Consider the following 56,445-nt stretch of genomic DNA (forward strand, 5'->3'; position numbering starts at 1 on the left):
TTTTCTCAAATTATTGCCACATCTCATCTTCAACCCCCTTGTCACCCGTTAAGGATGGGATGCCAATTTAGTCCCCAAGACTTGCAAGCAATAGAACAAGGATACGCATTACGGGATGCTTTACTCACCCGTTTAGATGCCGACTTAACACCACCCGAAAACTTTGTCCAACTCAAACATTTAGAAATTCTTAGTTGGTTAATTCAAAATCAATATCTCGACATCAAAATTGCCATTCCTCTCCAAGAAAATGGACTTCCAGAAGATAGTACCCAACAACTAGATCCACAGCATATTTTTCATGAAAAAGTCGGCATCTTTACAGATAGCAATGGTGATAAACTAGCATTTAATGGTTCTAATAACGAATCTATTGCTGGATGGGAGAAAAACGTCGAATCCTTTCATGTTTATTGTTCCTGGGAAGGAGGAAGAGAATTAGACAGAGTTGAAGAAGAAGTTTCCAGATTTGAACAACTTTGGTATGACTTATCCCCCAACGTGCGCGTATTTGAAATTCCAGAAGCAGTGCAACAAAAGCTGTTACACTATGCCCCAACTTCTAAACCTACCTGGAATCCTCAACTTGAATTTGATTCTCGACCAATAAAAAATGCTGACAGTTCACCGTTAACAGTTGACGGTTCACAGTTCACAGATAACCGAAAAAATACAGTCAACAACGAACAGTCAACAACCAACAGTCAACAATTAACAGTCATCAACGAACAAGAAAAACAAGCATTTACTCTACTAGCGCATATTCATCAACATCCAGGATGTTTAGACTTTTGTTTAAAATCAATTCCTATTAAACCCTGGCCACACCAAATTAAAATATTGCGTCGGGTAGCAGAAACCTTCCCCCAAAGCTTTCTTATAGCTGATGAAGTTGGTTTAGGGAAAACCATTGAAACAGGACTAATTCTGCGTTATCTCCTGTTAGCTAACAAAATTAAACGGGTACTCATCCTTGCCCCTGCTAGTGTCCAACCACAATGGCAAGAAGAACTGAGAGAAAAATTCAATCTGCATTTTTGGAGTTACAATCAAAATTCGTTCACTGTTCTTTCTCCATTTTTAACTGAAACATACCATCAACAGTTAACTATCAACAATCATCAATCAGGGACTTCCAACAATCAACAATCAATTAACATTCAAGCATTAAATAATCCCTGGAATAGCCAAGATTTAATTCTCGCTTCTTCCCATTTAGTGCGGAGAACAGAGAGAATGCAGCAACTACTAACAGCAGAACCTTGGGATTTAGTGATATTAGACGAAGCACACCACGCTAGGCGTAAAAGTCCTCAAAATAGGAAAGAAACACCAAATCGCTTACTAGAGTTAATGCAGCAGTTAAAGGAGAAAACTAAAGCTTTGATTCTTCTCTCTGCTACTCCTATGCAAATTGACGCTATAGAAGTTTTTGATTTATTAAATTTACTAGGAATGCAGGGACATTGGAGTTATGGCGATAACTTCTGTAATTATTTTGAATCATTACCAAGTAGTGTCAAACCAGAAATACTTAATTTTTGGCAAGTTATGTCCAGTGACTATTTTCAACGTGGGGGACAAGCTTGCTCTAGATTACAGCAATTCTTAAACCAACAAGACAGGATTCTTGCCTATAAAATGCAAGATGTATGGCAACGCGGGAAAAAAATCTCTAATCACAAACAATTATTGGCAGATGAAGACTTTCTCAACACCTCACGCCAATATCTGACAGTGAATACTCCCCTCAAAGATTTGATGTTTCGCCATACCCGCGATACATTGAGACAATATTATAAACGAGGATTACTGTCACGAGATATCCCTAAACGAGATGTGCAGGATAACGCCATTTCTTTAGAACCACAAAGAGAAGTTCCCCTGTATATTGCTGTGAGTGATTATGTGCGTCACTTCTACAGATTAGCGCAAAAGGATCAGCGCACTTGTCGGGGATTTTTGATGACACTGTACCGGAAACGTTTAACCAGTTCCTTTTACGCTATCAAGGCATCTTTACAACGTGGTTTAGATTGTTTATTAACTAAACAAGGAAGTTTCATCACTGAAGATGATTATGCAGACATTGATGAAGCTAATGATGCAGTAATTTCGGGGATGGAATCCTTCTTTGAAGAGGTAGATCCGCAAGAAATTCAATATTTAGAGGATTTACTGCGCCAATTTGAAAATACCGGAGAAGACACCAAGCTTTCCCACTTTATTCAGATTTTACGCCAAGAATTAAGCCAAAGAGAAAGTGCCATTGTCTTTACCCAGTACACAGACACAATGGACTATCTGCGGGATGCTTTAAAACAATTGTATGGTAGTCAAGTGGCTTGTTATTCTGGACGTGGTGGTGAATTGTTGACAGTTGACAGTTCACCGTTGACGGTTAACAGTTCACGGTTCACAGATAACCAACAGTCATCAGTTTACAGTCAACAGCCAACAGTCAACAGTGAACCTACTTGGCGTATAGTTCCCAAAGAAGAAATTAAACGTAAATTCCGCCAAGATGAAATCAAAATTCTGCTTTGTACGGAATCTGCGTCAGAAGGGCTAAACTTGCAAAATTGTGGTGTCCTGATCAACTATGATATGCCCTGGAATCCCATGCGCGTGGAACAACGGATAGGGAGAATTGACAGAATTGGGCAAAGATATGAAACTGTCCGCATCCACAATTTTTATTATGATGGTACTGTAGAAGCAAAAGTTTATAGAAAATTGCGCGATCGCATTAACGCCTTTGCTACAGTTGTTGGTAATCTCCAACCCATTTTAGCTAAAGTTCCCACATTCATTGAACAAGCTGCGATGAGTGCAGATCCAGAAGAAGAGGATGTGTTGATGTCTGAGTTTGACTCGGTATTAGACGCACCTCTACGTCCAGGAATTGAAGCAATGGTGACAATGGATTTGGATGCTGATTTGGCAGAAATTCAAAAACCTATTCCACCCACTCCTTTTACACCAGAAAGCATTGAGCATTTATTTACCACATCAACAATTTTAAAATCTGCTGGGGTGATTTTTGAGCCAAACGGGGAAAAGACTTGGTTACTTACCTATAAAGGTAAGGAATACCAGATCACTTTTTACCCAGATGTGTTTGATGAAATGCCTTCTCTGAGATTAATGAATTTTGGAGAACCTTTGTTTGCTGAGTTTTTACAGTCTTTCCTATCTAACTAACAGACTCAACAGGTAATGCAAAGCGGTTAAGCCATTAAACAGCTTCTTTACAGTGATCTAGCTGTAGCGAATAGCGAAAATAAAGTTTGGAAATGCTACTTTATTCGCTATTGCCACTCTTTGGGAATCACCTCAAACAATTCACCCATTCCACAGCCGAAAAAATCACACAGAACTGCTAAAGTATCAACATCATAACGCTTTGCAGAGTTATCACACAATCCCCTAACAGCAGTAGGAGTTAGCAGCGATTAAATGAAGTGGTTTTCAGTAGAGAACAAGAAGTTGCACAACTCAAAGCTGTTAACCATAAACAACAAGCTGAATTAACGAATATTGTCAATTTGATTACCAATACAAACGAGATAAATTCAAACCAAACAGAAATTGTCGAACAATTTTTACAATTAAAAACTTTGGTTCAGGAGATGAAGATCAATAATGGCTCTATAGATTCAAAAGGATAATATAAACTTAACTTCTTCATAATTCCCCTTCAAAGCAACGCAGATTGTGGAGAGCTTATTGTTGTTGTTTTAATTGGGTAGTGCTAACCCAAGCACTTTTCAGCGCATATTTCGTTCTTAGACTTCTGTTCCAAGCAGCCAAGTTTTTAATGCTCGTTTTTCATCCCTTAAATCAAAGAAATTAACGCAAATTTTATGCAAATTTATCTAATACCAATTCTTTATGAAGCTGCGCTAAATAAAGCTTGCAAAATGAAATCATAAGAGGTAAGAGAGAAAATCTTTTCTGGGGTGATAGTTTCCAAAACTTCAGTTTACTTTTGACGGAGTTGGGTAAGGGTGGAGCAATTTTCCCATTGAAGTTTACTTTTAAGTAACTCCCACAACCGCTCAATTGGGTTCAGTTGGAGGAGAGTGGGGTGGGAACTGAATTTAGGAATAATTAACCAAAATACATCAAAAAGCCTACTGTTTTACATCAAATGATAGTTTTTAGATAGGGAGATAACCTGTAAAAATAAAACTGACACATTTCATTAAATTGAAAATTGAATTCAACAGTAGTTAATCATAACTTCACTCAGATAAAAGGCAGTTTGCAGTTTATCTCTTTCATTACCAGAATATCTTAAAAATTGAAGCAAATCATTGCTTAATTTATGACTAGAAAAAGGAAGAAAATCACCGTGAATGAAAATGAACAGATACCAGCAAGTGAAGAAATTACAGAAAATAAACAGTTAGAAGCAAGTGAGCAAACAAGAAGAATAGTAATTATCACCGGAGATAAAGGAGGTGTAGGTAAATCCACATTTGCAAGAGGATTACTACATTTATATATCAACAAACAGTTAAAATATTTGGCTTATGACTCAGATCATCGCAATGCCCAATTGTACAGACACTATAACTCAGTAATACCTGGAGTCAAGTTACTTGATATTTTTACAAGAGGTGGTGCAGATGACTTACTAATAGACTTAGAAAAAGAACTTCCCCCATTGGTATTAGTAGATTTACCCGCCCAGTCAGGTCTATTTTTTGAGAATTTTGAGAAAGACTTAGGTGTATTTGATGCTGTCAAAGGCTTAGGATACAAAGTCACAATGGTAAGTGTACTATCAAGGGTAAAAGACTCAGTGAATATATTACGAATTCTTCACAAATACTGTGGCGATCGCGTTGATTATGTAGTTGTGAAAAATCTGTTCCACGGTGAAGCTGATAAATTTGAACGATACGACAGTTCTGATACTCGCACCACACTTTTGGCAGATGGTGCGGTAGAAATTAAAATGCCAGATTTGTTTTTCAAGCCCTATGACTATATAGATGAAAAAAACTTGACTTTTAGCGAAGTTCTAGAAGATAAACAAGCCAACATTGTCATCAAATCTCGTGTTTCAGCTTGGTTGAAAGAATTTGAGCAAAGCGTATTGAATGCTAATGAGTTATTGGGGATAAAAGAAAATGCAGTCATCACAGATCAAGCCGCATAACCCAAATAATCCAGGAATTATCCCCAATCCTAAACGACTGGTAATGACAGTTGGTGATGCTAGAATAGGTAAGTCAACAACAGCACGTTTGTTGATAGAGATTTATCTAGAATCACAACTAAATCTCAGAGTTTATTACAGTGGTAATCGCAATAAGTTATATGCTTATCAGCTATTATTACCTATTGCTCAATTGCCCTTAACACAAGGTGGTGCAGACCAATTATTAATTGATTTAGAGAGTTTTTCTGATGTGCAAGTAGCTCTGAGTGACTTACCCGGACAAAGTTTTGAAGAATTCCGACAATTTGCCGAAGAAGTAATGCTGTGGGATGCAATTGCTCAATTAGGTTATCGTATGACCTTTGTACATCCAATTTCTTATCGGAGAGATTGTACAGATTATCTACAAGAGTTTTTTAATTGTTATGGAAATAAAGCAGACTACATCATTATCAAAAATCTGTATTTTGGTGACGATTTTCCTTACTATGATGGTTCTGATATCCAACAGGGTATCCAAGCAAGTGGAAACAATGAATTATATTTGGGTAAGTTATGGAGAGATACTTATGAATTATTAGAATCTCTGGATTCACCTTATAACTATGCCATCCAAAATTCTGAAATGGATTTTATGAACCGTTCTCGTATCTTTAACTGGATGGAAGAATTTAGTGAGCAAATTAAGAATAATCAACATATTGGAGAATTATTGGGTTTATTAAACATTACATCAGCGGTGGATTTACAAAATCAATTAAATAGCGATTTTTAAACTTTGTTGTAAATCTTCAAAATCAGAAATAAGAGGGAATAAGTTTATGCGTAGAAAATCATAATTTAGGAAGATTTTAGGATTTGTATCAGATTAATATGAAGCTGCATATAACCCTCTTACATGACTCTAAGTAATGCCAAATTTGAACTCTTTATTTAACAAGGGTTTTGGCAATTTATTAATATTACAAAATGTTCACTATATTTTGTTATTAATAAAATATTCAAACCTTTATCACATCAGGATTTGAGAATTAGGAAATTATTTTTGTGATTCCCAGAGTAATGGAAGAGGGTTAATAAGATTTCAAGAAGAATTGTCCGCCGATATAGCTTGCTTCCCGCAGGGTACGCAGATAAAGATGAATGAATTAATGGATTTCCCATTTTGTGCAACGTCACACAAAATTGATATTACAGTTATCTTTTATTTGTTTTGAAAAAACCAACTTATCTATATTAATGACTTTTTACTTTTCAAAAGTTCTAGTTTCTAACTCCTGAATTCTTACTTTTTAGTTACACCCCAGAATGAAATCATGTTAGAAAATTTCAGTACAATCAAAAACTGACATATAGGAATCAGGTTTGATTACTCTATCATCTCTACCAAGAAACTCAAAAAAGGCACATGAACTTATGAACACCTCTGTAGAAGCTTCTTTAGATACAACATTAGCAGGACAATCAGATCATTTTAAACAGAAAGTTCTCGATGTGGTGAGACGTTCTGGTATCAATCCTAAAGACCCATTGTTTTTGATATTGAGTTCTCTGGGTAAATTTGAGGTCTTAATGGAAGACATTCCCGGTAAACTTAATACTGTAGTCGAGGGTTGGACAACAGAAATAGATGACAAACTTGATAAAGCATCAAGTGTAGCCATTGTTCAACAAAAAAGTGCTATTGCCAAAGCAGCATCAACCTTGTTGAGTAAAACCGAGCAAAAAAAATCTAGATCCGTCTTCAGTCCCTTAATAGCCACTGCCCTGGTATTATCTGGTGTGGTTGGTGTTGTTATGCTGGCTAGTAATATATTTTTTATTTGGAGAGGTAGAGGGACAACAGAAGCAGTTCACTTAACTCTAGAAGAACAAGAAACTTTAAATTGGGCTAAGTCAAAAGACGGAGAATTTGCTCGTCAAATTATGAAATGGAACGATTTTGACCTGAGTGTTTGTCGAGCCAAAAAAGCTCAATTGAAAGGCAGATGTATGATTTGGGTTGTGAATAATGACGAGCGACAACGTTATCTAGACCAATTAAATCAAAAATCAAAATCAAGCCGTTAAACTGATTTGATTTGTTTCTGGACTATCTATCAGTCCCTCTACAATTGCTTTCGTAGCAGCTTGAGCGCGATTTTGACAATCGAGTTTAGTTAAAATGCGATGGACATGAGACCTCACAGTACCCACACTTAAAAAAAGTTTGTTGGCAATTTGATTGTTTCTATCACCAATAGCAATCATCTGCAAAATCTCCAATTCCCTAGAACTAAGCGAATATCGCCGGAAAACTCGCTTCATTTTCAGACTGGGAGTAACGACTACTGGTTGAGGTTGCAAATTTTGAATTAATATTTTAGCGACCGCAGAATCTAACCAATTTTCTCCTTTGTGTGTCACATAAATAGCTTCTGCTAACTTTTCTTTAGCTATCATCCTCGTACAATATGAATCTGCCCCTGCTGCAAAAGCTTCTTTGACAAAGATTTCCGTAGATTGAGCATTGAATATCACTATTTTAGTGATTGGTGATACTTGTTTAATCTGTTTTACAACTTCAAGACCACTATTATCTGGAAGATGCAAATTAACAAGAGCTATGTGTGGAGCATAAGTTTCTATTAGTTTTAGCCCTTCTGATGCTGTTTCGGCTTCCGCACAAATCTCGATACTCTCTTCTTCCGAGAGTAACATTCTAATACCATACCGAGTCAGATCATGGTCATCGATAATAACTGTTTTGATCATCTGATTTACCTCCTATTTAGGTTGGATTATCTGATTTTTCAAAATTATTAGTGATGATCTTGAAAAATGGTAACTGATGATGGAGTTCAATTGGATACAACAGACATCTCCGAAAAAGAATGTGAAACCCTTGTCCTGTCTAGGAGAAAACCTAATTTCTGGAGATGTCTAATACAAAATTGAAGCAAGGATATGACATCGAAAGAAACAGAAATCTTATTTATGCCATGCCCTACCATATCTTGCATCCAAATGAGAACAGCTATATTTGCCAGTTTAGGAGATGGCAAATTTAATCTTCTAATAATTATTCAATAATTTATTTTTAACAGTGATCTGAATCACACTTAAAACAACTAGTCTTATCTATTGTGTATGGATATTCTGCCCAATTTGTATTAAAACATACATAACTAAAATTTTGAACCCGTAGCAGACTAAGGATTATATCTATACAATCTCAATTGTATACTTTTTTATACCTTTTGATAGGGGAACAATTGAAAAAACTAGGTGTAATATATTTATTATCCATAGCCTGTTTGTTTTTTGTTCATGCTGTTTTTGCTGCTAAAAAGTCCGCACTTTTAGATATTACATCCAAAATATCTGCTGGTTCGAGCAGAGTAATTTGTGCCAAGACTTCCTTCTTAATATCCTCAACAGGACGATTTTTTAATTTTTTTGCATAATTCAATGAACTATTTTCGCAACATTCACGGTAGCTAAATAAAGATATATGACCATCCAAATACTGTTGCAGCAATTCGCTATCTCCACCACTGACTCTTGCCAGACGAAAGAAATTTTTAGAGTCAGCTTCAGGGACAACTTTCGCTTTTAACCACCGATATACAGTTGTGGCATCAACACCTATTCTTTCAGCTAACTTTTTTTGAGTCCAGCCTTCTTCTAATAAGTGTTCAATTAACTGAGCTAATCGTTTTTGACGTTCTTGCATAGTAGAAAACCTGGTTCTACCAGTTATAAAATTTACTTTTTATCCCACTTTGTATTTATCTGATTTTATTGGCGGATTCAAATAATTGATGTCTAATCGCTGAATTTGGTTTACAGTAAGGAGCTTGGATTAAATAACCTGTAATTCTCGGTTATTGTTTTGGTGTATGACAAGAAACCTCAAACAAAGTTTGACACCTTATTAAATCCACAATTCTAACCGCCGCATAAAGCTTTTAGATTTTTGTGATCCATTCACCAACAGTCTGCTTATCTTGGCACAAGAGTTTAGCAAGGCTCAAAGTGGATAAGACTTGCTTACTCATTTTATTCACTAATTTAAGACTAAATCTCTTTCCTTTACAAGAGTTTGATGAAAATAATCAAAAAAGTGCTGACAACAAGCTCATGAAACAAAGATTTTGGATCACATCGGAATTAAATTATTAAGAAATAATAAGTAACTATGCAGCTACTCCCTGCATTATGCAAGTATAATTGTTGCAGGGTGCAAAAGTTACAAAATGTACTTTAGAAAGCATCCGTCAAGGAACAAGGTGTCATCACTCCCAAAGCAAAGTTATGACGTATATGACGGACTTCAATCGAGCTTCTGTTAATGGAACAGAGAACCAAATAAGGTCATCCTCTAATTCTACCGTCTTTTTGGATACACAAAATCTTACTTTTATCCAAGATAGTGATCCAATGGGGTTGGAGACTAGCTCTGAAAAAAATCAGGCTGATAGTCAAAACCTATCGGATATGGAACATCAGCCCAATGAAACTGATCACTTGCCTAGTGTAAAACGCTCCGGTGTGGAGGAGGAATCAGCCATAGCACTAGAATTAGGTACTTTGGAGGGCAGAATTGAAAAGGGTTTCAGAGCTTTTTGGGACATCGGACAATCTTTGAGTCAAATTCGAGATAAACAGCTTTATCGGCAAAGTTACAAAACCTTTGATGAATATTGCCTTAACCGTTGGGAAATGTCCCGACGGTCTGCTTATCGCTTGATACAAGCTGCATTGGTTTATGAAAATGTGACCCGTGAATCACAAAGTTTTGTAAATGTGATCCATGGATCACAAAATCCTGAAACTTGTGGATCACAAAGTTTTGTAAATGTGACCCGTGGATCACAAAATCAAATTCTGCCTACGAACGAACGCCAAATCAGACCCTTAGTAACACTACCCCCAGAAAAACAACGCGAAGCTTGGGCTAAAGCAGTTTCTACAGCCCCCAATAGTAAAGTCACAGCTGCTCATGTTGCCCAAGTAGCAAGAGAGTACCACCGAGAGAACTCAGCAAATAAATCTAGGCAAAAGCATTCTTTTGAACAACAACAGCAATCAACTGATAATTCTGAGCAATCATTAAACCGTAGTTGCTGGAATTGCCGTCATTCTAGTCAAGAGTTGATCAAAGATGATCACCAAAGTTTTTATTGCGATCGCCTGGGTAAGTTAAGTTTTGTTGAGAAAGACGGCAACCAACGAGGTGCAGAATGTGAATACTGGACTTACCGCTTTGGAGAATCATCTGAAGTCAGAAATAATTTAGTCCCGTTACGAGAAACTTTCAACCTCACCTTACAACTGCCAGCACACTTACAACCATTAATACAAGATGCTGCTAAAAAGTCAGATTTAGCAGTCATAGAATGGGTAGCAAAACTTGTGGAAGAGGCAATTTACAAAAAGAATGCTCCTCAAAATAGAGATATTCACCAAAATTTTATAGATATTACAGTTTCAGAAGTTGCCTGATATACAGGACTTAAAAGCTAAACAAGATTTCCAAGCAAGATAAATAGGGCAGAAATCAGTATTCCCTCCTGCCTCCTGCCTTTCTTGATCACTATTAGTTCAAAATGCCGTGTCAGGCATTAGGATTTGTAAAGGAAGTGCTATTTTCACACCACTAATTTTTAATGTTGTAATGTTGACCGTGAAAGACCCACCTACCGATTTTCAACTTCCGCCGCACAACGAAGCAGCTTTAGAGGGACTTAGGGAAGCAAAAAACGTTGATTCCACTATTGCTCTAGCAGCTAGTGATTCAGCAATTGCTACAGGTACAATCACCCCCGCCGGCTGGTTGCTTTTCGGCTTGGCTTACAAACCGTTAGTTAGGGTGGAAAAGATTGCCCGACTGGAAAAACTAACAACTGTACTGTTGGAGGAATTTAAAGACCAAGGAATACAAGTCTTTCCAGTCCTGCAAATTGAGGATAAGAACCCTATTGACTTGTTTATCAGGTTTCCACGTAAAACTCACTTGTTTATCTCCATTAGATCATTGGGAGACAGAGAAGTAGTCTACAACGAAATTAGAGAAATTATCCAAGTCCGCAAGAAAAATAAGGGTGGTTTAACAACCTGGAAACCTTGTCCATTGCTTGAGTTAGCAGATTACGAAAAGTGGCTCAACAAGAAGAGAGACTTATTTGGAATGTCTTCAAGGGAGGCCACAAAAATACGTACTGCAAAAGTTTTGGTCTTATGGCATCCTACTAAAAAAGCTTCAAATCTCAAAGAACATCTTTATACTGAAGTGGGAAGCATGAAAACTCTGGCTCTCAGAAGAAAAGGCACTATGTTTGTTATTCAAGAGGAGGAAGTAACTGAGTTTGTCAAATCTTGGTTAGCTACGTGCTAATAAATTAAATAGATTGAAAAGGCGAAAACCCCACGTCCAGTTAGGACAACGAGGTTTTCAAAATAAATTCCGTCATGGAATTGGACATTGGAATTGGAGCAGGGGTATTGGGTATCGAAGCCTAATGTTTATATCCCTGTTAGTAATCTTATCTCAAAAAATTGAGATGTAAAACCAGAAGAACACTGATTTTACAAAAAAATTAGGATTTACGCAATTACAATGCCTTCGGTGTACCCCTTTGGGAAAGCAAGCTCAAGCTACGCGGAGCAACTCTTAACGCTAAACCGTTAGCATAGTGTGCCGCTAACACAAGCTCCGCTAACACGCACCGTCTCCAACAGGAGAAGCAAAGAAAGCGTAAATAAGTAGGTAAACAATTTCAAACCCATATTGTTTGTACCCCTGCGTAAATCCTAGTAAAAAAGCAATTCAGGAATTTTATCTTCTTATCTTCCTGAGTATGTGTGTAAAAGATTACTAACACGGGATTGCTCCAATTCCTCCAACACACTTACTGGAGGATTGGCTATCATGTCTCAACAGCAATTTAACGACGCGTCAGAACCACAGCAGCCTGAAGAAAAGAAGCAGGGGGCTCTTGTGCAGGGAGCAGGGAGCAGGAAGGACAGTACCCTGCGGGAAGCTGGCGCAACGGATGGGGATGGGGATTCAACACTTCGACAAAGCTCAGGGACTACCCCACCTGGACGAGAACCAGTTTGTAGAAGTGGGGGACTCAAACCCATATTCCGCTCCGCTTTACCGCAGGAGGAAAGAGTCATTTCTCGCTGCCCCCTGCCCCCTGCCCCCTGCCTCTTCGTTGAACAGCCTCAATTTACACCACGGTTAGAACCAGAGCCAATCCAGAACAACAAAATCAGATTCGCGTTTAACGCCACTGGTAAAGATAAAAACTGGGATTTTCGGAAACTAGCAGCCAACTTCCAAGACAGAATAGGCACAATTTGGGATGTGATGAGACACGTAGGAGCAGGACACGCCTTATGTGCTGGTTTACTAGGTGGTCAATGGCGGAGTAAATCTCATGTTATTGGTTCTCAATGGTTACTACTAGATATTGACAACACACAAACATGGACAGATGAAAATGGCAATCCATTAGATGAAAATGGTAGACCAATCAAGATTAATCGAGCTTGGGTAGATATTAACGGTAATGTCATTGAAAAATCAGATGGTAGACAAGCAAAAAAAATCTACCAACATCAGCTAAACTTAGACGAAGCACAAGAACACCCATTCATCAAACAATATTGCGCTTTAATCTACACCACAGCCAGCCATCAACCAAACTGGCACAAATTCCGCTTAATCTTCGTACTACCTGAATATGTTCAAGGTGCAGATACAGTAGAAGTGCTAACACGCTACTTAATGAAGCACCTGCCCCATGACCCAGCTTGTAAAGATGCTTCACGGGTGTTTTATGGCAATACTCAAGCCACATTCCCCTTAATTCAACCTCATGTCACATTACCCCAATCTTGGATAGATGAAGCTGTCACCACCGCTTACCAAGAAAAAATTGAATACGAGAAACGGTTAGCAGAAATTACAACCCGTCGGATACAATTTCAAGAACGTGCAGAAGCTAACAACTGGGATATTGATCAGCTAATTCAACAAGCTTTAGCTTACATTCCTTCCCGTAGTCCTGGTAGCAATAATTATCATGAGTGCTTACAGGTATTAATGGCACTCAATTCTCATTATGGACATGTAGATGCGGAAATTATCGGAGAACAGTGGAGTCCATCAATCAAAGGAACAACTTGGAATATTCGAGCAAAAATTAAGAGTTTTCGCGGTCGTTCTGGTATTTCCATTGGGACACTATTTCACATTGCTAAACAATATGGGTTTAAATTTCCAAAAGTTGAAGGTACAACTTTTAATAGTAATTACCAGGATGACGAGTATAACAAATACCAAATAAAGAGATTCAGTGATTACCGAAAAGAAGAATTAAACAATTACCAAAATGCTGTATTCCCAGATTACCAACAAGAAGAGTTAAACAGTTATCATAGGGAAATATTTGAAGATTACCGCAGAAAACACTCCAGTAATAATCTACACCGCACTGTAACAGATCCCACAATCAGCAAAGAAGAATGGCTTGCTAAATACGGTATAAAGAGAGACTTTGAAGAATTTATCCACACCTTAATCACTGCTACTAATAAAGCCAAACAGTTTATAGGTAACGTAGTTTACCAACCAAAACCAACAATACTTTTACCAAACAACAACCTAGATGTTGATATCTGGTTTGAACCGAAGAATCGCACCCAGACTTACCTAAATGCAGCTAAATCAGGTAAAAAATTCATCTTAGATTTATCACACGCAGGTGCTGGTAAATCTCACACTGTGGGTGAATTTATGCCAGAACAGTTGGGAGTCAATACACTTTTCTACCTTAGTAATGAACACCGTAATCCTACGGTAGCAACCATTGAACAGTGGACAGACTTACCAGTACGCCACAACGGATTAGTAGCAGATGGTAACAAACTCACACCATTGGGCAACCCACAAATACACTGGCCTCAACCGGGGGAAGAACCCAATATTGAGGGAACTTGTCCTCTCACAGATTTTTTTAATGCCCTAGCAAGCAAAGGATACAAAAAAGAAACATCCGCAGAAGCAAGCCTCAATCCTATCTGCAATGGTTGTAAACTCAGGGCTAATTGTGCGGGCAGAGATGCTGCTGGTAATGTCCTCCCGAAAGTCAATGGTGCTACCTTCCGACGTGATAGAAGGGATGCACTAGCATCTAAGCGGATTCGTGCCAATATCAACTCCTTACCCCAAGCTACAGATATTACTGCCATGAAGGCAAGTGCTTTTGTTGATGAAGCTTCTAGACAACTACAACCAGTTGACTTTATTAAAGTTAGTTTACGAGATTTTGACTCCTCAATGATGGAGGTGCAAACCAAATTACCCACAGTGTATGACAAAATTAGAAGTTTAGTTCTACCAATCCGGGTACTGTTGACTGGTGAAATTCCCCCTGTTGAGGAAACATATCATGGGTACAATGATGAGTTAATTAGAGCTTTATTGGGGGCAATTCCCACAGATTTACCGGAAATTATTGCTGAACTGGAAACTATTGCTCCAGATATAGAGGAATTGGTACAACAGGCTGATAGTATTACATTGGATGGGGTTGATAAATGCGATCGCAATTCTTTCAGCAGAAAAACCTTGAAGTTTATCCGTAGTCACCTCAATAAACAAGCTGCTCAAGAGACTTACAGGAATATCGACAGTTTACCCGTGAGATGGTTAATTCCCCTTCTAGAAGTTATCGGAGGCATTGAACCAGGGGCTTTACGAGTTAAGAACAAACATTTAATTATTGCTACTAAAAATAGCCGTCAAGTTGATGTTCTCAAAGCTTTTGACTTTGTTTTCTTGATGGACGCTACTGCTAACCGTGACAATGTGGCTATGCAGTTGGGGATTAATCCAGAGGAAATACTGGTGATTTCGGAAATCCCACCAGATTATAGCAACCTGACTATTCACCAAATTACGGGCTTTGGGTTACTGAATAAAGACCGAGGTAACAAATTAAAGGAACGAATTGCAGCATTGCGTGAAGAATTAAATCAGCGTCATGATGGCAATATTGCTTACATAGACCACTTAGCACATAAAAACAAGGGTGATGGACACTGGTTTGCTGATAATCGCGGCAGTAATGCTTATCAAGATAAGCAAGCTGTTTGCAGTTTTGGCACTCCTTATCAGGATATTGGAGCGTCTGGGCAAGTTTATATAACTTTAACAGGAGACAAAAATGTTAGTAAAGAAAATAAGGCTTTTCAAGATGTAATTAACTTTTTGGTTCAGACTGAAGTTGTTCAATGTGCAGGTAGGACTAGATCTAACCGCAGGACGGAGGCGGTAACTTATTATGTGGTTAGTGACAAAGATTTATCCTATTTAGCGGATTACTACCCTAATGCTAGGTTTATTAAGTCTGATGCTTTTGATATTTGTCCAGGAGCAGGAACTGAAATCCAACAAACACGTAAGGGCATATTAACAGGTTTCAAGTTGCTGGTAGCAGAAGGGGTGACAGATTGGCAGAAGGTTCGTCAGGGCGTATTAGCTAAAGCTGCTGGTATTTCTCAATCATGGTTAAGTCAGGTTGCTAAGAAATATTTTGGGGGGTGGAATAGCTTTAGAAAATTATTACTACTCCTATATAATTCTTTATATAGGGTTAGTAATAATTCTTCAGAGGTTTTGACTAAGGAACAGCAGTGGTTTATTGATGAGTATTTACCTCTGTTGCAGCACGATAGGGAAGCTGGTTATGAATCAGCGGATTTCGTGATTGAACACCTGATCATGTTTAGTGAATATCTTGGCTGGCAAGGGTTTTCTCAGGCTGTAAATGCAGCTACGATGGAAATTAAAGCCTTTTTAGTGGATTGTTTGATATCTGTTTTGCCGAAGGAGGTTCATGATGAGGTTAAGCGCAATTTGATTTTGTACTTAGCTAAAGTAGAACCTGAATATTGAGTGTAAACTCAAAAAGCTGATTTTTTCTAGTTGGGGCAAAGCAATATAGTATTGCGATATAGCTTGCTGCTTTTTTCAGGAGTAGGAGCAATTTCTTTTTGTTATGAAAAGAAAAAGTATATTGCAGCATAATGAGCTTTTACAAGTGACCGAAATAGCATACTAGTACGGTAGAATCGAAAATAATAAGGTAATACAAATGGCTTATAGTGATTTTACATTGAGTAAATTTAAAAAGAATTTCCATATTCATATTGATGAAGAAATGGATTTATTTGCTAATATTGAACCTATCCAAATAAGTGAACAACTAAAAAATAGTTTAGAAGAAACTACGGAATTGGCATTAGCAATTAATACTGAAAAAGCCCGTTCTGAAATGATTATTACGCCTATTTTATTAGAGGTAAGACGTAGGGCTAATTCTCAGATTAGTTTATTTTCAGGAAGCGATTTTAATGTTGATGTTGAAAAAGGTTTAAATGGTTATTGTGATTTTGTAATCAGTCGTTCTAAGGAACAGTTAACAATTAACGCACCTGTAATGATTATTGTAGAAGCAAAGAACGAAAACATTAAAGGTGGACTAGGACAATGTATGGCAGCAATGTTAGCAGCACAATTGTTTAATGAGCAGGAAGGTAATGAAATTAAAACTATTTATGGTGCTGTTACTACCGGAGATATTTGGAAGTTTTTGAAGTTGGAAGGAACTGATGTATTTATTGATTTAAATAACTATTACATTAAGGAATTAAACAAGATTTTGGGTATTTTGTGTCAAGGAATTCAGGGGTGAAAATTATTTAAATACATTCAAGATAATATCTTTGGTTTCAATAACAATATTATTTTTGTAAAATTATTGGTTCTACCGCTCCCTCTTATAGAAAAGAATATTAATTTAATTATTGTAGCGACTGTCTGGATTATCACTTGACAATCAAGACAGTCGCTACAATAAATTTTGTTTTACATAAAGGGAAAGGTAGAGCCATCATTATTAATTTCTTCCAAAATCCCTTGTTCATTAATTCTAAAATCTATATCTGCACAACTTTCCATCAAAGTCAATAATCCTAAAGAATGAACGGGAAGACTTGCAGATAAAAAAGCTTTAAAAGCTGTATCATCCTGAAAACCTACCATCTGTCTAAATTCATTAAAATTAATAAATCCTTCCAAAAAAGCTTCTATAGCTAATGTATTGAGAACTTTTTGGGATAAATCCTCTAATTTATCCTGGATTTTATCTGTTAAATTATCTGGTAAATCAATTGTGATTTGCATAATTTGACAATCTCCCAACTCTACATTTTTATTTTACTTTTTAAAAGACGTTTAAAGTTCCTGGCATAAAAAAAAATGTTCAAAAATCACATAGGAGTCATATGTAACGTCTCTATATCCAGGAATCAACCATATTTTTATAAAAAAATTCTATCACTCTCCTAACTCTTGTTCCTTTTTAAGTAATTGATTACTTTGATTATACTCCATTAACGCTATCAGTTTAAATTTTTCTATCTCTGCCTCTGTTAATTGATTTGTAGTAACTTGAAACTGAGCATAATTTGTTTTTCTAACAGCATTTAAAGCAACTTCCGTTTCAGAATATAAATGTTGTTTTCTTTTCAGGATTAAAATTTGCTCCTCTGTCGCTGTAATTTGTAGTGAAGCAGTAAATTCATCTGATTGATAAACCCTAATCTCTCCATCTTCACTATCTTCTACTAAACTTCCTTCGCTCATTAACCTTGCTATCATCAAAGGAATAACATATAGCATAATGTCTTCCTCATACATTTCTGCTTGGTTTTCTTCCTGTTCATCTACCAAAACTATAACTGAATCATGATTAATTTGATCGAGATTGTTTTTCTCTTTTTCTATTGTATTCACAGTTAAATCATCTGCCAATATAACTGGTAATTCAGGAATAAATTCTGGATTTTGTACCTGGATATTCTCTGGTTCAAATGCTATTATAACAGATTCTTCCATAGTCCTTCCAGAATTGAGACTAGCAATAATAGATGCCAGTGTTTTAATAGCATCGCTTTGTTCTTCAAGGTTTACAGATTCTGTTACCGGAATTGATTCTAATTCATTAGAATCAACATATTCGAGAAGTTGGCTTAACATATAAGCAGTTTTAGCAGGGGAAATATCGGGTGATATTTTAGTTGATTCTTCAGTGAGTATAGTTAAAGGATTAGTTGTCATAAATTTATGCTAACGAATGGAATAAAGACTAAGTTGATTAAATATTAAACTTGAAGATACTGATTTTTGACTGATGCCAAAGATTGATTAATATTATTGTTTATTTCCTCAAATACATCAATAACTTCAGCCGATATTTGACTCTGATTAATTTGTCCTAATTTAATATCCAGTAAAACACTTCCATCTTTTTTTATAATCGTTAAATCTTTATGAGAGTTCTTGATTGAAATCAAATATTCTTTACCTTGAACTATAACTTCTCCATTCTCTTGAGGAATGCCAAATACATCCCCCATTCGTTGAGCAATTTGTGTGATTCGATTGATAGAATGTAATTCTTGCAAATCATTATTCATTGCTAAGACTGCTTTTTCTGTTAATCCTGTACCTGATTTAAATTGATTACCAACCTCTGCAATTCGCTGAATATATTCTGCTGACTTACCCAAATTTTGTGCAGTCAAATACCAAGTTCTTAATTTTTCTAATGTTGTTTCTTGATCATGAATAGTTTTATCAGCAACTACCTCTTTTTGAACAAGGTTAGGTGAGGAAATGGGTGTAGAGTTAGGCAACTTTAGCCCATGAGATGACATCACAGATGATGGCTGTGTAGGTACTGGGGAAGATACTTCTGAAGCCGATTGTGGTTGTTGGTTAGTAAGCGTAGTATCTTGTTCTAGCTTGACTGCGCGTGTGTACCCATTATTGACAGCTTCTAGCTTATATCCCTGTGTCTCTAAATATTGTTTTACCAGTTGGTCAGTACCAGCAGCATTACCCACTACAAAAGAACTTTTGGAAGCGATCGCTTGATCAATTAATGGTACATAATGTTTATTAAAAGTTTCCAAAATTTGTTGTTGAGTAACACCCCTCCAAGGACCAGAACCTGAAACCATAATTGTGTCATTGGCTGAGTACACACCTGTATTTGCCTTTTCCCCCCAAGCTTGTTGATAATTGCGGGTGCTAGAAGCTGTTTCAGGTGGTGCAGCAGATATACCAATGAATTGAGTCGCTACTTCAGCCATTGCGACATCCTTTTGCATATGCGTTGCTACAGCTGCATTCAGGGGTTGGAGATTAGCAAGTGGGTTGGAAGTTTTAGGAGAAGTAGCAATTTCTTGGACAGAATCTTGAGGTTGAGGTGTGGATAAATTAATAGTTTTTGGTACAGAATCCTTCGGTATCAATTCTGAGGATGCTTGAATAGTCTGAGAATTTTCCAACACCCTAGAATATCCCTCAATCAAAGCGCGGATAAACGGAGATTCTTTACCCTTCCCTTCCCAGTAGTTATCTCTGCTGGAGGTGACATAGTGAGTACAGTTTTCCAGCCATTCCACACCTCCCCTTTGGGTTATAGCTGCAAACAACTTGGGGTGTTGTTCTAACTTAGCTTGAATGATTTCTGCCATTAACTGTATTCGTGGTTCTCCCAAAGGTACTGTAGTTTTGTAGTGTTGGTAAGCTTGTTCAGCAGAGATAAAAGGAACTCCAGCAGGTTTATCTTGGGTGTAAGTTTCCGGTCCATACTTACCTGCGGTTACTGCGGCGTTATCACGGAAAGATACAGGGTAATCCCCTTGGATTTTGCCTAACTCCTTGGCTTTAACAGTAGGATTAGTCATAGCCGCACCTAGAGGGTCAGAACTTCTCGAACCGATATTCACTGGAGAGGTGATAACAGATGCCAGAGGTATGGCTGTAGATAAAGGTGGTGGTATAGCGGGTGTAATTGATGACTGTTCAAGGTTTGGACTGGGGAAAGGCACAATTTTTCCGTTGACATAATCTCCCAGCGGTTCTGTATGCAGTCCCCACACTTCAGGTTTATCCCTAAAAGCGGACAGTTCTCGACTGCTGTGTTTTTCCATTGCTGCCCACTGTTGCTGATATGCTGGATCTGTAATCATTTCTGGGGTGATGCAGTATTGTTTACCTACTCGAAAGGCAACTTGTTGGGAAGTAGATATTGCGATCGCAATATCCCCCTCTTTAAACCCATAAGCTTTGTACGGTTCATAAGTCCTGGTTGTATGGCATCTACCATATCCGCGCATAGCATCAATAGTAGTGCTGACAGGTAAAGCGTTGGGTTCACCGTGCATTTTCAGAGGAAACACCATTTGCACAGGTTTACCCGAAATCACAACATCCTTCTCTTCCGGTTTGGAGACAATGTTATTATTAGCAGGTAATACCTCAGCTACTGCGGATATAGGTTGCAGATTTTCAGGAACTACAATTGTTTGCTGCGGTGGATTGTTATTTGATAAATTGGGTGTAACTATAACAGGTATTGTAGTTGTAGCTAATTCCTGAACTTTATCGAGTTTTTCCCCTATTATATGTGGTCTATTGGGAAGGGAATTAAGACTTTGACTGTAAGCACTATTTTTTCCGTCAGCACTTAATGGTTCTCCAAACTTTGCCTTTAAAGCATCAAAGTCATCAGATGGAATTGTACTACTAACCAAGTAAATTACAGAAAGACCTTTTTTCGTTTCTAGTGGTACATCTTGTGGTGATAAAACATTAAACTCAATATTTTTAGATTTAAACCAATTCTGAACTAATTCTGTTTTGTGGTTATCCACTGCTATTCCTATTAATCCCAGTACCTTATCTTCCTGACTAGTAAACAATATTGTCGGACGTTCTTTGATCTTCTCCAGCAATAGTCCACTTTTTTCAACCATCACCTCTTGCTTTGTTACCGTAGTTGGTTGGGAATTATCTTGAAAAGCTTGAGATTCCTTTGTCCAAATTTGGGGATATTGTAATGTGCTGGGTTCAATATTAATAAAAGTGTGAGAAAAATTACTTTGTAATGTACAATTTACAGAACCTTGTTGACCATGTTTAAGCACTCCCAAATTTTGTAGTGCTTCCTTATCTTTTTTGTAGTGGAGAACTCCTAATAATTCTCCATTTAGAAAAACAGCATCCCTATTTTTACTGGTTGGTACTTCTAAACTAACGCTTTTATATTCTTCTCCAGTAAAAACTTGTCCTTTAAAATCATAAACATTAATCTTATTAATTTTCAACAAATTCCCATGAGGTGATTCAGCAATAATAAAACCACCTTCATGTTGACTATCACCAATAGATTTTAATTTAAGTTGTAGTAGATTACGATTAGATAAATTATTTATCTTTCTTAATTCTTGAATTGAATCAGCATCCAATTCTCCTAATGTTTGACCAGCCAATTTAATTTTAGCTGTGTCAACAGGAACGGGTACATGACCAATAGTGAGTGTAACTGGTTCACCATTAAAAGTCTTACCTGCATGAGAAAATTTACTAATTTCTCTGATAGTAATGTTGATTGGTGGTTGTGATGGTAAATTAATAGTTGCCGTAGCTGTATAAGATTCACCTGGTTTAATATATGCTTGTGCCTGAGTACCAATTGCTAATTGGCCTGTTCTTTGTTCCAAAACAGCAAATTCTTTGTATTTTTCATCATTGTCTTTGACAAAAACCAATCTAGAATTATGCCTTTCATGTCCTGGGGGATAGCGACTTGCTTGTATTTCTATCGAATATTTTTCTTGAAAATTCCATTCTCTACCAACAAAATTATCTCCTTCCTTACCAATTCCTAATACCTTGAGTTGTGAAAATTGTAACTGATCTAATTGGCTAACTATTTCCTTACCAAAAGTTGCAAATACAAAGTTAGAAACTTTCTTACGAGAGTTCAAACTTGAATTATCTCCTTGTTCTAATTCATCTTGTCGGGAAGCTGATATATTCCATGTTGCGGCTGCGGCTGGTAATTTTTGGTCTTCAGGAATTAAATTATAGAAATTTTCAGCAACAGCATAAGCTTCTTGAAACAGTAACTTGATTTGACTTTCTCTCAGTTCAGGTTTCAGTTCAACTAATGTTGCACCCTGAGTTATCATTCCTGGTTTAAGTTTATAGTCAATTACAGATTGTTGACTAACTGTTCCCAGTTTTGAATATTTAGGTTCTCCATTTTCTGTTTCTCCATCAATTTGTGCTATTGCTAACAAAGTATGGGGACGTTGCAAAGACCGATATTTTTCTGGAATTTCTTCTAAACGAATATTGAGTGTAGAACCTTTCCAAATTCCTGGATGTTCGTAGCGAGTAAGATTAGTGATGGTAATTTCTGTACCATTGCTGGTTTTGACAACAGCATAAGGTCCTTGTTCAGTTTCTCGACGTTTATTCAATCTGGTAGCTACATTGAATTTATCATCAAATTCCTGTTTGGATAATATAGCCTGAAATTTTTGTTGAGGAGTAAATTCTACACCTTTAAATAAATCTTGGAATTGGATAATAGGACGTGATTCTAAAGCAGATGTTTCAAAGTATTTATTAACTTGGTTAATTAGTAATTCGACTGGTGAATAACCAGTAGTGTTAATACCTTCCTTTAAGTAAGCAGATGAAGATTTTTTATCTTTAATATAATTAACATCTCGATAAAGATAGCGTTTGTTTTCAGCTATTACCTCCATATCAGGTTTTTTGGCACTTTTGAATAAATCCACCGCAATTTGATTTTGGAAACAAGCTGCTTCAATCATTTGTCGGTACATATTGCGATTAATTGCCATTCCTTGTTCTATCACTTGAGAATTTCTATCTTGAACAGATGCAAGTTTGAGAAATTCCTGCATCTGTTCCCTGTATTCTTCCCGTATGGCTTGAGGATGGTTTTGATTATTTTCTAAATTGACTAATTTTTTATAATGACTACCAACTTGGTCTAAATATTCCGTTTGTTGTTGAGAATTCCCATAAGTTATTAAAGTTTCAATTTCTGACTCTAAAGCTTCTAATGCTGTCACATGATTATTGATAATACCAACGCTGATACCATCACTCATATGAATAGCGATTTCTTCAAATTCAGGTTGTGTACCATCTTCTCTGTAAAAAGATTGCTTTTTCAGTTTGACTGTGGGAGCATAAGCATTTTCAGGCAAGTTTCTGTATTCAGCTTCGGCGGTAAAATTAGGATATTTACTGGCTAATTCCACACCAATACAGTCACCATCAAAGTCTCGACCTTGACGTTCTGATTCGGTTTCTATGGGGTCTAATTCTTCGGTTTCAATACCTTGTGCTTTTAGGGATTCAATCCTAGCTTGAATGCGTTTGTGGTCTTCATCGTTGACTACGATAATTCCTGCCAAGGGGTTGCCATCTGGTCCTAAGTAATCTTCAATATGTTTGTTGATGGAAACACATAAACCATTAGCATTGAGGAAGGGGGAGCGAAAGTTGAGAATTTTTTCACCCTCAGCTATCCAAGGCACACAAATCTCACCATTTTTAAGTTCTTTAGAGGGAATAATCATTCCCCGGTCAAAGGTAAGGACACGACCAAGGGCAATATCCCGCCATTCATTTTGTACAAATCGTGTAAGTTCTTGTTTAACTTTCTCAGTTTCTAACAGTTGGTTATGGCCAAGTAAGTCTGCTTTGATAATTTTGTACATTAACAAGTCATCTTGTTCAGATTCACTATCTTCTTGTAAATCATCTGGATATAAATTTTCATCTATCTTAGGGTCATCAGTAGATAATTCTACTGTTTCATTTACTAATTGTTCAGTTTTTTGCTGTTCAATAAAAGCTTTGCGTTTTTCATATTTTTCACAATATAACTGTGCTACTTTTCTGGGGTCTTGCTGGATTTCTGCAAGTTCTTGCGCTTGCTTTTCTAATTCTTCAGCAAAGTCTTTGATACCTTGGGGGAAAGAAGCCAGTAGTTGAGAAATGGCAGTCTTACCTTTTTGGGACTGTGATTTTTCACCTAACCAAATGGTTTGATTATATAAACCTGGTTTAATTTGGGGTTTAATTGGTGTAGATGGGTTATCTTTATCTGTTCCCTTGAAGCTAGATATGGGGATAATGAGGTCGATTTTAGGTAAATCTTTTCGCCAAGAAAGCTCCTCTAAATGCTGCGGACGCAATGTTCCTTTGCCAAATCTGTATTTGGTATTCTCTCCATCACTTTCTTTCCAACCAAAGCGGTGCTGTATTACACGATAACTTTTATCTTTTCGTTCGTTTGTGTTACTTAATTGGTTGTATAGCTCAGTTGAAATCTGTCCGTAGCAATCACCTACTAACTTCCAGGCATCTTCGTTTTTAAGAAATCCTCCATTTTCTCCGGTGGCATCATCTACTACTAAAATGTTTAGCTTTCCGTGGATGGTATTTTTGCACGAACCTAGAAAAATAGAACCGTAAGCACCACGGTCTTTACGATCTGGACAGAGTTTTTCAATTACTTCCAAACATTCTGGTGAACCGTATAGTAGCCTAGTTTTGGATGACAATAGTAATATCTGACCATTTGGGTGGTTTTTCAATTCTTCTACTAAGGTATGTTCATCCATTTGACCGAAGGAAAAATCTCTTTCTGGTAAAAAGAACTCTAAAAGTGTATTATCTAATTTTTCAGTTAAAATTGAATTGACATTTTGGAGATTACCATCTGTATGAATCCACTGTTTTAGTCTAGTATCAAAATGTTTAAATTCTAGAGTCATGAGTTTATAATTGAGTTTTAATTGATAGTTGATTTGTATGAGGTTTTAATATGTCCAGATTAAAACGTTGGCTAAATATCAATAAAAACAAAGTAAATGAAGACGGTTGTTTGAAAGAAGAGTATTATCAGCAATTAACTGATGATGGTATGCTTTCCCATCTTATTGAGCAACACGCTATAACATTGAAGAAAAATTATGATCAGTTAAAAAAATTGGATGAAACTGAGCCTGAACCTTGGATAAATTACACTGCTTATGACTTTTTCACAGAAGAAGAGAAGCAGCAATTTAATGGTGATGGTTCACTGAAACCGGAGTATGTAAAATATGCTCATAGTATTGGTATTAGCGTTCAATCGCTGGAAGAAATGGAACGTCGTAAAAAAATTGAAGTTGACAATTACAATAAATTGTCTGCTCGATATGCTGAACAGGGCATCAATTTTGGTGAACAGCAGATGCAAGCAAGAATTACTGATAACAAAACCTATTTACAACGCAGGAAGCAGATGGAAATAGATTTGCGTAATTTTGAGAATGTTGATACTCTGCCGTTTGATCAAGACACACGATATTGAAACAAAGCGAAATTAGTAACTTAGACATCACAGATAACTACTAATAGTGGTTCTACCGATCCCCTTATGGTAATTAACCATTGATTATGGTGAAACCTTTACAGGGCTGGGTTTATAGGATTTTGTGCCATTATTCCGAATAAAACCCTTACAGGACGAGGCTTTCAAGGATTTTAAACTGGATTTTGCATAAAGGGATCGGTAGACCCCTAATAGTTCCCTCAAATTAGATTCTAAAAGTTACTTCAGTGATGGTGCTACTGAAAAAAAGTATAATTGGAGGTAGGTTTTATTTGGTGTTTTATATCATTTGATATAAATCTGAAGCATTGCTGATAAAACCGTAAATTTACTCCAATTCTCCTTGATTTTCTGGTTTTTGCTGCTGATTGTGATTCAATAGCAACTCTTTCAGTCTCTTCAGTATTATTAAATCTTCGGATGTCAAACCTTTATCTTTGCTTTCAGCACCATCACGGAGGGGAAGTTCTGCAATTTCTTCTCCACTTTTGCGTCGCAGTTTGAGAATATCTCTTTCTAGTTCAAGGTCGTAGTATTTTCCTGAATATGTTTCAGGTTGCCCTGCTTGCTGCCAGAACAGGCGGATAATGGGGCTGATGCTATCAGCGTAGTTTTTTGATTTAGTACCCTGCTGGCGTGCGCTCAAGGCTGGTATTGTATCACCTACCCGACTGGAAGTTTGGCTATTTCCGTTTACACAAATTGCACTTCTAGGTTCACTGTCAAGAGCATTTTTTGAAGACTTTTCTGAAGCGATTGCGCGCCGTGCAATTCCTGCGGGGCGCTTCGCTATCGCTTGATTAATGTCGTTGGTATTTGTATTAACTAATGCTATTTCGTCCTCTGGTGACAATGCTGCCATTATTGTTTCGACAGTAGTTTCTGGCATTTCAACTTGTTTTTTACCCCGACAGGAATGTATTGCAGGTAAGTCCCGTTCAGGGTTATAAGATACGCCTCGTTTTTTCTGAAGCCCTGGAAAGCTATATGCTGAACCTAATTTATAGCCACCAATTTTGATACCATTCATTTCAAAAGCGATCGCCTCTTTAAACAACCCCCCGGTACTAAACTGAGGATGAACCACAACACCTTGTTGCTGAAGTCTCTGTATCAGTTGGGTAACAGTTGGCTGGTCTTTCGTAGCTTCATCAATGATGTCAGCCAAGAGTTGGGTAATAGGAGGTTGATTGGAAGAGTGGTGTTTCTGTTTTTGGGTTTGAGCGTGGCGATCGCTAATAGTTGTTTCAAACCCACTCTCCTTTTGAACTGTTTGAGCTACTCTTTCACTGCTACAGGATACAGCCTCCAAACCGTATTCTTTCTCCAATTGTCGTAATATCACCTCACTGCGGCGATAATCCCAGGAATCTGGTACAACCGAGCCATTCATACGGATACGCGAAGCAATGATATGAATGTGTTCGTGGTTGGTGTCATGGTGACGGGCAACAACGTACTGGCTTTGATTTAATTCCTCTCCCAAGAATTTCATGGCCTTGAGCCAATGCTGGGCAATTTCTGTGTATTGTTCATCCTCCAAATGTTCATGGTATTCGCCTCTGTTATGGGATACATCGCGGTGAGGAATAGAGAGAATGACATGAGCGCAAGCACGTTGGAGATTGGGGCGAAATCTTCTGGCTGCACCAAACTCTTTGGCCAGTTGTATGGGTGTATTTCCACCCATATTGCTGTCGATCATGGTGGCTTTCTCCTTACCCAGCACATATTCTAGGGCGGAGCGAAAGCTGTGATTTTTAAACTGTTTGCCAATCAAGGGGGACTCCTCTCAGCAATGTCTACGACGGGTTATCTAGGGGTTAGCTCAATACTTTGTTGGGATAGTGATTTGGGAAAATGTGGTGAATTTTAGAGCGATCGCTTATTTTACTATGATCCGCACAATCGGCTATCCATCAAATATTTTCTTCTGATTCTACCCCGCACTCCAGCAATTGTATTTGTGTTTCCTTTATGGATGCACGCAGGGATTCTACTAAGTTTTGTAGCTGCTCAACATCAAAATTTACTGCTTTTCCTGTTTTTGATGCGTTAGTTACTGCTGTAGCTATCTGGTTAAGATTCACCCCAATAGCATTTAGTTCTGTATACAACTTCCAATTTAACTCAGGGGGAGGGGGCAGTTCTACAACACGCCGTCGAAGTGCGGCACGTCGAATAAATTCTGTGATACTTACTCTGGCTTCATTTGCTTTTTGTTTAAGCTGCTCGTACTCATCAGCAGCAAAACGAACTGGATGCCTAATTGTTCTGGGAACTCCATCAGTTCTCTGAGTTTTTTTTGGCATGATGATTATTTCCAAAAAAACTTTTTCATCTAAAAAATGCGGCGAAATAGTATTTTGAGTAGCTGAGTTCGAGTATAACGCATACACAAAACATGGCTTGCGTCTCACCGGGAATTTACACTGCTAAATAGTTAGTAGCATTTAATACTCAGATTGGATCTACTAAAACTATTGTAGAGCAGTCAATTCAGACGGATACTGATAAAATTAACATAAAAAACAGAGTTGCCCAATTTTGCCCAACTTTGCCCAACTTTGCCCAACTGTGGCTATGATTTTTGGCTATAAAATCAGCAAATAGTTTTTTTGTACTAAAATTTTCTATGTAAATTGCCCAACTTTGCCCAATTTTGCCCAACTCTGCCTATCTCTAAAAAATTGAGTAATTTTGTTGCTTTGTTGTAATACATTTAACAACTTTTGTAGCATAAAATTATTGAAGCGATTTTTGGGAATTTGCTTTTGTTAATTTTACCCTTTGTAAGCATCTTCTTGGCACAATGCTAGATTAGGGCTGACCAAAAATATATCAAAAATTATATATCGCTTATATCATTTGTTGCTTTTCAATTTATTGCTGGGTACTGCAATATAGTTACTATCGTGCATAAATTTATATTCCAATCAGTAATAAAACCTTTGTTACTTGTTGGTTATGTGCATATTAATCCTTCATTAATAAATAAAAACAATAAATATATGACAAAGCATAAAACTTTAGACAAGAGATTTAGATTTCGATTTTTAGAAAACACACCAGATGGAATATTGTTGAATTATCTGGTCAACTATCCCCATAAAAATATTGATGAATTGGTATGGCAAGCAGTACGAATATGTTTTATGCCGTTAGCCTATATCAATGTAGATGGAGTTGATGATAATTTCTTGAAAGAAGTAACTTTATTATCATTAATAGATTGTGTAAATCATTGGGATTATATTCAAATAAAGTTAAATTCTAATTTACCTTTATCGAAGATATTTCTTCAAAGTGTTGACAACTTTAGTAATGCTTTAATTGTAAATAGTCATGTTACTAAACATAATTATTCTTCTCATCCAAATTCAGTAGAACAAAGAAAAGATAACAACACAGCAGTTACCCAATCTCCAGAAACTAACCAACAAGATGATATTTGGGATGAAGATGTCGAAGTACAGATGGAGTTAACAGATGAACAAACGGCTATTAGAAAGGATATTCGTTCGTTATTTGGATAAACACCATAAATAAGTAAAACCTAATTTTAGGATCATAATTAACGAAATTAAATCACAAAGAATATATTTCGGTTCATTGATGGAAAAAGGAGTAATAACATGACTAAAACCACAAATAGTGTAATCCCAGATTTGACACTGGTTATAGATTTAGGTGGTTCTCAAACCAAAGCAATTGCAAGTGTATTTAATAAAAATGACTTTCCTATGTTGCTTTGTATGGAACCAGAAATAGCAGATGTCTCAGTTGTCTCAGTAGAGAACTATGAAAAAACAAAATCTGGAGAAACAGATCCAGAGAACACCTGCTGGGTGGGTATTGGTGAAGAATATTATGCTGTTGGTTTCCTTGCGAGAAACAAATATGGTGGTAATTCCCTACTCAAGCAGTTAAAAGAAGAAAATGCAGTACCAAAAATTTGTGGTGTGTTGTGGGTTGTGAGTCAGAAATTAAAACTGATGAATAAATTCACGGTTTCATTGGCTGTTTTACTACCACCTTCAGAGTATCAAGATAAGGAGCGACTTGAAACTAAATTAAAACAGGTTCTCAAACGTTTTAATACACCTACAGGTGAAATCAGAGTCAAGTTGGTAGACTTGAATGTTGTTCCCGAAGGAGTTGGTATTTATCTACATCGTCGCAATATTTTGGGAAAAAACATCAAAAATTGCAACCTTGCGGTAGCAATGTTGGGATATCGCAATGCTTCTGTACAAATATCTAATAAAGGTGCAGTAACTCCAGGGGTCTCAAATGCTTTTGGGATGTCATGGATGTTGGATGATTTTGTTAGACGTTGTAGTGGTTTGTCAAAAGATGATCCTTATCTTATAGCGACAGTAGTAGCAGCAGGATCTGAATGTAAACCAGAAGTTTTAGCTACTTTATCACGACGTAAAAGTGAAGCTGAGGTTTTAGCAGAAGGCCAAGATATGTCTTTTGCTCTCCAACTTAGTCGGGATGAATATTTTCGAGCATTAGTACGGTGGTTATTGCAAGAAATACCCCGTGATATTGATGAATTAATTTTATGTGGTGGTACTGCGGAGTATCTTAAATCAGAATTAGAGGCATATTACAGTAATGTGAAATTAATTTGGAATGGTGGTGTAGAAATTCCCCCAGCACTCGATAAAGTAGGGATGGGTGTGCGATTAGCAGATGTATGGGCTTTGTATCAAGTATTGTTTGGTAGTACCAATTTAACTACTAAAAATAGTAAGACTACAACTAATAATTCTGGTTCTACTATTTCAGGGAACAAGGTTGTTAACCTGCCTTCACCAAAGCCAAAGGGATTTTTGGAAATGCCAGATAGACTTTAAATTTATTAATGAAGTCGAATTTTTGTAGCTGGTAGTTTATTGTGATGATTAAACCTTTAAAAATTAAGAGAGGCGATCTGCGGTGGGTGTGGTGTAGCCTTTGGTAGTGCGCTACGTGCGATCGCCTAATACAACTTCTCCCTTTCTATCAGATATTTCTGCTATTCTTCTACGAAATTCGGTTTATTCTGTAACCATTGTTCTAGATCAGCTATTGTTGAGAAATCCAAAAGTGCTTCCCCCAGTAATTCTAACTGTTCAACAGATAGTTGATGAATTTGCTCAATTAAGCTGGATGCAATTACACCAAATCGCCGATTAAGTAGTCGTATAATTAACCGTTCTTGACCTTGTTGTATTCCTTGCTGTTCACCACGTTCCATAGCCAGTTTTTCTGTTGGGCTAACTAAGGGCATTTTTCTTTCCTCCTCCAAACGTTTAATTTTAGTGATTAATCCTTCTTGTAAATGCTTAGGTAAAGTCATTATTGTATCAATGATTTTGAATAGCTTAACTATTTGTTCTTTTGTTAACCCTCGAAGATTGTGCCACAACGCTGGCACATAAAAGAATTATCCCACTTTTTATAAAGTCTAGGGTATTTACGTGAGTATAAAATATTTTTTCTTACTGCCCAGAATAGGTAGAGTGGGAAAAATACAAACATTAATAATTCAATCATAAACAAGGCTTTAAAAATATTTAATACTATAATACCTATCCAGGTAATAAAAATGATTTTAAGAATTAAAATAATATTTGATTTTGGTTTTTCTGGTGGTGCTGCTATCTTGCCTAGTGATGTAGTATTAGTTTCATTTTTATAAGCAGCAGCAGATTTTGAACCTATAGAACCTCTGACTGTGCTAGTGCTATGGGTGACATTTTCTTGATAAATTAGAGACAATTTACGAGAGTTATCACTTTGGCATTTAGGGCAAATAATTAGCATAGTTGTCCAGATGATATTTACAGCAGTTTGTATTTTGATGAATTGCATTTTCTATGCTGTTTTTCAATCATGAAGTGATATGAATCAGACTTGATAATGCTAAAATTTATTCAAACTGTATGATTTTATCCCTGAAGTGACTTTAATTCTTGAATATGGGAATCTAATATTCCCTAGTATAGACATAAAAAATATTATTGTCAATGAAAATAACTCTTTCCCCAGGCGTTCTTTATAAGTTTGTAGTGATTCAGTTATTTAGGGAAAGATTAAAGGTTAATTTTTTATTATCCTTTCTTTCCCTGTAATAATAAAATCTGCTAAGGATTGACACCTAAACCATAAATTAAGATGTAAAAATTCTATGGTTTAGGTTTTTGGACTTTTTACATATTATCCGAAGATGATTTAGACAGTGAGTCATTATCTTTGTTTGTTCACGCAGCAGCTTTTTGAGGTGATTTGCGTTTGCGTGTAGAAGTAGTCTTTGGAGTAGGAGTTGGATTATTCTTTTTTGGTCTTCCTCTGCGTTTTGGTTCTGATTTAATTTCTTTTGCAGGTGGTAAAAGTTTTAGTGTAGGAACAGGAAAAGGAATAGTTTCACTTTTCATAGTTTCGTCAGATGAAATATCACTTTCTAATTCCATGTTCCAAGGGTCAGGTAATGGTTGAACAATAACTGGTTTATTGACTTTAGGAATTGATATTGATATGTTGTCTTGTGTAACTGATGTTGTAGCTTGTATTAATTGAAAAATCCCAGCAACAAAATCTATAAACATCGCTACAAAGAAAGTAACACAGATAGCTTCTATCATTAAAGTAAGTACAGATTGCATAATTATCTCCTGAAACACAGTGAATTTTGATTTTCATGATTTTCACAAATGTTTCGCGTAGCGATATATCAAGACAGACTAAGATATTTTCTTTTTGAGTCTTACTAGCATACTGCTAACAGAGATGAACAATATTCCTAAAATTGATGATGGTTCAGGGACATTAACACTTTGTGAGTTAGATTGTGTTTGATTATTCAAATCACTATTGTTATTAAAGAAATTATCAAATTGCATTTTCCTTGGAGTATATTGATAATACAAATATGGCTCTGCGGAATAACCTGTTTTTCCTTTTCCCCAATCAATATTGAGCCAATTGTATGTATCTTCATCAAGCATAGCAAAAGCTGATTCTCCTGTATATTTACCATAAGCTCCCCAAGGAATATCTTGAATTCCTATCAGTTGACCAGCAGGAGCGTTACGACGATTTAATCCAGCAGAACTCGTTCCATTGTTTACTGCAACAACAGTAGCACCTGAGAATAAGGGCTGTATTGAAAATGAATAGTCAAAATTTGTTCCTTTCAGATTGACTAGATCCCATCTTATTTGACCTTGAATAATAGGGACAATGGGTGGACTAGAATTATTGTTAGTGCTACTACTACCGTTTAAAGAAGTGTATGTTCTCGAATCAACTACTTGGTCTTTTATACAATTTGGATTATTTTTGCATTCATCAAAATATATGCGTTCTGTACTTACTTGTCCTTGAACAAGACTTTTTCCGGATCTTAATTCAAGATGAAGATGAGGACCAGATGAATTACCAGTATTTCCACATTTACCTATCTCTTGTCCTTGGAGTATACTAGCTCCTATATTGAAAGGATTAACACTTTGCAAATGAGCATACAAGCTATATCTATTATCTGAATGTTGTAGCTTAATCAAGTTGCCATAGCCATCATTATAACCATTATCATCATCTATAAAATTAACTAGACCTCCCTGAATAGCAACAATTGAATCACCTATATTACAACCGAAATCAATTGCATATTTTTGTGATAAACTATAATTGTTTCCTTCTTTACTATGTTCACAATCCGGCTGTTTTTCATCAATACATGATTGTGTTACGTAAACCGATTTTCCAGCAGGGAAAGGAAGACGATAACCTTCAGCTAAAGCATTAGATTGAAATGTACAAAATGCTGCAATATAAGTAACACTAGCAGCCGAAATTTTAAGTAAATGTTTGATAACCATAGACTTATATTGGTGATGGGGTTTTTTTGAAAATGTAAACTTGATGAAGTTAATAACTTAGTGGAGTGAAAATTAACTTCATATTATTTTCATGTAAGTTCCTAAAACAGCTAAAATTCAAACCATAGACTGTTTTAGGAACTATTTAGCATCACAAATTAATAGATTAGATCGGGTATTATAAAAAAACTAATCTAAATTAATTTGTAGAAATTGTTACTTGACTTTTTTCCAAGCATTATCACGAGATTTTTCAGGGGTGTCACCATATCCTCTTACCTTGCCTCCAGTGGAGTTATCACGAATTTCTGTTACATATTTTGGGCCTGGAAGTGGTACGTTTTGACCGGGGGTTAGTTTAGTTTTAGAGTCGTACTTTGGATCACTCATTACAAGAACTTCCTTTTTCATGTTTGTGCAATGTGTTGAACTCAGCTTGACTTATTCAATTTTTTAAGTCCTTCATTCAACTGAATACAATTTATGATTAAAGTTATCTATTAGTCAAAATTACCCCAAAGACTCTAAAACCCAGTTATGGCAAGAGTTAAAGTATTGGGGTAAACTAATTGATATTGGGGTTGCCCCAATAAATATTGAATTGATTTTGGAGAAATAATTTTTATGGCTCGTCTTAGTCTTGGTCTAGGTGTGCAGAAATGGGTAGGTGAACTCTTTATATCTATAATTAAACTTGTTAAAGGTGAAATAAAAGAGGCTAATAACTTAAATATTGAATCTGAAACTTCTGAAACAGGATTTATACTAAAAACTGAGTTACGTTGTTTAGCAGATTTAGCCAAAATTTGTAATATTAAAGCGGGAAATAATACATTCCTATCTAATGATAATATACGAGATGCACTTAAAGATTTGCAAGAAGTGTTAAAAGTTGTTAAATATGAATGTGAAAGTCCAAGACCTGAAGCAAAGTTAAAACTCACTTTTACCTTAGGGAAAGGTTGGTTGGATGAAGACATATCAGAAAGCTTAAAAAAATTTAATAAAATTTGGGATCAAAAGAGGCAAGAACAAAAAGATTTGAAGAAATTACAAAAATTACAAAATCCTCAAAAGTTGAAATGTCATTATGATTGGGAAGAAATACCATTATACCCTAATTTCTTTGGTAGGCAAACTGAAATTAAAGATTTAACTAAATTCATTATTCATGATAAATATAAATTAGTGGGTATAATTGCCGTAGCTGGTATGGGTAAAACACAACTGTCTATTAGATTTGGTAAAGGAGGTATTGGTAAAACTGCTTTAGCAGAAAAAGTTGCTCAAAACGACGAAATACAAAAAGATTTTGATTATATTATTGGTCGTAGATTGAACAATGCTATTCCGTGTGAAGACCTACTTGAAGATATAATAAAAGTATTATCTGATAACAAAGAATTAGATTTTAAGCCTAATAATTTTGATACGAAGCTAAGGAGGTTATTACATTATTTGAAAGAATATCGGTGTTTGATAATTTTAGATAACTTTGAAACCTTATTAAATAGAAATGGTGATTTAATTACTTATAGACAAGGATATGAACAATATGGACAGTTATTAGAGTTAATAATTAACTTTAACTCAGAACATAAAAGTTGTTTGCTATTCACTAGCCGCGAAAAACCACCAATTAGTAGCGGCTATTATATTGAACAAAAGGAAAGTAATATAAAGCTATTTAAGTTAGAAGGATTAGATTTAGAACCAAGTAAAAAAATTTTTAAATGTATTGGTCATTTTGAAGCAACAGAAGACGACTGGAAAGAAATACATAATTTTTATGAAGGAAATCCTCAAGTATTGGAATTAGTAGCTGATAGGATTAAAAATAGCTATTCTTCTAACATTTCAAATTTTTTAAAAGATGGTAAAAAAGTTTTTCAGAAGATTGAAGATTTATTTGATGAGCAGTTTAACAGAATTTCTACTGCTGGAAAATATCTGATGTATTGGTTAGCAATTAACAGAGAACCTGTTTCATTAGAAACCCTAGAGAATGATTTAGCATCACCTTATTATCGAGAAAGTATTTCTGATATTGTAGAGCAGATAGAAGCAAGTTTTCGTTTAGACAAGTTTCATACTATTTATGGAACAAAGATTGGTTTATCACCTTTATTTACTGAGTATGTTAATGAAAAAATCATATCAGAAACATTATCAGCAATAATAGATCAACCTACTAATTTATCTGAGTGTAATAAATATGTTTTGATAAAGCCTACATCTAAGGACTATATTATTTCAGAACAAAAACGATTGATACTTAAACCAATTATCGAGAAATTAGATTTTACTTTTGGGAATATTAAAAATCTAAAATGTAAATTAAAGAAAATAATAGAAATAGAACAATCAAATCAAACACTTCCAAAGGGTTATGCTATCGGTAATATATTGAACTTACTGGTTGAATTAGATGCTGATCTTACAGGTTATGACTTATCTAATTTAACTATTTGGCAAGCAGATTTATCAAAACATCCAATTCGTAATGTTAATTTTGCTGAATCGGATCTTTCTAAATCAGTCTTCAGAGAAGACTTTGGACCAATTAGATGTGTAGATTTTCACCCCGATGGAAAATTAACAGCAGCAGGAACAACCAACGGAGATGTAATTATTTGGGATATTGAAAAAGAAGCGAGATTTCATACATTTGTAGGTCATGCAGATTGGGTTTGGGCAGTAAGCTTTAGTCCTGATGGCAATATATTAGCGAGTGCTGGTGGAGATAGAAAGGTATATTTGTGGAATCTAGAAACAAAAGAAATACTACATATATTATCCGAACATGAAGGAAGAATTAGAACAGTAGTATTTAATTCAAATAGTAGCATTCTAGCGAGTGGTAGTGAAGATCAAAAAATTATCTTGTGGAATCCTGAATCAGGGTTAAAAATAGTCACAATTGATGAACACGAAAGTTGGGCAAGTACAGTTGCATTTAGTCAAAATAATAAAGTTTTAGTGAGTGGTAGTCACAATGGCGATTTAATATTTTGGGATATTAGTGAAGTTACGAACTATAGAAAAATTCAACAGTTGAAATATCCAGGTTCAATTCTATCAATTTCTTTTAGTCCTAATAACAAAGAAGTAGCTATTGCAGGAGATCATGATGAAATATGGATTATTAACATAGGAACATGGAATATTTTTAAAATAAATGAATATAAAGGAAGAACCCAAACATTATCATTTAATCATGATGGACAGATGTTAGCTTATGGGGGTTCAGATAAATTTATTAGGATATATAGCACTGTAGAGAATAGAATTTATAAAGCACTCAAAGAACATGATGGCTTAATACGTGGGTTAACATTTTCTAAACATGGTGATAATTTAATCAGTGGTAGTGAAGACCAAACAATTAAAATATGGAGTATTGAGACAGAAAAATGTATTAAGACTATCAGAGGTTATCAGAATCCTATATGGTCAATTGCTTTTAGTCCTAATGGATCAAAAATAGCTAGTGGAGGAGAAGATTGTGTATTCAGAATTTGGAATGTTATTGAAAATAATAACAAACCTATTCAAGAATTAGAAAAACATAAACGTTTATTAAGAACTATTACTTTTAGCTATGATGGTTCTCTCGTTGCAACAGGTAGCTATGATGGTAGCGTAATAATATGGGATACTAATTCATGGGAAGTCAAAAACCAATTAAAAGAAGAAAATGAGAAAAATATTTCATATAGAGTAATTTCTACTGACTTTAGCAGAGATAACCAAAAACTGGCTGTTAGTTATTATGACGAAAATAAAGTAAGGGTTTGGGATGTTAATACATGGAAGTTAATTCATGTAATATCTAATTTTAGAGAAAGAGTTAGAGACGTAGTTTTTCACCCAATTAGAAGTAATATTTTATTGATTAGTGGAGAGGATAAAAATATAACAGTGTATGACCTTGAAAACCAAGATAACAATTTTTTATTAGAAGGTCATACTGAACCGGTTTGGTCATTGTCTTTCAGTCACGATGGAAAAATTCTTGCAAGTGGGAGTGGAGATAAAACAATACGGCTTTGGAATTTAGATAATCGTAATTCTATCAGATTAGACGGACATACTGATAGGTTAAGATCAGTTTCCTTTACCACAGCAGGTTATAACCTAGTCAGTGGTAGTGACGATCAAACCGTAAAAGTATGGAATATTAATGTTTCTGACAATAGTAGTATTTCAGCAAATTGTATTGGAACTTTTAAAGGACACCAAAGTTGGATTTGGAATGTTTCTTTTTGTTCTGATAGTGATACTGTAGCCAGTTGTAGTGATGATGGTACTATTAAAATTTGGTCTATTAAAGAGAATAAGTGTGTTAGAACTCTAAGACCTGATAGATTTTACGAAGGTATTAATATTCAAAATAGTGTTGGTTTGACAGACGCACAAAGGATGATGCTCATAAAAATGGGTGCTATTGAAGAGTGAAATTTATTGGCAATATTTTGTTAAGTAAAAGATTACTTTTTCAATTAGTATTTCCATAGTGTTTTTGCTAATTGTTGGTTCAGAATATATGAAATTTAATATCATTTGCTCTTCAAAGGTTGCAACAGCAGCAGCAAAAACACTTCCCATTGGATTCAGAGATAAAGCATAGCTAATTTTTTCTAATTTTAGAAGCCCATAATCCGAAGGTATTCTAACACGACCAATATTAGTAATAAAAACTGAAAATGGAACTTTATGGGGATTCGCAAGTAAAAACTCAGTTCCTCTTTTATAAGAGTGAACCACATTATATATTTCAGAAGTTGTTAATTTTTCCTTGATTTGCAAAGTTACTTCTCTCGCTAACTCCCAAAAAGGTTTATCTTCTCTAATCTCATGAAATGAGGTTAAAGCAGATACTATCATAGCTATATTTTCATCACTAACAGGTGGGTTTAGCCTTTTTCGTAAGTCTACAGATGAACGACAATTCAAATATAAGTTTTTATCTTTGTTCTTAATTTTATTAGCTACTGCTAACAGCATAGCTGCACATAAAGCACCATGCACAGTAATATTTTCTTTCTTACAGGAATCTATGATCTTCTGAGTTAAGTCAGTTCCTAGATTTCTATGAACTAAATTGCATCTGCGTTTTTCATTGCTTAAATATTTTTCAAACTTTAAAGTATCTACTTCTCTATGTATTTGTTGATTTGGGGGATTCAAACAAGCTATTTTGGGTATTAAATCTTCTAGAGAAGGTAAGATGGGTAATTTGGAAATATTAGAAATTTTATGATTAGATAGAATGTGAGAGCAATATTGCAAGATTTCAGAATGTAAATATATACCTGAGATAGCATCAATTATTGCATGATGCCCTGTCGTAATTAAATAGCTAATATTACTTTGTTGACTTTGTTTAATCAGAACTACTCTTAGCAAATATTTATTACTATCAATTTGATTATTTAATTCATCTACTACTATTTCCCAATGATTTTGATTGGAATTAATAATTATATGTAAAGGAATTTTTTGTATTCCTTCATTTGTAAAGTATAGCTCGTTTAGTGTTTCAATAATACGCAAATTAAGATGAGGATGACGAATTTGTACTAAATTCAAAGATTGTCTAACAGTTTCCTCACTAAGATTACCTCTAATTTTGCTGATGATAACAACATTTAATGAGCTTGCAAGACGATTAAAAATTTCCATGCCTTGCTCCATAGCAATTAGTTTTCTATTTTCTATCATTTCTACTCTACTTTTTTGGTATTTACAAATGTTAAATTTTCTTTCTTGTTTAGCAAGTTTAATGAAATATTAAATACCAGTTCATTAAAAACGCTTTAATTCTGGCTTATAATACTATATAAATAGTATAATTTACATTATATCCCTTCAAGTACCATCAATTGATGAATGCTAATAAATAGTAATTTTAAACTAATCAGCACTTTGAGACATAAAATAGATAGGGGTTGGTAAAGTAATCTCCAACCCCAAAATATTTAAGGAAACCTCTTACCTTTGTAAAAATATTATTGAAATAGGTTAATATCCTCTTACTTTAACATTTATACAAATAGGTTATTATGCAAAAATACAGATTTGGAATGATTCCTAATTTTGGTAATTGAAACTGTATTTGCAACACTAAGGTATGTTCCATATTTAAAAACTCTAGCAGTAATCTCAAAACAGACTAAGTTGAACACCCCCTACCTTATTTATACTGCTAGGAAAATCACGTATTTTGCTAATTGTGCTAGATGCAGAAGCTTGATAATCAATAGGTTTGAAAGTCTTGACAACATGATAAATATCGCTAATCCATTCGATATTTTCAATGCTGCGACTAAACAATTTATCTACTATTCCTGGGTGAATATGACATTCTTGAATACACCTTTCATCATCTAACCAAAAATCATCATCACTATCTTCACTATTCTCCTCATGAGATGACACCTCAGAAACATCTAAAGCAGCTTCATCCTCTTGTAAAATAGCATCAATTTCCTGCAAACGTTGGGAAATATCAGCAATCCTTTCTGTATGGGGAAAAGATTGTCCTACAAGAGATTCAAGTCTAGCATTTTCAACTTGTGCATTTTCCAATTCTTCCTGCAATCTTGGTAGATATTCCGGTAATGAATCTATCATAGTATCAAGACTGATTAAAGGATGAGAACGTTGAAACTCAATACTTCCTTTTTTCTTGTCAATAACCCAGGGGAAATAATACTCATTTCCACAACATTTGATGTAAACGCCTAACTTATTATTACCAGGACGATAATAAGCGTACACATCAAATCCTCGGTAATTAGCAACCTTTCTTGTCGAAGTATTTTGATTCTGGAAAATCTCTTTGCACTCCAGAGATATTCGTTTAGAAATTTGCGCTGCTTTGATTTCCTTGAAAACTGGCTTGATTATTTTCAAATCTTCCTGAAGCCAGTCAATCTTGCGTTCTAAATCTTGAATTTTGCGATTCCAGTTATCTATATTCCAACCCAAACTAAATTGTTGTCTTTGATGACTCCTTTGTTGAATAAGTAGAGAATTCAACTCACTACGCAAATTAGACTCCTCAATTAACAGAGAATTTCCTGTAGCCATTGACTTAATTTGAGCATAGGAATAAATCCCTTGATCACAATCTTCAACATTATCCAAATCCTCACCATTGAGGAATTTAGCAGTCATTTCCTGCTTCCATTGCAAAGTTTGCCACCTGAGAGCATCTAAACGTTCAGTAATATACCTAAATATCCACACAAAAGGTAGGGTAAAACCCATAAATTCCCCATTTCCCTGCCTGATACCTCTTCCCTCCCGTTGAGTTAAGTCAGAAGGTCGCCAAGGAGCATCTAGGTGGTGTATAGCCCATAATCCGCGACGGTGGACATTGCAACCAGTACCTAATTTCTTCGTGCTTCCCAATAAAATACGCACCGCACCAGAATCAATTAACTCAAACAGTTTAGTTCGTTTAGATCTATTGAAATCATGGACAAACGCAATTTGTGATTCTGGAATTCCTAATGCTATAAACAGCATTTTCAAATACAAATAGGTACTGTATTTATCTGGTTTAGGAATACTAGCATCACAGAATATTAATTGAGTTCCCTTGACAGTATTTGTCAGTTTCCAAATTTGCCAACTGTTCCAAACACATTCATGTAACTTACTGATATCTGCTTCTTTAGTTTCTCCCAATAAGCGCATAGTTAAAGCAGCTTTTGTGAGATCCGTTGTTACCTTCAGCATATTATCAATGCTGGGTGCAACTTGCCGAGTGTAAATTTTCTCAGACCTTTTGAGAGCATCCCTAAGAAATTGTAACTGTGCTGGAGATGGGTCTACAACAACATCAATAAACTTAGGTTTGGGACGTTTTAAAACATCACCAATGTTATCATTTGTGCGAAGGTCAACAAATTGATCCATCAGCCCTCGGAGAGCTTGGATATTGCAGAAACTCTTAAACCGAGTCACTACTTTATATTTACCACTAGCAGTAACTTCAGCCGAAGAAGTAGGTTCGGCAAATTGACTAGCCCATTCATCGAAAGTTTCTATTCCCAATTCTCGTAATTTGGGAAGTTGAAACATCCGCATCCAATTAAATAATTCTGCCATAGTATTGGACAGAATTGTACCCGTTGCACCAATTACCTTTCCTGTGAATTGGGAACAAGTTTCTGTGAGCATATCTCCCAGAATATGCAGAATCTTCATGTAGGTATCACTAGCACGTTGACTCCAACTTTTGGGAATACCTCTGATGTTGTACATCTTGGTAATAATCGAGAGATTCTTAAATTCATGAACCTCATCTATCACCAACATATCTGTCAAATTATCAAAATCAATGTGGTTGTCTTTTCTTGTTGATGCTGTTACCTTGTTGATTTTATTTTCTAGGCTTTTTAACGCCTTTTTCAATTGTTTAGTAGTGATTCTGTCATTTGACTCGTTTCTCAAGAAAGCTTGGAGAATTTCTTTTTCTTGATTGTGGAATGCTAGTTGATAATCTTCCGATAATGCTAAACTGAAGAATTGGGAATGAGTAATGATAGTGCAATCAAAATCCCCTGTTTGAATTGCAGCAGTGAAGATTTTTCTCCCTTCGGCATCTAACTTTTCAGGAACTAATAAGTTTGCCATTGGATAGAGATATCTAAAACTCTCTTCAATTTGCTTTTCAGTGCCATTCAACACAACTAACATTGGCTTATTAGCTAATCCTAACCGCCGACATTCCATGATAGATGCAATCATGGTATATGTTTTACCAAGTCCCACATCATGGGCTAGAAAAGTGGCATTTTCTTCAAGGATTCTAGAAACACCATCTAATTGCCAATAGTTCAATTGCACATGAGGATTACTACCTGGAAGCTGGAGGTAATTACCATTATATTTTCGGGCAGAGAAAACATTAATTTGTGTGTTGTAATATGTATATAGTTCCACACATCTTTGTTGATTCTCCCAAATCCAATTTCTAAAAGCAAATTTGATGACTTCTAATTTAGCTCTGGCTTCTTCTGTTGCTTCATTAGATGCTAGAGTATTAATAGTATCCTTGCTTTCGTAAATAATGATTCTGGGGTCTTGACGATTTAATCCTTTTTCCAAAAGTTTAGCACTATCTATATAACTTGTGCCATATTCTGTAAGGTCGTCAGAATTCCCTCCTATTGTCCAAAAAGATGTGCTAGATGAAGTAATATGAGATATCGTTACTTTTATTTTCAATATCTCTTTTGCAAATTGCTGGTAAATTTCTGGTTTAATCCAGTTTGTACCTAGCATTATGTGAATTTTCTTGTTGAAGATTTTATCTTTTTGGGAATCTGTGAGAGAATTCCAGTCAATATTTGATGTTTCTAGACAAGCAAGTTTGATATCTTCTGTAGCATCTGGAAGCATTGGTAACGGTTGAACTGCTTTGAGTGCTTCTATGTTTTTCGCTAAATTAGCTGCGGTCGCTTCTTGCAGTTTTCTGTAGACGTTACCAGATAAATATTGAGCCGCAAGTTCCCATTTTTGGTTAATTGGATTATAAAAGATGAGATTATCAGCATCGAGTTCTTGAATAATTTCCTCTGGAGTCAGGTTGCTAATTTCTGAGATATAATCCAAATCTAGGCAACCTTTGATATTCAGCGAATGTGTTAAAGCATCTTGGGCTGAATTAACTTTTGTGGGAGCAGAATATGAACGACAGACTCGTTTAGAGAAAATATCGGCTAATTTGTAATTGCTCTTTTCTAGAGTTCTGACTAAATAATAGTTGGGGTCTTTTCCCAAATGGATTAGGTTGTGCTTACTATTGATTCTGCCCCATTTACGAATGAATGAGTTGTAGCTGTTTTTAAGTTCTTGTTGGAGTTGTGTTAATTCCTCATCATTTATTGTTTGTTGGGCATTGATGACTTTTATTAAACAACTACGTAGCTGCCAAAAATCCTCAATTCGATTTCTTTCTACTGTTTCTACTAACACTAAATGGCTTTTCGCTCTTTGATAAATTTGGTTTTCATGAATACAAAAAGCCATTTCTTTAATATGTTGTAGTTCAGGGGGAACTAACCGTAGTTCTTCAGTTTCCTTTCTAGGAGAGTAGTTTACATTGAGAGGTATTTTACAGAGTGATTCAGATAAATCTCTGCCGTCATCTAATAAAGCAAAACCTTCACCGTACAGTTTATTAACGCTTGGTGTCCCTAATAAGTGATGTACATGAGGATAGATTCTCTCTTGTAAATGTGTGTATTGGGGAGATTTTTGCAGTTGGTTTTGATAATATTTATCAAAACTTCTGCCTTGAAATTCACTTAGGAAATATTCGTTGAGATGAGCTTTAGTTTTTTCACCTGCATTACCCCAATCTTGAGGAACAATTTGTACTTCTTGAGTATTTATCCATTTTGATGTATTAGCATGACGAGGATTTTTGACTTTTTGAAAGATTAGTAGAATGGGGCTAACTTGAGTTCTAGCTATGGTATTAAATACTCCACTAGGAAGTCTCACAGCAGTTACCAGTTCTAGTTTTTGTCCTAACCAAGCTCGAAACTTGTGAGAACTGGGAGCATCTAAAGTGTAAGTAGAAGTAATGACTGCAATTAATCCTTCTTCTCTCACTAAGTCGGCAGATTTAGCTAGAAAATAGTTATGGATGCTGACTCCCAGAAAGTTATATTTTGAGTCATTTACTCCATAATCACCAAAGGGAAAATTCCCACATACCAAATCAAAATATCCTTCTGGGAAGCTGACTTTTTCAAATCCCTGATTATAGATTTGAGCTTCGGGATATAAATGTTTGGCTATAGTAGCGGGTGTTTTATCTAATTCAATTCCAAATAGTTTTGAGTTGCAGCGTATATCTTCTGGCATGAGTCCAAAGAATAAACCAGTACCGCAAGCTGGTTCTAAGATTCTGCCTCCGGTAAATCCTATGCGTGATAGCATTTCCCAAATACTACGAATAATTTTTGGTTCTGTATAATGGGCATTTAATATGCTACTGGCAGCGTTATTAAATTCATCTTGATTCAGTAAAGTTAGCAATTCTTTTTGTGCTTTAGCAACCCATCTGCTTTGTGGATTTAAGCTAAATATTTCAGGTAAACAACCCCATCCATTGAATTTGGCTAATATTTGTAGTTGTTCTTGGGTGGGAGTAGTGTTGAGATTTTGCAGGGTAATAATTGCCTGTTTGTTGTTTTCCCATCTTTGTTGGGGTGTGGCTTTTAATTCTGATTCTATTGTTGAATTGATTGTAAACATATCCCATTGCCAAAAAATAGTTTTGGTAATGGGCGCATAGCGCAAATTTACGATTTAAATATGTTATATATATTCGCATTCAAGTGAAGTATAGGCAGTAATAATTAAACGCAGATGATTTTGTACTTTATTAGACTAGAAAATGCTATATGTGCATTTTTAAAATCAAAAGATATTAGAGAAAAAATATAGCTTATTTCATTAGTAAGCCATATCATTTATAAATAATTTGTGAATATTTATGGTTGAATTTTTTACATTAACAGGTTGAAAAGCTTGAAAATTTGAATGTGAGACAGTATTAGATATGCCTCCAAAAGTTCTTACTAATAGTTTTCAAGCTGATAACTTTCCTGTTATTACCAGATTCTGATGTATTTTCACCTTGAACAAATTCATTTCCTAATAAAGAGCTTAGTAGTGATAGTTGGTGGTCTACGTCTCCTACATGACGGTATATTAAGGAGGGGATTATTTTCATGCCCAAAGGTGTAGGAACAATTTTGAGATATTGGTTTAATGTCTCTAAATAATTGCTATTTGCGAATTGTCTTTCAGCTACATAAGGGCGTAATATTTCTAGCAATTGGATAGCTCTTTTAATTTCCGAAGAATCAGAAGTATGATCAATTTGAGGCTGGCTTTCTCGGTAGCCTTTCATTTTCTTTTCAGCAACGAGATTGTGGAATTTAGAAACTGCTTGTTGAAAATTACCAAATGAGTGAACTTTCTGTTGAGATTTGTACCCTACTCGACCCCATTCAACAGTTAAATTATCTTGCTCAACTTTGGCACTCCAGAACTTATTGCTATTCTGGGCAGCATCTACGAATACTAAATATATTTCCATAATTGGCCTGTTGATATTTCATGGTGTGGTTGTTCGTGACTTTCTTACTCATGCAGAATATAGTAAAGATAACTGGAAAAATGACGAATGGTTTGATAGCTAACCTGAAATAAAACGCCATTATTGAAAACTAGGATTAATGTTTATTAATCTGAGTTTGATTAACCAAATAATCCCATTAACATGAAATGCTAAATCAAAACACTAGCTATATAGAATTAATTACGTCTTTTCCTCCTCGTACCATAAAATCTGAAGAAGATTTAGAAAAAACTCAAGCAGTGGTTGATAAGCTTCTTGATAAAGCAGAATTAACCGAGGCGGAAGAAGATTATTTGGATCTGTTGGGAATTTTAATCCATGAATATGAGCAACAAGAAGATTTAGTTCCTGATATTTATGGAGTAGACCTTCTCAAAGTTCTGATTGCGGAATTAAATCTCAAACAAAAAGATTTAGTTCCTATCTTTAAAACCGAATCAATTGTTTCTGATGTATTCAATGGTAAACGTAAATTAACTGTTGAACATATCCAAAAACTTGCGGAGTTTTTTAAAGTTTCACCTGCTGTATTTTTCCCAGAAAATCCGTTGCAGCAAGATTTTTTAGAGGCTGCTTAAAGTTTAACTATCCGAGCATTTACCAGGTGAAATGGATATTTGCATCTTTGTTCGATTAAATAACTCAAAAACATTTCAGAAACAGAAACGCTCCTAATAGTAAACTAGGAGCATTTTTGTATGCAATTGATAGGCTAGTACACAATACGGTTCAGTTAAGCCTCAAACTCTTTTTTTAAACGAACCACAGAGGCGCAGAGAACGCAGAGAAAGGAGGAGAATAAATTCTTAACTTAACTTTATTCGGCTAGTACAATGATTGACTATACATCTACCAAAGGCGATCGCAGAACGCCCACATTTCCTATGGGATGTTATGCAAACAGCGATCGCTTGCCTGTTAATTAGTACGGAATTTAGAGGTACGAAGACTTCTCTTGGAAACCTGCACAGGACTAGAAGCTGGTCGCGCCACCTTTGACCAAGACTGCATCCGCTCAACAGCAGCAGCATCTTGAACAGCTAAAGGTGTAATATTTCGCTGGCAATTTTCTAAATCAGCTAGTGTCACCTGCTGTGGTCTTCCTTCATCAAAAGCCAGTAGTGCGGCTTCTGAGGCTAGAGTTTCCAATTCAGCACCGCTAAACTTGCTGGTACTAGCAGCGATCGCTTCCAAATACTCTTCAGGAACTTTTATACCGTAGCGTCCTAGATGAATTCTGAGAATTTGACAACGTTCTATTTCTGTGGGTAGGTCAACAAAGAAATTCTCATCAAACCGTCCTTTGCGCTTGAACTCGATTGGTAAAGCAGTCGGATCATTACAGGTTGCTACCACAAACACCCCTGCTGTACACTCAGACATGAACGTGAGGATATTTCCCAAAATCCTTTGTGAAACTCCAGAGGTATCGCCATTAGCTGAAAGTGCTTTCTCCACCTCATCAATCCACAAAACACAAGGTGCGATTGCTTCTGCTGTACTGAGTGCGCGGCGGACATTACCTTCAGATTCTCCCACTAGGCTACCAAGCATTGAAGCAATGTCTAGTTGCAACAATGGAAGATTGAGGATGGTGGCAATATTCTTCGCTACTATTGATTTACCTGTCCCCGGTGGTCCCGCTAGTAGCACTCCTTTAGGTTGGGGTAAATTGAGCGATCGCGCTTCTTGGGAAAATAACCGACGACGACGTTGCAGCCAATCCCGCAGTAAATCCAGACCGCCAAAAGGTATTGTTGTGGGTTTACCCAATTCGATACCCATTTGAGCTAATAGCCGGGTTTTGTATTCGACAACCAAGGAAATGACTGTAGCATCAATCACAATGCCTTGAGAAGTTAATCGTTCCTTCACAGTCAACCGCAGGAAGTCGCTGATTTCTTCCAAAGTTAGTCCTAATGATGCTCTTGCCAAGGTTTCTTTATCTTCAGTGGTCAGAGAAACTGTAAAATTCACCTCTTGCTCACTGGCAGATTCTTGCAAATAGAGCAAATATGATTCTAAGTGGTCTTGAATTTGTTCAATGCTAGGTAAAGGAACTTCACAACAAGGAATTAGTCTCAATAGAGATTCATGCAGTTGAATGTTTTGACCCAAAAGTACAATGCGCTTTTCAGTTGGTTTGAGACGATGGTACAAGTTCTTGACCCTAGTCAGAACTTCCCAACTTAATTGCAGTGAGTTTTTACCCATAAAAGGGTGAATATCTCCCAGAATGAAAACCCCATTCCCCTCAAAATTGTTGATGTACTCCAATACATATATTAAGGGGTCAGCATGGGGAGGCTTTTTATAAGTATCAACTGATTTGAATACCAGTCCACCGTCGTCGGCAATTAGACATTGTTCTAAGCTGGATACTCCCAAATTCCAGAAATATACAGGACTGTTGAGTTTGTCCATGACTTCAGTAGTTAACCATTGAATAATGGTTGCTTCTTCAGGAGATAGAACCTCTAAAGCCACAATGGGTATTTGAGAGTCAATGGTGGTAATTAAGTTTGATAGTTTCATGGTTGTGAATAAGGGATTTTGTTTGTTTCCCAGTGAAAATGTATTGATGAAGTAGCAAAGCTTGTTTAGGCGAAGGATAATGAGGAGAGGGAGGAATATTGACGATATCTTCCCCCTCCCTGGTTTGAATTTATTGATGTAGTCGGTGTTGATGGGTATTAGTGGTGCGAACCTGTTGTTGAGATTCTGATTTGTAGGTGCGTAGTTCACCGCCGTAGGCATCGCCCTGTACTATCCCCAAAGCTTCCTCAAAAGGTTGAGTTGCTTCTATACAGGACAATCCCTCAAATCCCTCGGCTTCTATTTTTACTTCACCTGTAGCAGTGTCAAAATGTATCAATATTGCCCTTTCCATAAATTATCTCCGTACTTGCTGAGTTTGTTGATGTGCTGAGAATGCAAGACGCAATGTATGTACTTGACCCTTGGTTTCTTCGGTGATGGTGCATTCTCCTAGCTGTTCCTGTAACTGTGCTGCTTTAGCGCGAACCATGTTTTTACCGTAGGCTTGCATGAGGGTATGAGAAAAGAAGTTTTTTCCCAGTCGGGGTACTGTTTCATAGGCATCATGGATGATTTGATACACCTTTACTTCTTGATCCCACAAAAACCCGATATCTGCGCGGGCATTTAAAGTATGACCAGGGACAATAATCTCTGCACTTTTGCCTTCAGAGTCGTCGTAATAACCTTTGAGCAATTGTGGTTTCTCATAAACTTGCACGGTAAGCTGCAAATCTTGTAGAGCATCAACTAAACATTCACGATTAGTTAATTTTGTAGTGACAGTTGAGAAATGTGACATCTTAGTTACTATGAATTGGGAAATTAAGACTGATAAACAAGGAAGTAAATAGTTGCTATTACTTCCTCTCTTAATTGCGTAGCAAGTGTATGAGGTGTATTGTTTCCATCTACACCTCACACCTCGCGTTTGTTCTAAAGATGATACAGACAGGTTTTTTTACCGAAGTTTGAGAGACATGGCTGTAGCTTTGCTTAACCCCATACCCTCATCACTTGCTAATCTTTGAAGATGACGTTGTTCATCCAGCAGCTTGGCGTAAATTTCGTCCATTTTTCCCTCTAATTGAGAACGCCCCTGTGAATCAAGCCTTTTGGCATCTACAGAAGCGTTTTCGAGAATATCTTCTAGATGAGTCATCATTTGTTCCAGACTGCTACCTGCTTCAAAACTGGCGTTACCCAAAAGCATTTGCACTTTCTTGAAATGGCGTTCCATCTTTTTCTTGAAGTTAACCGGTTTGCGTCCTGGTTCCCAGTTGCTCAAATCTTCGAGTAATTGCGCTGCTAGTTGTTCGCCACCTGCGATCGCTGATTCTCTGAGTGTTTGTTCTAAATTTGTGTCATACTGCTCGATAAATCGAGTTATTTGCTGCAAACATTCAGCTTGTTGTTCTGACAATTGCTCGCTAATAGCAGGAATAATCACAGGACGACCAATTATTACTTGTAAGTAGTCTTCTAGTTCCTCTAAACAGGGAAAAGCTTTTACTAAGTTTTGCTTAACTTCTTGTTGTTGTTCTACAGATAACTGCCAAGCATTCAGTGAGAGGAATTTATCAATTCGTTCTTGGTAATCTGTGTAACCCTCGTCATACTCTTCTCTTAGTTGAGTTCGTAAAGTAGGGGCAATACTATCTCGAATTTCGATTAATTGACTCCAGACTATGGGTGCTAAATCTATGGAACAAATCCAATCACCATTGTCATAATTCATCCATTCTTGGACTGAAGCAACTTCTTGTCTTAATTTATTTGCGGCTTCATCTAAAGCTTTGAAAACTTTGATGCCCTTTAAACCAACTTCTGAAGTTGTAACTTTTACTAGGTCAGATTCTTGTTCATTTTGAGACGTTTTAAGAACATCTGCCCATTTCGGAGCATTGCTTTTAGTTGTTTTCTTTAATTGAATCTTGAACCGGATGCGTGTTTTGTTTAGTTTGGAGAAGTTGTATCTTTCAACAACAGCGTTTTGGAGGAAGGTTTCGTTTGAGTTGGGAATGACTGCTTGTAGCATATTGTTTTGGAAGTTCAATTGTTTACTCCCAGAAAAGCGTTAGCTTTAAATGCAATATCCGTGAATGAAATTCTCAAACTGCCTGTGGGGGAAGGATTTTTAAATCTTTTTCTATATCTCTGATTTCAGATTTATGGGAAGAGTTTTTGCGCTTGAATTTGGACATTTTAATTTTGACAACACGGGGATTAATACGTTTTCGTCGGGGGCGATCAATTTCAGACTGGGAAATTAATGATAATAAATATTGATGTTGAATTTCTCGTAATTTTAAGGATGAATGGCTGATGAGTTGTACTAAATCTATAACTAGTTGCAAAGATTCAAGAAAACTAAGGAGTAAAGGATTTTTATCATATTCGTTAGCAGATTGGTAAATTAAATCGCGGAGTAGATTATAAGCAATTAACATAGCATAAAGTTCTTGTTCGACTAATTCAGATGTTTTGCTCCGAAAAATAGTGGGCATTTGTCCTTTGAGCGTAGCACATTGATGTGTTTTTATTTCACAGAAACTAATTTCCACCTCCCATCTGCAATGATAGTGAATAATTAATTCTTTGGCAGAAATATTAGGGTCAATAATACTAGTAACTAAACGACGAGGGAGAAAACCAGGAATTTGATATTCAATAACTCGGACAATGATACTTTCGTGATTCCATTGTTTATGCGATTCTGTAGATTTTTCTAAATTGAGAATTTTGCCATTAATTTCTGATAAATAACTTCCATCTGGATATCTAGCCATGTATCCATCCACTACTTCCGAAAACATTCAAACGTTTTAATCACAAACAAGGTAACAAACGCAAATACTATCCCAAATCCCAAACTAATTGTTGCAGACACCACAGAAGAAAGCCAAGGTTCTGGAACCCCTAACTGCGATATTACTAAACCTACAGGATACTTAGCCGCTTCCTTAGGATTTGTCGCACCAGGAAATTGCCCAGCAATGGAAGCAACAAAAGAACTAACAGCCAAACCTACACCAACAATTGCAATAGTACTTTGGAAAGAGCGATCGCGTTCCGAGCTTTCTATCTCGGTTACCCCCCGAATTGCATTAATCAAGTCAGTTAATAATATCGCACCAACATTCAAGCTTTCATAGTCATTTTTAACTTGTTCTAAATATTTGAGTCTTATTTTTTCAATAAATTTATGGAGAAATTCCAAATTACGAGGACTTTGTAAATTAGTAATTTTTTGTTTGATGTATTCTAATTGTTTTTCAACTACTTGCTGTAGTAAATCCAAATCAATAGAATCTTGCTGTGTATTTAGCCTTTGCTGAATTACAGCTAGCCGTCTTTCATAATTGAGGAGATTAATGTCAATGGTACGTTTTTGAGTAGCAAGGTAGTTTAGGTTAACAGAATAACGCCAAAGCGTTTCCTGAGCATTAACTAAAGTTTGACGCAGTTTATTTAAATCTAACTTACCAGACTTGGCTTTGTTAAAGTCCTTTTGGTATTGCTCGATAGCAACAAAATCATCGCGTAATTTATTTTTCAAATACTGACTTTGACCATAAGCCCAGAGAATTTTACTGCGATAAGCAAATAAACGCAGCCAGTCAAAGTTAAATTCAGCAGCTTTCCTGGCAGTTTTGGCATCTGGATAAATAGCAATAATAACGTAGTGATTATCCTGAATATCTTGAATCTTGAAATCCTTTTTAAATTCAGATGGTATGTGCAAGCGGTAATTGTAAAACTCAAATAACATTCCCCCAAAGAATGGACTTTTACTGTGAAATTCCAAATTCACATTTAAACTACGTGCAATTACTTCACAGCATTCTTTCGCGATAATTTCTGCTTGAGCTGGAGTAAAATTTGAGAGTTGTCCCGATAGCATCCATACCTGTCCAATGGTGCTCTGGGTATTGGCTAATCTGTTTTTTATTTCCGCTTCTAAATCGCCAAAACAACTAATAGGCAAAGCCTCATTTTTCCCCGTCCGCACATTTCCCAATGAATGCTCAACAGAACAGTCTAGCAGTAATCCGTAACTGTCCCCCAAGCGCACTGGGTAATACCAACCCTTCAAATTATACTGTTTTGTACTGCTGTCAAAGGTTTCTCTACCTCGATTCCCTAAAAGTTCAACATATTCGGCTTCTATAGCATCTCGTTGTTTCAGTAAAGGATGAAGTCGTTCGGGAAATCTACGTAAAAAATATTCCTGATTAGCAGCTATGTCTGCGTTGTTGTCTCCCAACCCATCCCGCAGGTCATAGATAAATAAATCCAATGTAGGATAAATAAGTTCGCTCATAAACTTGATGCTATCAGAAGTTTTATTGTTTCGGGAGACAGTTTTGCAGACGCTTGAGAAAACTTAGCTTTTTCGCTGCTTTGTCTGGGTCTTTCCTGGTTAATACATTAATTGTTACATTCAAAATCTCATCACTTTCGCGATCTGGTTCTCCTTCAAAATAGCCGAAAGTCGTTGGCTGCTTATTATCACTGATTAATTCCGTTTCTAATTCTTCCTGGGTAGGCATTTGCGCTGAGGGAATATTGCCGCTAACTGACTCTAATTGAGTTAAGGCTGTTCGATAATTCTGATACAGAGGCGGGTTGGCCTCAATAGTTGCAATTAATCCTTCTTTAATAAAATCCCAGTCATCGGGGTCAAGGTATAGTTGGGAAGCAGTGGTTTCCAAAGCTTCTTTTTCATCTGAGGCAAGAGGGGTTGGTGATTGTTCTAAGGCGATAAGCAGAGCTAGTAAAGTGATTTTAGGTGATTCAGCCATAGAATTAACCAAATAAGCTATAGTCTTAAATAATACTAACGCTAAACAACAATCATGCTGCGACAGGCTCTAGTTGTTGGTATAAATAATTATCATAGCTTACAAAATCTGAAAACTCCTGCTGGCAATGCCGATATGATGGCAAAATTACTCCAAAAACATGGTGGTTTTCAGGTTGTAACACGACTACCTGTAAAAGATAATGAAGGATTACTGAGTGTTGATGAAAACCCATCTCCACAGGAGTTAGTTACTGCGACAACACTCCAAGAAGCGATCGCAGAAAATATTTTTATGGACGAACTGCACTGGCGCATGGATGAATTGCTAGAAAAATTAAGGCGGAAGATTTGAAGATAAACGCTCCTGAGATTTACGCATATTTGCCCTTTATTTATAGTTAATTAATACCACTCATAATTGAGATACCTTAGCTACCGTAATTAGCCTTTATTATTGTCAAAATTTATTGAGCTACAATAGTAATAATACTAAATAACTTTCGGACTACAATACGGACTCATTGTTATAATTTATTTTTAAGTAAAAACTTAAGTAAGTCGGTGAGAATAAACCTAACTATGTAACAGAATATAAAATCGGCATAACCCTTGCGATTGCTAAATTTCACTTCGTTTCATTCGCAATGACATAGCGTGAATTATTTAAACCGTTATACTTAACTTAACACTCCCCACATGAGACGAGATGCTTTAGTCGTAGGAATCAACAAGTACCCTTTCCTCAAAGATTCAAAGACAGGTAAATACAACCATCTCACTACCCCAGCAGATGACGCAGAAGTGATCGCGCAATTGCTGGAAGCTGATGATAACTTTCGAGTACAACGACTACCTAAATTAGAACTTGACGGCAAAATACAGGTCGATCCGAATGGACGTGTTTCTTGTGAGGAATTGTCACAAGAAATTAACAAGTTATTTTGTGCAGACAATAATCGAGATACGGCATTACTATTTTTTGCTGGGCATGGATTACAACAGCTAAATTCTTTGGGTAATAAGAAAAAAATATTGTTAGCAACAAGTGATACTAAAGGGACAGGAGAAAATAGCATATTGCTCAATGATTTGTGGGAGTTGTTAGAGGAGAGTCCTGTAAAAGAGCAAATTATTTGGTTGGATAGCTGCTATAGTGGAAAATTATTAGAATTTCAAGATAGCGATTTACCAAGAAGAATTTCTGGACTTAGGCGCTTCATAATTGCCGCATCTCACAGTTCAGAAGTAGCTTACGAGCGATTTGATGGTAAACATGGTGTATTGTCAGGGGCGCTCATTGAGGGACTTGCTTCCGATCAAATTGACCATCACAGTTGGATAACAGCTCGTACTTTGGGAGCTTTTGTAGACATCGAGCTTAAAAAATATTACGCAGAAACAAAAATACCCCAACTCCCACAAATCAGAATTCCTGACCAAGAAATCCGACTAATTAAAGGTAGAGATCAGTCTACCACTCATCAGCAATCAGACACCAATCAATCTCTAGAACGCAAAGTACCATTTGTTTTACCTCAATTAGATGTATCCACATTTACAGGGCGAGATGATGAATTAAAGCAACTTGAAGACTTACTTTTAAAGCCCCAAGGGACGAAATTTTGTAGCATTGCTGGATTAGCAGGTATAGGAGGTATTGGTAAATCAGCCCTCGCCTGTCATTTTGCGACAATACACAAAGCAGATTTTCCCGATGGGGTAATTGGTTTGCGGGTTGATGGTAAGGATATAGATACCATAGCCCGTGAGTTTGCTCGCAGGTTTGGCGAAGAAATTGACCCAGAAGATGAGCGAGATGCAGCAACTATTATGCAAGAGGTGTTTGCACATAGAAGGATGCTGTTGATTTTTGATAATGCTGATGATGCAAGTATTCGCCAATTGCGTCCTGGTGGAAATAGATGTGCTGTGATTGTGACAACACGCGATCGCTCCCTAGCAATTGCCCTGGAAATTCCCAGCGAAGGTAGAATAAATCTGCCTCTACTTCCGGAAACTGATGCACTGTTGCTGTTAGAAAAGCTTATAGGTAGAGAACGCGTACAAGCAGAACCCGAAGCTGCTCACCAGCTGATCGAACTAGTGGGTTATTTACCCATTGCTATTAAAATTATCGGGTCACAATTAAGCTTAGACGAACGGCGTAGTCTTGCTCGTCATGCCAAGAGATTAACACAAGAAAAGCAACTAGCAAGAATCAAATTTGGTGATTCTGAACATTTGAATCTATTTATTTGTTTTTCTATAAGTTTAGAGTATTTACAACCAGATGAAATAGATTTCTTTGCTTGCTTAAGTGTTTGCGCCAAAAATGGCTTTTCTATTTCAACTACAATGGTTGTAACTGCTTGTAATGAGTACGCTACTGAAGATTACCTGAGTAAACTTTATCGGCTTTCACTAATTAACTATTCTGAAGTTGAGAAAGATCGCTTTGTGTTTCATCCACTTATCCACCAGTTTGCCACGGAAAAGGCTATTGAACTAGGTTTCCAAGAGGAAGCAGCAGCAAGACATGGTGAATATTTTATTCAGTTTATCAACAGGGAAATCAATCACGCAGTTGCAAAAGAAATCGCAGCAGAATTAGATGAGATTATTCTGGCTGCCCAGTGGTTGCAGCAACAAAAAATCACATCAAAGTTTCAAGAAACAGACAAGTATAACTTTGCTGTTTGCCTGCAACCATTTTTTGAGCAGTATGGTTATTGGGAGCAGGCTGTTGATTTCATGCTGGGATTTGAAAAATTAGCAGAAAGTAATGAAGATTGGGAGAAAGTTATAAAATTTCGGATTCAGCAGGCAAAATATTTATCTTTACAGGGTAAATTGACAAGTGCAGAAAAACTGCTTGAAGCTAAACCTATCTTAGATATTTTGAAAAAAATCGAAGAAGGATCAACTCGTCAACGTTCTAAAGCAAAGTGGCTTAACACTTTAGGTAGCAATATACTAATGCGGCAAGGGAAATTTGATCAAGCAGTTGAAGTCTTCCAACGTGCTATAAATATTGACGAACAAATCAATAATCAAGAAGGCTTGGGAATATCATTAAATTGTTTAGGTGGGGCGCTACAAAGACAGGGAAAGCTCAATGAAGCCAAGAAAGTTTTAAATCGTAATTATAATATTTCTATAGAGTTAAAGGATAAACACCATGAAGCTATGGTGTTACATAATTTAGGGACATTATTTCTGGAGCAGAATCGCTTGCATGAAGCTTTCAATAACTTACAGCGCAGTTATGAAATTTTTAAAGAATTAGGATACAATCGTAGATTAAGAACAATTCTAAATAGTCTTGCTAAACTATATCAAAAGCAAGGAAAAATTGAGGAAGCCATCCAATCCTGTAAGCAAGCGATTGCAATTGCACAAGAAATTGATAATAAGCAACAATTAGCAATTAGCATAACTCAGTTGGCTGGATTGTATCAAAAGCAAGGACGAATAGAGGAAGCCGTCCAATCCTGTAAGCAAGCGATTGCAATTGCACAAGAAATTGATAATAAGCAACA

The 56,445-nt window shown here is 36.2% G+C and carries 38 protein-coding genes and 1 pseudogene; 16 read left to right on the forward strand and 23 right to left on the reverse strand.

The annotated features are described in order from the left end of the window. The first annotated feature begins 54 nt into the window (after window positions 1-54). Window positions 55-3,204 (forward strand): helicase-related protein, encoded by a 3,150-nt coding sequence (locus VB713_RS21920; protein WP_416242471.1) that lies wholly within the window; start codon window positions 55-57, stop codon window positions 3,202-3,204. Window positions 3,205-3,311: 107 nt separating this feature from the next. On the opposite strand, the gene VB713_RS21925 is transcribed toward VB713_RS21920, so the two are convergent. Next, window positions 3,312-3,452, reverse strand: coding sequence for a helix-turn-helix transcriptional regulator (locus VB713_RS21925; protein WP_323313660.1), 141 nt, complete (start codon window positions 3,450-3,452; stop codon window positions 3,312-3,314). Between the two features lie 12 nt (window positions 3,453-3,464). On the opposite strand from VB713_RS21925, the gene VB713_RS21930 reads away from it, so the two are divergent. From VB713_RS21930 to VB713_RS21945, 4 genes are all read left to right on the forward strand, one after another. Next, complete coding sequence (locus VB713_RS21930; protein WP_323313622.1) at window positions 3,465-3,671, forward strand: hypothetical protein; 207 nt, start codon at window positions 3,465-3,467, stop codon at window positions 3,669-3,671. 686 nt (window positions 3,672-4,357) lie between these two features. Next, the gene (locus tag VB713_RS21935; RefSeq protein ID WP_416242472.1) at window positions 4,358-5,170 is read left to right on the forward strand and encodes a chromosome partitioning protein ParA; all 813 of its coding nucleotides are present in this window, start codon (window positions 4,358-4,360) and stop codon (window positions 5,168-5,170) included. Further along, window positions 5,142-5,948 carry a hypothetical protein gene (locus VB713_RS21940; protein ID WP_323313624.1) on the forward strand — a complete coding sequence of 269 codons (807 nt, stop codon included), beginning with the start codon at window positions 5,142-5,144 and terminating at the stop codon, window positions 5,946-5,948. The genes VB713_RS21935 and VB713_RS21940 overlap by 29 nt, the downstream gene beginning before the upstream one ends. A gap of 641 nt (window positions 5,949-6,589) precedes the next feature. Continuing rightward, the gene (locus VB713_RS21945; RefSeq protein WP_323313625.1) at window positions 6,590-7,243 is read left to right on the forward strand and encodes a DUF6753 family protein; all 654 of its coding nucleotides are present in this window, start codon (window positions 6,590-6,592) and stop codon (window positions 7,241-7,243) included. Here VB713_RS21945 and VB713_RS21950 read toward each other — a convergent pair. Together VB713_RS21950 and VB713_RS21955 are read right to left on the reverse strand one after the other, a co-directional pair. Further along, on the reverse strand, window positions 7,232-7,927 hold the full coding sequence (locus VB713_RS21950; protein ID WP_323313626.1) for a response regulator transcription factor: 696 nt from the start codon (window positions 7,925-7,927) through the stop codon (window positions 7,232-7,234). The two genes, VB713_RS21945 and VB713_RS21950, sit on opposite strands and share 12 nt — an antisense overlap. Window positions 7,928-8,480: 553 nt before the next feature. After that, a complete protein-coding gene (locus tag VB713_RS21955) occupies window positions 8,481-8,915 on the reverse strand; it encodes a helix-turn-helix transcriptional regulator (protein ID WP_323313661.1) in 435 nt (144 codons plus the stop codon). 563 nt (window positions 8,916-9,478) lie between these two features. On the opposite strand from VB713_RS21955, the gene VB713_RS21960 reads away from it, so the two are divergent. The 4 genes from VB713_RS21960 (at window position 9,479) to VB713_RS21975 (ending at window position 16,923) form a co-directional block, all read left to right on the forward strand. Next, a complete protein-coding gene (locus tag VB713_RS21960) occupies window positions 9,479-10,660 on the forward strand; it encodes a hypothetical protein (RefSeq protein ID WP_323313627.1) in 1,182 nt (393 codons plus the stop codon). A gap of 172 nt (window positions 10,661-10,832) precedes the next feature. Beyond that, complete coding sequence (locus VB713_RS21965; RefSeq protein ID WP_323313628.1) at window positions 10,833-11,552, forward strand: hypothetical protein; 720 nt, start codon at window positions 10,833-10,835, stop codon at window positions 11,550-11,552. Window positions 11,553-12,086: 534 nt separating this feature from the next. After that, entirely contained in the window at window positions 12,087-16,124 is a 4,038-nt protein-coding gene (locus VB713_RS21970; protein ID WP_323313629.1) for a PriCT-2 domain-containing protein, read from the forward strand. A gap of 199 nt (window positions 16,125-16,323) precedes the next feature. Continuing rightward, window positions 16,324-16,923 (forward strand): hypothetical protein, encoded by a 600-nt coding sequence (locus VB713_RS21975; RefSeq protein WP_323313630.1) that lies wholly within the window; start codon window positions 16,324-16,326, stop codon window positions 16,921-16,923. Window positions 16,924-17,096: 173 nt separating this feature from the next. On the opposite strand, the gene VB713_RS21980 is transcribed toward VB713_RS21975, so the two are convergent. The 3 genes from VB713_RS21980 to VB713_RS21990 form a co-directional block, all read right to left on the reverse strand. Further along, the gene (locus VB713_RS21980; protein ID WP_323313631.1) at window positions 17,097-17,414 is read right to left on the reverse strand and encodes a hypothetical protein; all 318 of its coding nucleotides are present in this window, start codon (window positions 17,412-17,414) and stop codon (window positions 17,097-17,099) included. Between the two features lie 153 nt (window positions 17,415-17,567). Then, complete coding sequence (locus tag VB713_RS21985) at window positions 17,568-18,350, reverse strand: hypothetical protein (RefSeq protein WP_323313632.1); 783 nt, start codon at window positions 18,348-18,350, stop codon at window positions 17,568-17,570. 44 nt (window positions 18,351-18,394) lie between these two features. After that, complete coding sequence (locus VB713_RS21990) at window positions 18,395-24,910, reverse strand: hypothetical protein (protein WP_323313633.1); 6,516 nt, start codon at window positions 24,908-24,910, stop codon at window positions 18,395-18,397. Between the two features lie 50 nt (window positions 24,911-24,960). On the opposite strand from VB713_RS21990, the gene VB713_RS21995 reads away from it, so the two are divergent. Beyond that, window positions 24,961-25,491, forward strand: coding sequence for a hypothetical protein (locus VB713_RS21995; protein WP_323313634.1), 531 nt, complete (start codon window positions 24,961-24,963; stop codon window positions 25,489-25,491). Between the two features lie 349 nt (window positions 25,492-25,840). On the opposite strand, the gene VB713_RS22000 is transcribed toward VB713_RS21995, so the two are convergent. Continuing rightward, window positions 25,841-27,217 carry a relaxase/mobilization nuclease domain-containing protein gene (locus tag VB713_RS22000; protein ID WP_416242470.1) on the reverse strand — a complete coding sequence of 459 codons (1,377 nt, stop codon included), beginning with the start codon at window positions 27,215-27,217 and terminating at the stop codon, window positions 25,841-25,843. A 214-nt stretch (window positions 27,218-27,431) separates the two neighbouring features. After that, complete coding sequence (locus VB713_RS22005) at window positions 27,432-27,824, reverse strand: plasmid mobilization protein (RefSeq protein ID WP_323313636.1); 393 nt, start codon at window positions 27,822-27,824, stop codon at window positions 27,432-27,434. 771 nt (window positions 27,825-28,595) lie between these two features. On the opposite strand from VB713_RS22005, the gene VB713_RS22010 reads away from it, so the two are divergent. Continuing rightward, on the forward strand, window positions 28,596-29,048 hold the full coding sequence (locus VB713_RS22010) for a hypothetical protein (protein ID WP_323313637.1): 453 nt from the start codon (window positions 28,596-28,598) through the stop codon (window positions 29,046-29,048). Between the two features lie 99 nt (window positions 29,049-29,147). Beyond that, window positions 29,148-30,377 (forward strand): ParM/StbA family protein, encoded by a 1,230-nt coding sequence (locus VB713_RS22015; RefSeq protein ID WP_323313638.1) that lies wholly within the window; start codon window positions 29,148-29,150, stop codon window positions 30,375-30,377. A 161-nt stretch (window positions 30,378-30,538) separates the two neighbouring features. Here VB713_RS22015 and VB713_RS22020 read toward each other — a convergent pair. The 5 genes and pseudogenes from VB713_RS22020 to VB713_RS22040 all read right to left on the reverse strand — a co-directional run. Then, a pseudogene (locus tag VB713_RS22020) lies at window positions 30,539-30,916 on the reverse strand (DUF4351 domain-containing protein); the annotation flags it as partial. Beyond that, window positions 30,907-31,377 carry a hypothetical protein gene (locus VB713_RS22025; RefSeq protein WP_323313640.1) on the reverse strand — a complete coding sequence of 157 codons (471 nt, stop codon included), beginning with the start codon at window positions 31,375-31,377 and terminating at the stop codon, window positions 30,907-30,909. The gene VB713_RS22025 and the pseudogene VB713_RS22020, both read right to left, overlap by 10 nt. 389 nt (window positions 31,378-31,766) lie before the next feature. Then, window positions 31,767-32,168, reverse strand: coding sequence for a DNA-binding protein (locus tag VB713_RS22030; RefSeq protein ID WP_323313641.1), 402 nt, complete (start codon window positions 32,166-32,168; stop codon window positions 31,767-31,769). Between the two features lie 78 nt (window positions 32,169-32,246). Further along, window positions 32,247-33,386, reverse strand: coding sequence for a peptidoglycan DD-metalloendopeptidase family protein (locus tag VB713_RS22035; protein WP_323313642.1), 1,140 nt, complete (start codon window positions 33,384-33,386; stop codon window positions 32,247-32,249). Window positions 33,387-33,602: 216 nt separating this feature from the next. Further along, window positions 33,603-33,776 (reverse strand): hypothetical protein, encoded by a 174-nt coding sequence (locus VB713_RS22040; RefSeq protein ID WP_323313643.1) that lies wholly within the window; start codon window positions 33,774-33,776, stop codon window positions 33,603-33,605. A 234-nt stretch (window positions 33,777-34,010) separates the two neighbouring features. Here VB713_RS22040 and VB713_RS22045 point away from each other — a divergent pair, with 234 nt between their 5' ends. Further along, window positions 34,011-37,844 (forward strand): NB-ARC domain-containing protein, encoded by a 3,834-nt coding sequence (locus VB713_RS22045; protein ID WP_323313644.1) that lies wholly within the window; start codon window positions 34,011-34,013, stop codon window positions 37,842-37,844. 3 nt (window positions 37,845-37,847) lie between these two features. On the opposite strand, the gene VB713_RS22050 is transcribed toward VB713_RS22045, so the two are convergent. The 3 genes from VB713_RS22050 to VB713_RS22060 all read right to left on the reverse strand — a co-directional run bounded on the left by VB713_RS22050 (window position 37,848) and on the right by VB713_RS22060 (window position 45,519). Then, window positions 37,848-39,110 carry a phthiocerol/phthiodiolone dimycocerosyl transferase family protein gene (locus VB713_RS22050; RefSeq protein WP_323313645.1) on the reverse strand — a complete coding sequence of 421 codons (1,263 nt, stop codon included), beginning with the start codon at window positions 39,108-39,110 and terminating at the stop codon, window positions 37,848-37,850. 441 nt (window positions 39,111-39,551) lie between these two features. Then, on the reverse strand, window positions 39,552-44,669 hold the full coding sequence (locus VB713_RS22055; RefSeq protein ID WP_323313646.1) for a helicase SNF2: 5,118 nt from the start codon (window positions 44,667-44,669) through the stop codon (window positions 39,552-39,554). A gap of 301 nt (window positions 44,670-44,970) precedes the next feature. Beyond that, entirely contained in the window at window positions 44,971-45,519 is a 549-nt protein-coding gene (locus tag VB713_RS22060; protein ID WP_323313647.1) for a WGR domain-containing protein, read from the reverse strand. Window positions 45,520-45,707: 188 nt separating this feature from the next. Between VB713_RS22060 and VB713_RS22065 the strand changes: the two genes are divergently transcribed. Further along, a complete protein-coding gene (locus tag VB713_RS22065) occupies window positions 45,708-46,139 on the forward strand; it encodes a helix-turn-helix domain-containing protein (RefSeq protein ID WP_323313648.1) in 432 nt (143 codons plus the stop codon). Window positions 46,140-46,479: 340 nt separating this feature from the next. Here the strand turns inward: VB713_RS22065 and VB713_RS22070 are convergent, their stop codons facing one another. The 7 genes from VB713_RS22070 to VB713_RS22100 form a co-directional block, all read right to left on the reverse strand. Next, complete coding sequence (locus VB713_RS22070) at window positions 46,480-48,096, reverse strand: AAA family ATPase (protein ID WP_323313649.1); 1,617 nt, start codon at window positions 48,094-48,096, stop codon at window positions 46,480-46,482. Window positions 48,097-48,226: 130 nt separating this feature from the next. Then, complete coding sequence (locus VB713_RS22075; RefSeq protein WP_323313650.1) at window positions 48,227-48,451, reverse strand: DUF2997 domain-containing protein; 225 nt, start codon at window positions 48,449-48,451, stop codon at window positions 48,227-48,229. 3 nt (window positions 48,452-48,454) lie between these two features. Next, window positions 48,455-48,901: a DUF1257 domain-containing protein gene (locus VB713_RS22080; protein ID WP_323313651.1), complete on the reverse strand. Its 447-nt coding sequence runs from the start codon at window positions 48,899-48,901 to the stop codon at window positions 48,455-48,457. Window positions 48,902-49,060: 159 nt separating this feature from the next. Continuing rightward, a complete protein-coding gene (locus VB713_RS22085; protein ID WP_323313652.1) occupies window positions 49,061-50,137 on the reverse strand; it encodes a hypothetical protein in 1,077 nt (358 codons plus the stop codon). Between the two features lie 73 nt (window positions 50,138-50,210). After that, window positions 50,211-50,915, reverse strand: a complete 705-nt coding sequence (locus tag VB713_RS22090) for a transposase (RefSeq protein ID WP_323313653.1) — start codon at window positions 50,913-50,915, stop codon at window positions 50,211-50,213. Continuing rightward, window positions 50,900-52,423: a hypothetical protein gene (locus tag VB713_RS22095; RefSeq protein ID WP_323313654.1), complete on the reverse strand. Its 1,524-nt coding sequence runs from the start codon at window positions 52,421-52,423 to the stop codon at window positions 50,900-50,902. The genes VB713_RS22090 and VB713_RS22095 overlap by 16 nt, the downstream gene beginning before the upstream one ends. Window positions 52,424-52,445: 22 nt before the next feature. Then, window positions 52,446-52,904 carry a hypothetical protein gene (locus VB713_RS22100; protein WP_323313655.1) on the reverse strand — a complete coding sequence of 153 codons (459 nt, stop codon included), beginning with the start codon at window positions 52,902-52,904 and terminating at the stop codon, window positions 52,446-52,448. Between the two features lie 54 nt (window positions 52,905-52,958). On the opposite strand from VB713_RS22100, the gene VB713_RS22105 reads away from it, so the two are divergent. Both VB713_RS22105 and VB713_RS22110 read left to right on the forward strand, forming a co-directional pair. Then, window positions 52,959-53,258, forward strand: a complete 300-nt coding sequence (locus VB713_RS22105) for a caspase family protein (RefSeq protein ID WP_323313656.1) — start codon at window positions 52,959-52,961, stop codon at window positions 53,256-53,258. Window positions 53,259-53,602: 344 nt separating this feature from the next. Beyond that, a partial coding sequence (locus tag VB713_RS22110) for a tetratricopeptide repeat protein (protein ID WP_323313657.1) occupies window positions 53,603-56,445 on the forward strand: 2,843 nt, incomplete at its 3' end.

Origin of the sequence: Anabaena cylindrica UHCC 0172 (assembly GCF_034931625.1) — a bacterium.
Classification (GTDB): domain Bacteria; phylum Cyanobacteriota; class Cyanobacteriia; order Cyanobacteriales; family Nostocaceae; genus Anabaena; species Anabaena cylindrica_A.

What these genes read in the sequence shown, in the direction of transcription:
- VB713_RS22030 (WP_323313641.1), bottom strand. Translation starts at nt 32,168, where the DNA reads ATGCAATCTGTACTTACTTTAATGATAGAAGCTATCTGTGTTACTTTC.
- VB713_RS21995 (WP_323313634.1), top strand. Translation starts at nt 24,961, where the DNA reads ATGTCCAGATTAAAACGTTGGCTAAATATCAATAAAAACAAAGTAAAT.
- VB713_RS22050 (WP_323313645.1), bottom strand. Translation starts at nt 39,110, where the DNA reads ATGATAGAAAATAGAAAACTAATTGCTATGGAGCAAGGCATGGAAATT.
- VB713_RS21965 (WP_323313628.1), top strand. Translation starts at nt 10,833, where the DNA reads ATGTTGACCGTGAAAGACCCACCTACCGATTTTCAACTTCCGCCGCAC.
- VB713_RS22000 (WP_416242470.1), bottom strand. Translation starts at nt 27,217, where the DNA reads ATGATCGACAGCAATATGGGTGGAAATACACCCATACAACTGGCCAAA.
- VB713_RS21985 (WP_323313632.1), bottom strand. Translation starts at nt 18,350, where the DNA reads ATGACAACTAATCCTTTAACTATACTCACTGAAGAATCAACTAAAATA.
- VB713_RS22075 (WP_323313650.1), bottom strand. Translation starts at nt 48,451, where the DNA reads ATGGAAAGGGCAATATTGATACATTTTGACACTGCTACAGGTGAAGTA.
- VB713_RS21950 (WP_323313626.1), bottom strand. Translation starts at nt 7,927, where the DNA reads ATGATCAAAACAGTTATTATCGATGACCATGATCTGACTCGGTATGGT.
- VB713_RS22080 (WP_323313651.1), bottom strand. Translation starts at nt 48,901, where the DNA reads ATGTCACATTTCTCAACTGTCACTACAAAATTAACTAATCGTGAATGT.
- VB713_RS22085 (WP_323313652.1), bottom strand. Translation starts at nt 50,137, where the DNA reads ATGCTACAAGCAGTCATTCCCAACTCAAACGAAACCTTCCTCCAAAAC.
- VB713_RS22035 (WP_323313642.1), bottom strand. Translation starts at nt 33,386, where the DNA reads ATGGTTATCAAACATTTACTTAAAATTTCGGCTGCTAGTGTTACTTAT.
- VB713_RS22090 (WP_323313653.1), bottom strand. Translation starts at nt 50,915, where the DNA reads ATGTTTTCGGAAGTAGTGGATGGATACATGGCTAGATATCCAGATGGA.
- VB713_RS21970 (WP_323313629.1), top strand. Translation starts at nt 12,087, where the DNA reads ATGTCTCAACAGCAATTTAACGACGCGTCAGAACCACAGCAGCCTGAA.
- VB713_RS22095 (WP_323313654.1), bottom strand. Translation starts at nt 52,423, where the DNA reads ATGAGCGAACTTATTTATCCTACATTGGATTTATTTATCTATGACCTG.
- VB713_RS21980 (WP_323313631.1), bottom strand. Translation starts at nt 17,414, where the DNA reads ATGCAAATCACAATTGATTTACCAGATAATTTAACAGATAAAATCCAG.
- VB713_RS22065 (WP_323313648.1), top strand. Translation starts at nt 45,708, where the DNA reads ATGCTAAATCAAAACACTAGCTATATAGAATTAATTACGTCTTTTCCT.
- VB713_RS21945 (WP_323313625.1), top strand. Translation starts at nt 6,590, where the DNA reads ATGAACACCTCTGTAGAAGCTTCTTTAGATACAACATTAGCAGGACAA.
- VB713_RS22015 (WP_323313638.1), top strand. Translation starts at nt 29,148, where the DNA reads ATGACTAAAACCACAAATAGTGTAATCCCAGATTTGACACTGGTTATA.
- VB713_RS22045 (WP_323313644.1), top strand. Translation starts at nt 34,011, where the DNA reads ATGGCTCGTCTTAGTCTTGGTCTAGGTGTGCAGAAATGGGTAGGTGAA.
- VB713_RS22100 (WP_323313655.1), bottom strand. Translation starts at nt 52,904, where the DNA reads ATGGCTGAATCACCTAAAATCACTTTACTAGCTCTGCTTATCGCCTTA.
- VB713_RS22025 (WP_323313640.1), bottom strand. Translation starts at nt 31,377, where the DNA reads ATGCAATTCATCAAAATACAAACTGCTGTAAATATCATCTGGACAACT.
- VB713_RS21990 (WP_323313633.1), bottom strand. Translation starts at nt 24,910, where the DNA reads ATGACTCTAGAATTTAAACATTTTGATACTAGACTAAAACAGTGGATT.
- VB713_RS21940 (WP_323313624.1), top strand. Translation starts at nt 5,142, where the DNA reads ATGCAGTCATCACAGATCAAGCCGCATAACCCAAATAATCCAGGAATT.
- VB713_RS22070 (WP_323313649.1), bottom strand. Translation starts at nt 48,096, where the DNA reads ATGAAACTATCAAACTTAATTACCACCATTGACTCTCAAATACCCATT.
- VB713_RS22055 (WP_323313646.1), bottom strand. Translation starts at nt 44,669, where the DNA reads ATGTTTACAATCAATTCAACAATAGAATCAGAATTAAAAGCCACACCC.
- VB713_RS22040 (WP_323313643.1), bottom strand. Translation starts at nt 33,776, where the DNA reads ATGAGTGATCCAAAGTACGACTCTAAAACTAAACTAACCCCCGGTCAA.
- VB713_RS21920 (WP_416242471.1), top strand. Translation starts at nt 55, where the DNA reads ATGGGATGCCAATTTAGTCCCCAAGACTTGCAAGCAATAGAACAAGGA.
- VB713_RS22060 (WP_323313647.1), bottom strand. Translation starts at nt 45,519, where the DNA reads ATGGAAATATATTTAGTATTCGTAGATGCTGCCCAGAATAGCAATAAG.
- VB713_RS21960 (WP_323313627.1), top strand. Translation starts at nt 9,479, where the DNA reads ATGACGGACTTCAATCGAGCTTCTGTTAATGGAACAGAGAACCAAATA.
- VB713_RS22105 (WP_323313656.1), top strand. Translation starts at nt 52,959, where the DNA reads ATGCTGCGACAGGCTCTAGTTGTTGGTATAAATAATTATCATAGCTTA.
- VB713_RS21975 (WP_323313630.1), top strand. Translation starts at nt 16,324, where the DNA reads ATGGCTTATAGTGATTTTACATTGAGTAAATTTAAAAAGAATTTCCAT.
- VB713_RS22005 (WP_323313636.1), bottom strand. Translation starts at nt 27,824, where the DNA reads ATGCCAAAAAAAACTCAGAGAACTGATGGAGTTCCCAGAACAATTAGG.